The sequence below is a fragment of the uncultured Veillonella sp. genome (assembly GCF_963534045.1).
Classification (GTDB): Bacteria; Bacillota; Negativicutes; order Veillonellales; family Veillonellaceae; genus Veillonella.
The window spans coordinates 1-54,139 of the sequence record NZ_CAUSQT010000007.1 but is presented as its reverse complement, the minus strand read 5'-3'; the positions used below and the strand labels follow the sequence as shown (position 1 = coordinate 54,139).

Annotated in this window: 60 protein-coding genes and 1 pseudogene; 53 read left to right on the top strand and 8 right to left on the bottom strand. The window is 41.7% G+C overall.

Annotation, left to right across the window (positions count from 1 at the left end; genetic code table 11):
* The first annotated feature begins 228 nt into the window (after positions 1 to 228).
* The 8 genes from RYP29_RS02825 to RYP29_RS02790 all read left to right on the top strand — a co-directional run bounded on the left by RYP29_RS02825 (position 229) and on the right by RYP29_RS02790 (position 7,602).
* Complete coding sequence (locus tag RYP29_RS02825; protein WP_311532128.1) at positions 229 to 1,614, top strand: Sau3AI family type II restriction endonuclease; 1,386 nt, start codon at positions 229 to 231, stop codon at positions 1,612 to 1,614.
* Positions 1,615 to 1,617: 3 nt separating this feature from the next.
* Positions 1,618 to 2,361 (top strand): hypothetical protein, encoded by a 744-nt coding sequence (locus tag RYP29_RS02820; RefSeq protein WP_311532127.1) that lies wholly within the window; start codon positions 1,618 to 1,620, stop codon positions 2,359 to 2,361.
* Positions 2,362 to 2,433: 72 nt separating this feature from the next.
* Positions 2,434 to 3,726: a DNA (cytosine-5-)-methyltransferase gene (gene dcm, locus RYP29_RS02815; RefSeq protein ID WP_311532126.1), complete on the top strand. Its 1,293-nt coding sequence runs from the start codon at positions 2,434 to 2,436 to the stop codon at positions 3,724 to 3,726.
* Between the two features lie 128 nt (positions 3,727 to 3,854).
* A complete protein-coding gene (locus tag RYP29_RS02810) occupies positions 3,855 to 4,670 on the top strand; it encodes a sulfurtransferase (protein WP_311532125.1) in 816 nt (271 codons plus the stop codon).
* Positions 4,667 to 4,903 carry a hypothetical protein gene (locus RYP29_RS02805; RefSeq protein WP_285416599.1) on the top strand — a complete coding sequence of 79 codons (237 nt, stop codon included), beginning with the start codon at positions 4,667 to 4,669 and terminating at the stop codon, positions 4,901 to 4,903. The genes RYP29_RS02810 and RYP29_RS02805 overlap by 4 nt, the downstream gene beginning before the upstream one ends.
* 45 nt (positions 4,904 to 4,948) lie before the next feature.
* Entirely contained in the window at positions 4,949 to 5,704 is a 756-nt protein-coding gene (locus RYP29_RS02800) for an exodeoxyribonuclease III (protein WP_005377116.1), read from the top strand.
* Between the two features lie 87 nt (positions 5,705 to 5,791).
* Positions 5,792 to 6,481 (top strand): 7-cyano-7-deazaguanine synthase QueC, encoded by a 690-nt coding sequence (queC, locus tag RYP29_RS02795; protein WP_311532124.1) that lies wholly within the window; start codon positions 5,792 to 5,794, stop codon positions 6,479 to 6,481.
* Positions 6,482 to 7,110: 629 nt separating this feature from the next.
* Positions 7,111 to 7,602 carry a QueT transporter family protein gene (locus tag RYP29_RS02790; RefSeq protein WP_009661691.1) on the top strand — a complete coding sequence of 164 codons (492 nt, stop codon included), beginning with the start codon at positions 7,111 to 7,113 and terminating at the stop codon, positions 7,600 to 7,602.
* An 83-nt stretch (positions 7,603 to 7,685) separates the two neighbouring features.
* Here the strand turns inward: RYP29_RS02790 and RYP29_RS02785 are convergent, their stop codons facing one another.
* The 4 genes from RYP29_RS02785 to ispE form a co-directional block, all read right to left on the bottom strand.
* Complete coding sequence (locus tag RYP29_RS02785; RefSeq protein ID WP_311532123.1) at positions 7,686 to 8,942, bottom strand: Glu/Leu/Phe/Val dehydrogenase; 1,257 nt, start codon at positions 8,940 to 8,942, stop codon at positions 7,686 to 7,688.
* Between the two features lie 199 nt (positions 8,943 to 9,141).
* Positions 9,142 to 10,602, bottom strand: a complete 1,461-nt coding sequence (locus tag RYP29_RS02780) for an alanine/glycine:cation symporter family protein (protein ID WP_311532122.1) — start codon at positions 10,600 to 10,602, stop codon at positions 9,142 to 9,144.
* 153 nt (positions 10,603 to 10,755) lie between these two features.
* Positions 10,756 to 11,454, bottom strand: a complete 699-nt coding sequence (locus RYP29_RS02775) for a GntR family transcriptional regulator (protein ID WP_311532121.1) — start codon at positions 11,452 to 11,454, stop codon at positions 10,756 to 10,758.
* Positions 11,451 to 12,347 carry a 4-(cytidine 5'-diphospho)-2-C-methyl-D-erythritol kinase gene (gene ispE / locus RYP29_RS02770; protein WP_016476475.1) on the bottom strand — a complete coding sequence of 299 codons (897 nt, stop codon included), beginning with the start codon at positions 12,345 to 12,347 and terminating at the stop codon, positions 11,451 to 11,453. The genes RYP29_RS02775 and ispE overlap by 4 nt, the downstream gene beginning before the upstream one ends.
* 195 nt (positions 12,348 to 12,542) lie before the next feature.
* Here ispE and RYP29_RS02765 point away from each other — a divergent pair, with 195 nt between their 5' ends.
* From RYP29_RS02765 to RYP29_RS02735, 7 genes are all read left to right on the top strand, one after another.
* Positions 12,543 to 13,463 carry a YitT family protein gene (locus RYP29_RS02765; protein WP_156717708.1) on the top strand — a complete coding sequence of 307 codons (921 nt, stop codon included), beginning with the start codon at positions 12,543 to 12,545 and terminating at the stop codon, positions 13,461 to 13,463.
* 15 nt (positions 13,464 to 13,478) lie between these two features.
* A complete protein-coding gene (locus RYP29_RS02760) occupies positions 13,479 to 15,125 on the top strand; it encodes a phosphoglucomutase (protein WP_311532120.1) in 1,647 nt (548 codons plus the stop codon).
* Positions 15,126 to 15,246: 121 nt separating this feature from the next.
* Entirely contained in the window at positions 15,247 to 15,522 is a 276-nt protein-coding gene (locus RYP29_RS02755) for an ACT domain-containing protein (RefSeq protein WP_005377141.1), read from the top strand.
* A 10-nt stretch (positions 15,523 to 15,532) separates the two neighbouring features.
* Positions 15,533 to 16,891 (top strand): PFL family protein, encoded by a 1,359-nt coding sequence (locus tag RYP29_RS02750; protein WP_311532119.1) that lies wholly within the window; start codon positions 15,533 to 15,535, stop codon positions 16,889 to 16,891.
* Positions 16,892 to 16,937: 46 nt separating this feature from the next.
* Positions 16,938 to 18,092, top strand: a complete 1,155-nt coding sequence (locus RYP29_RS02745; RefSeq protein WP_287503116.1) for an MraY family glycosyltransferase — start codon at positions 16,938 to 16,940, stop codon at positions 18,090 to 18,092.
* 56 nt (positions 18,093 to 18,148) lie between these two features.
* Positions 18,149 to 19,291, top strand: a complete 1,143-nt coding sequence (gene wecB / locus RYP29_RS02740; RefSeq protein WP_005377046.1) for a non-hydrolyzing UDP-N-acetylglucosamine 2-epimerase — start codon at positions 18,149 to 18,151, stop codon at positions 19,289 to 19,291.
* A gap of 1 nt (position 19,292) precedes the next feature.
* Positions 19,293 to 19,487, top strand: coding sequence for an AtpZ/AtpI family protein (locus tag RYP29_RS02735; protein WP_311532116.1), 195 nt, complete (start codon positions 19,293 to 19,295; stop codon positions 19,485 to 19,487).
* 95 nt (positions 19,488 to 19,582) lie between these two features.
* Here the strand turns inward: RYP29_RS02735 and RYP29_RS02730 are convergent, their stop codons facing one another.
* From RYP29_RS02730 to RYP29_RS02715, 4 genes are all read right to left on the bottom strand, one after another.
* Entirely contained in the window at positions 19,583 to 20,668 is a 1,086-nt protein-coding gene (locus tag RYP29_RS02730) for a site-specific integrase (RefSeq protein ID WP_311532114.1), read from the bottom strand.
* 264 nt (positions 20,669 to 20,932) lie between these two features.
* Positions 20,933 to 21,490 carry a hypothetical protein gene (locus tag RYP29_RS02725; RefSeq protein ID WP_311532112.1) on the bottom strand — a complete coding sequence of 186 codons (558 nt, stop codon included), beginning with the start codon at positions 21,488 to 21,490 and terminating at the stop codon, positions 20,933 to 20,935.
* A 22-nt stretch (positions 21,491 to 21,512) separates the two neighbouring features.
* On the bottom strand, positions 21,513 to 22,136 hold the full coding sequence (locus RYP29_RS02720) for an ImmA/IrrE family metallo-endopeptidase (RefSeq protein WP_311532110.1): 624 nt from the start codon (positions 22,134 to 22,136) through the stop codon (positions 21,513 to 21,515).
* A 115-nt stretch (positions 22,137 to 22,251) separates the two neighbouring features.
* Positions 22,252 to 22,605 (bottom strand): transcriptional regulator, encoded by a 354-nt coding sequence (locus RYP29_RS02715; protein ID WP_052076847.1) that lies wholly within the window; start codon positions 22,603 to 22,605, stop codon positions 22,252 to 22,254.
* 458 nt (positions 22,606 to 23,063) lie between these two features.
* Between RYP29_RS02715 and RYP29_RS02710 the strand changes: the two genes are divergently transcribed.
* The 38 genes and pseudogenes from RYP29_RS02710 to RYP29_RS02525 form a co-directional block, all read left to right on the top strand.
* Positions 23,064 to 23,264, top strand: coding sequence for a hypothetical protein (locus RYP29_RS02710; RefSeq protein WP_311532108.1), 201 nt, complete (start codon positions 23,064 to 23,066; stop codon positions 23,262 to 23,264).
* Between the two features lie 65 nt (positions 23,265 to 23,329).
* Positions 23,330 to 23,515 carry a hypothetical protein gene (locus tag RYP29_RS02705; protein WP_311532106.1) on the top strand — a complete coding sequence of 62 codons (186 nt, stop codon included), beginning with the start codon at positions 23,330 to 23,332 and terminating at the stop codon, positions 23,513 to 23,515.
* The gene (locus RYP29_RS02700; protein WP_311532105.1) at positions 23,512 to 23,718 is read left to right on the top strand and encodes a hypothetical protein; all 207 of its coding nucleotides are present in this window, start codon (positions 23,512 to 23,514) and stop codon (positions 23,716 to 23,718) included. Before RYP29_RS02705 ends, RYP29_RS02700 begins: the two co-directional genes overlap by 4 nt.
* A gap of 151 nt (positions 23,719 to 23,869) precedes the next feature.
* Positions 23,870 to 24,379 (top strand): hypothetical protein, encoded by a 510-nt coding sequence (locus tag RYP29_RS02695; protein ID WP_311532104.1) that lies wholly within the window; start codon positions 23,870 to 23,872, stop codon positions 24,377 to 24,379.
* Positions 24,380 to 24,518: 139 nt separating this feature from the next.
* On the top strand, positions 24,519 to 24,926 hold the full coding sequence (locus RYP29_RS02690; protein WP_311532102.1) for a hypothetical protein: 408 nt from the start codon (positions 24,519 to 24,521) through the stop codon (positions 24,924 to 24,926).
* The gene (locus RYP29_RS02685) at positions 24,919 to 26,061 is read left to right on the top strand and encodes a DUF2800 domain-containing protein (protein WP_311532100.1); all 1,143 of its coding nucleotides are present in this window, start codon (positions 24,919 to 24,921) and stop codon (positions 26,059 to 26,061) included. The genes RYP29_RS02690 and RYP29_RS02685 overlap by 8 nt, the downstream gene beginning before the upstream one ends.
* 5 nt (positions 26,062 to 26,066) lie before the next feature.
* Entirely contained in the window at positions 26,067 to 27,431 is a 1,365-nt protein-coding gene (locus RYP29_RS02680) for a YadA-like family protein (RefSeq protein ID WP_311532099.1), read from the top strand.
* Positions 27,428 to 27,739, top strand: a complete 312-nt coding sequence (locus RYP29_RS02675; RefSeq protein WP_156717719.1) for a hypothetical protein — start codon at positions 27,428 to 27,430, stop codon at positions 27,737 to 27,739. Before RYP29_RS02680 ends, RYP29_RS02675 begins: the two co-directional genes overlap by 4 nt.
* A gap of 12 nt (positions 27,740 to 27,751) precedes the next feature.
* A complete protein-coding gene (locus RYP29_RS02670) occupies positions 27,752 to 28,315 on the top strand; it encodes a DUF2815 family protein (RefSeq protein WP_302744284.1) in 564 nt (187 codons plus the stop codon).
* Positions 28,316 to 28,493: 178 nt separating this feature from the next.
* A complete protein-coding gene (locus RYP29_RS02665) occupies positions 28,494 to 30,260 on the top strand; it encodes a DNA polymerase (protein WP_311532096.1) in 1,767 nt (588 codons plus the stop codon).
* Positions 30,261 to 30,272: 12 nt separating this feature from the next.
* Positions 30,273 to 30,620 (top strand): hypothetical protein, encoded by a 348-nt coding sequence (locus RYP29_RS02660; protein WP_311532094.1) that lies wholly within the window; start codon positions 30,273 to 30,275, stop codon positions 30,618 to 30,620.
* An 18-nt stretch (positions 30,621 to 30,638) separates the two neighbouring features.
* Positions 30,639 to 32,315, top strand: coding sequence for a PcfJ domain-containing protein (locus RYP29_RS02655; RefSeq protein WP_311532093.1), 1,677 nt, complete (start codon positions 30,639 to 30,641; stop codon positions 32,313 to 32,315).
* A gap of 493 nt (positions 32,316 to 32,808) precedes the next feature.
* Complete coding sequence (locus RYP29_RS02650) at positions 32,809 to 34,743, top strand: virulence-associated E family protein (RefSeq protein ID WP_314985596.1); 1,935 nt, start codon at positions 32,809 to 32,811, stop codon at positions 34,741 to 34,743.
* A gap of 456 nt (positions 34,744 to 35,199) precedes the next feature.
* Complete coding sequence (locus tag RYP29_RS02645) at positions 35,200 to 35,472, top strand: VRR-NUC domain-containing protein (RefSeq protein WP_311532089.1); 273 nt, start codon at positions 35,200 to 35,202, stop codon at positions 35,470 to 35,472.
* Positions 35,420 to 36,793: a DEAD/DEAH box helicase gene (locus tag RYP29_RS02640; protein WP_311532087.1), complete on the top strand. Its 1,374-nt coding sequence runs from the start codon at positions 35,420 to 35,422 to the stop codon at positions 36,791 to 36,793. The genes RYP29_RS02645 and RYP29_RS02640 overlap by 53 nt, the downstream gene beginning before the upstream one ends.
* Before the next feature lie 3 nt (positions 36,794 to 36,796).
* The gene (locus RYP29_RS02635) at positions 36,797 to 37,405 is read left to right on the top strand and encodes a DUF3310 domain-containing protein (RefSeq protein WP_311532085.1); all 609 of its coding nucleotides are present in this window, start codon (positions 36,797 to 36,799) and stop codon (positions 37,403 to 37,405) included.
* Positions 37,392 to 37,607: a hypothetical protein gene (locus RYP29_RS02630; RefSeq protein ID WP_311532083.1), complete on the top strand. Its 216-nt coding sequence runs from the start codon at positions 37,392 to 37,394 to the stop codon at positions 37,605 to 37,607. The genes RYP29_RS02635 and RYP29_RS02630 overlap by 14 nt, the downstream gene beginning before the upstream one ends.
* The gene (locus tag RYP29_RS02625; RefSeq protein WP_311532081.1) at positions 37,604 to 38,026 is read left to right on the top strand and encodes a hypothetical protein; all 423 of its coding nucleotides are present in this window, start codon (positions 37,604 to 37,606) and stop codon (positions 38,024 to 38,026) included. The genes RYP29_RS02630 and RYP29_RS02625 overlap by 4 nt, the downstream gene beginning before the upstream one ends.
* Positions 38,027 to 38,425: 399 nt before the next feature.
* Entirely contained in the window at positions 38,426 to 38,599 is a 174-nt protein-coding gene (locus tag RYP29_RS02620) for a DUF1540 domain-containing protein (protein ID WP_119982594.1), read from the top strand.
* A gap of 150 nt (positions 38,600 to 38,749) precedes the next feature.
* A complete protein-coding gene (locus tag RYP29_RS02615) occupies positions 38,750 to 39,292 on the top strand; it encodes a hypothetical protein (protein WP_119982595.1) in 543 nt (180 codons plus the stop codon).
* On the top strand, positions 39,289 to 41,157 hold the full coding sequence (locus RYP29_RS02610; RefSeq protein WP_311532076.1) for a phage terminase large subunit family protein: 1,869 nt from the start codon (positions 39,289 to 39,291) through the stop codon (positions 41,155 to 41,157). The genes RYP29_RS02615 and RYP29_RS02610 overlap by 4 nt, the downstream gene beginning before the upstream one ends.
* Positions 41,154 to 42,461: an N-6 DNA methylase gene (locus RYP29_RS02605; RefSeq protein ID WP_311532074.1), complete on the top strand. Its 1,308-nt coding sequence runs from the start codon at positions 41,154 to 41,156 to the stop codon at positions 42,459 to 42,461. Before RYP29_RS02610 ends, RYP29_RS02605 begins: the two co-directional genes overlap by 4 nt.
* On the top strand, positions 42,461 to 42,862 hold the full coding sequence (locus RYP29_RS02600) for a hypothetical protein (protein WP_311532072.1): 402 nt from the start codon (positions 42,461 to 42,463) through the stop codon (positions 42,860 to 42,862). Before RYP29_RS02605 ends, RYP29_RS02600 begins: the two co-directional genes overlap by 1 nt.
* Positions 42,863 to 42,876: 14 nt before the next feature.
* A complete protein-coding gene (locus RYP29_RS02595) occupies positions 42,877 to 43,101 on the top strand; it encodes a DUF6148 family protein (protein WP_311532071.1) in 225 nt (74 codons plus the stop codon).
* On the top strand, positions 43,098 to 44,684 hold the full coding sequence (locus RYP29_RS02590) for a phage portal protein (RefSeq protein WP_311532069.1): 1,587 nt from the start codon (positions 43,098 to 43,100) through the stop codon (positions 44,682 to 44,684). The genes RYP29_RS02595 and RYP29_RS02590 overlap by 4 nt, the downstream gene beginning before the upstream one ends.
* Positions 44,611 to 45,672: a head maturation protease, ClpP-related gene (locus tag RYP29_RS02585; RefSeq protein ID WP_311532068.1), complete on the top strand. Its 1,062-nt coding sequence runs from the start codon at positions 44,611 to 44,613 to the stop codon at positions 45,670 to 45,672. Before RYP29_RS02590 ends, RYP29_RS02585 begins: the two co-directional genes overlap by 74 nt.
* Positions 45,673 to 45,686: 14 nt before the next feature.
* The gene (locus RYP29_RS02580; RefSeq protein ID WP_311532066.1) at positions 45,687 to 46,022 is read left to right on the top strand and encodes a hypothetical protein; all 336 of its coding nucleotides are present in this window, start codon (positions 45,687 to 45,689) and stop codon (positions 46,020 to 46,022) included.
* A gap of 12 nt (positions 46,023 to 46,034) precedes the next feature.
* Positions 46,035 to 47,072: a major capsid protein gene (locus tag RYP29_RS02575; protein WP_311532064.1), complete on the top strand. Its 1,038-nt coding sequence runs from the start codon at positions 46,035 to 46,037 to the stop codon at positions 47,070 to 47,072.
* A 19-nt stretch (positions 47,073 to 47,091) separates the two neighbouring features.
* Complete coding sequence (locus tag RYP29_RS02570; RefSeq protein WP_311532063.1) at positions 47,092 to 47,493, top strand: hypothetical protein; 402 nt, start codon at positions 47,092 to 47,094, stop codon at positions 47,491 to 47,493.
* 2 nt (positions 47,494 to 47,495) lie between these two features.
* Positions 47,496 to 47,819: a hypothetical protein gene (locus RYP29_RS02565; RefSeq protein WP_311532062.1), complete on the top strand. Its 324-nt coding sequence runs from the start codon at positions 47,496 to 47,498 to the stop codon at positions 47,817 to 47,819.
* The gene (locus RYP29_RS02560) at positions 47,816 to 48,370 is read left to right on the top strand and encodes a phage tail protein (RefSeq protein ID WP_311532060.1); all 555 of its coding nucleotides are present in this window, start codon (positions 47,816 to 47,818) and stop codon (positions 48,368 to 48,370) included. Before RYP29_RS02565 ends, RYP29_RS02560 begins: the two co-directional genes overlap by 4 nt.
* Positions 48,371 to 48,373: 3 nt before the next feature.
* On the top strand, positions 48,374 to 48,835 hold the full coding sequence (locus RYP29_RS02555; protein ID WP_311532058.1) for a hypothetical protein: 462 nt from the start codon (positions 48,374 to 48,376) through the stop codon (positions 48,833 to 48,835).
* Positions 48,835 to 49,137, top strand: a complete 303-nt coding sequence (locus RYP29_RS02550; protein ID WP_311532056.1) for a hypothetical protein — start codon at positions 48,835 to 48,837, stop codon at positions 49,135 to 49,137. Before RYP29_RS02555 ends, RYP29_RS02550 begins: the two co-directional genes overlap by 1 nt.
* The gene (locus RYP29_RS02545) at positions 49,137 to 50,582 is read left to right on the top strand and encodes a phage tail sheath family protein (RefSeq protein ID WP_311532054.1); all 1,446 of its coding nucleotides are present in this window, start codon (positions 49,137 to 49,139) and stop codon (positions 50,580 to 50,582) included. The genes RYP29_RS02550 and RYP29_RS02545 overlap by 1 nt, the downstream gene beginning before the upstream one ends.
* 14 nt (positions 50,583 to 50,596) lie before the next feature.
* Complete coding sequence (locus RYP29_RS02540) at positions 50,597 to 51,115, top strand: phage major tail tube protein (RefSeq protein WP_118090973.1); 519 nt, start codon at positions 50,597 to 50,599, stop codon at positions 51,113 to 51,115.
* A complete protein-coding gene (locus RYP29_RS02535; RefSeq protein WP_311532041.1) occupies positions 51,115 to 51,438 on the top strand; it encodes a hypothetical protein in 324 nt (107 codons plus the stop codon). The genes RYP29_RS02540 and RYP29_RS02535 overlap by 1 nt, the downstream gene beginning before the upstream one ends.
* Before the next feature lie 149 nt (positions 51,439 to 51,587).
* Positions 51,588 to 53,936, top strand: coding sequence for a phage tail tape measure protein (locus RYP29_RS02530; protein ID WP_311532037.1), 2,349 nt, complete (start codon positions 51,588 to 51,590; stop codon positions 53,934 to 53,936).
* Positions 53,929 to 54,139: pseudogene (locus RYP29_RS02525) on the top strand (hypothetical protein); the annotation flags it as partial. The gene RYP29_RS02530 and the pseudogene RYP29_RS02525, both read left to right, overlap by 8 nt.

The following is a 54,139-nucleotide window of genomic DNA, read 5'->3' as shown; positions in this document are numbered from 1 at the left end:
AATATCTATACTTTATATTCTATACAGTTGATATCAGTATTATTATAGCATAGATCAAAGGGGCAAAAAAGATACATATAACTGATAATTATTAAATAAATATTAAATATTATAAAGCATTAATGGCTATTTGAGTAAGTAATATATTTATTGATATGCAATGCAGTGTATGTTTATTTCATATTTATAAGTTGGTATAATTAAATTAACAAATGGGAGGTGATTGGAATGGATTTTGAACGTCGCTATGATTCTATTGAAGAAGTTTTAGATGTAGCAAAGTCTGCAGAAGGTAAGCTTGTAAAGGAGTATGATGTAACTAATCGACTTGAGACGAAGAAAAATAAGGGAGGCATAGGTCAAATCATTGAAGAAGGCTTATTTCATATGGCTCCCAATAGTCGTGCAGAAGCTGATTTTGCTAACCTAGATCTTGAATTAAAGGTTACTGGCATCAAAACAAATGTAAAGCAGACATCCTTCTCAGCCAAGGAAAGATTGGTTCTCAATATTATTGATTATATGGAAGAGTATAAGCGTACTTTTGAAGAATCATCGTTGTGGCATAAGAATAAAAAAATCTTGCTTATGTTTTATAAATGGATTGATGGTGTGAATAAAGGTGAATTTCCTATTCTTAAATCCGTTATCCATCAATTTTCTGAATCGGATTTAGCTATTGTTAAGCAAGATTGGCAAATTATTATAGATAAAATCAAAGCGGGTAAGGCTCATGAAATTTCTGAGGGGGATACCATGTATCTTGCTGCTTGTACAAAAGGTGCTAATGCAAAGAGCATGCGAAAGCAACCTTTTTCTGATATTCCTGCAAAACAGAGAGCCTATTCGTTAAAGAACTCATATATGACTGCTTATGTAAGACGAATTCTTATGAATGAAGACGTAATCTCAGTTTTCAAACCAGAAGAATTAAAGTCTAAATCAGTTGATGAGTTATTACATGAAAGATTTGCACCTTATATTGGGCGTACATTATATGAATTAAAGCGTCACATTAACTTTGCAGAAAACAAGAATAAAGCGATGTATGCAAATCTGGTCAGTGATCTACTTGGTATAAAAGGCACTAGTCTTGAGGATACTGAGGAATTTGCTAAGGCGAATATCAAATTTAAGACTATCCGTTTAGAACCAAATGGTGTTCCGCGTGAACATATGTCATTTGAACAAATTGACTTTGATAGATGGATCAATGCATCTTGGGAAGAATCCCAAGTATATGAAACATTTGAAAATACAAAATTCTTATTTGTTGTATTTCAATTTACTGAGACTGAACGAGAGAACCCTAACAGAGTACCCTATTTGAAAGGCATTAAGTTGTGGAATATGCCGGAGCAAATTATTGAGACTGAATTAAAAGATTTATGGCAAACGGTGCATGACATATTAGCAGTTGGTGTTGAACTAACACAAACACCAAGAGGGGTAAAAAATAATTTACCAGGAGCTAAGTTTAATGGCGTTTGCCACATTAGACCAAAAGCTGCTAATGCAGCCGATAAAGTTCGATTACCAGATGGCCAAATGATTACAAAACAGACATATTGGTTAAATAGAGAGTATATTGCAGAAATAGTGAGAGAGTTATAATTTATGGATTATAGTGAGAGAACTAAATTTAATTTTGAAGATGACTTGTTGGGAGAGCAGGCCGTAAATAAGTTTTTGGTTGATTTTTTCTATGAAAAATTCAAAGAAAAAGGATATATTATCGATTTTGAGGTCTCTAGAGAGTTAAATAAGCAGCATGCAGGAAGTGATACTGTTCTTATTCTTAAAAGTGGAAAGAAAATTGTTGTAGATGAAAAGGCCGCTATCCATTATGCAAAAACTAATTTAAAGGAAAAAGCTATGCCCACATTCGCCTTTGAAGTGTCTTATATGTATAATGGGCAATTAAAAGAGGGTTGGCTGACTAATCAGAAATATAATGCAACACAGCGATATTTATTATGTTGGTTATGGGTACAGGCTGGGACCAATAAAAGCCGCTTAAAGTATGATGACATTGTGCAAATAGAAGCTATGTTTTTTGAAAAGACCGACATTCAAGAATACATTATAAATATAGTCACTGCTGATACAGATATCGTAAAGTTTCATACTGTAGCTTCTGATAAAAGAGTAAGTTTAGAAGAAAAAATCTTGCAAAAAGCACTTGATAAAATTGATGAACCTGTAGGGAAAGAGACATATCCTAAGTGGTATTTAACTGGTAGGAATATATTATCTGAGCAACCTTTAAATATAATACTTTATAGGAATCAATTAGAAGAATTAGCTACATCGCATTGGTTGGTAACGAGAAAAGAACTTATAAATTTAGATAAGAAATAGAAATTCGATCTTGATCTCTTCTCTAGAATCTGATATAATATGTTCGAAGTATTTTATTGATAAGGGGTTATAATGAAGATATTTTCTATGTTTGATGGCGTAGGTGGGTTTATAGTAGGCCTTGAGAATTCAAGTAAAGAGGTCTTTCAAACACTATATTCTAATCAGTATGAACCATCGAGAAAGATACAAGATGCTTACGAAGTAGGTTTATATAGATTCCCTAATATGGAACATATCGGGACCGATGTTGCACTCATTCCAAATGAGAAGTTTGAAGAGATGAAGCAAAATGGTGTTGATATGATTGTAGGTGGATTCCCATGCCAAGATTATTCTGTAGCAAGAAGTAAAAAGAACGAACTCGGTATTGAAGGTAAAAAAGGGGTCCTTTTTTGGGAGATAATTCGTGCTACCGAGGTTATTAAACCAAAATATTTAGTTCTCGAAAATGTAGATAGACTACTAAAGGCTCCATCTAGTCAACGAGGAAGAGATTTTGCAGTTATGTTAGCTGCGTTTAATGAACTAGGTTATTCTGTTGAATGGCGTGTTATTAATGCTGCTGATTATGGTCGTGCACAGCGACGTCGTCGTGTTTTCTTCTTTGTATTTAGAAATGATACAAAATGGGCTAAACGTTTACATACAACATATGAAGCAAAATTCTCTAAAGATACAACTATAGAAGAACGATTAGCACAGTATCAAAACTATATTTTTAAAGATGGTTTGTTTGGTCGTCAGTTTCCAGTAGAAGAAACAGCCGTAAAAAAACGCGTACATGCGAATCAGTTAGTGGGCGATATTGCCGAGGTTTCCGAAACTTTCAATGATGGTAAATTTTGGAATTCTGGATTGATGACCAATGGATATTACTATACTATTGAAACCAATCCAATTGTTGAGCCACCGATTACAATGGGGAAAATCGTAGTTCCAGAAGAAACTGTTGATGCTAAGTATTATATTACTGGAGACAAACTTGAAAAGTTCAAATATCTCCGGGGGCCTAAAAAGTTGACACGCACTTCAGCAGATGGTCATGAGTATACCTATGCAGAGGGGGGCATGAGTGAATATGATTCCTTGGATTTGCCAGGCCGAACAATGCTTACATCGGAAGGTAGTGTCAATCGCTCAACTCATTTATTAAAAATTAATGGAAATTATCGCTTGATTACACCTATTGAAGCAGAGCGTTTACAAGATTTTCCGGATGATTGGACAAAATTCAAACTCAATACAAAGGGTGAGGTTGAAGAAGTATCAGATCGGATGAGAATGTTCTTTATGGGTAATGCTTTGGTAACAGGTATCGTAAAGCGCATTGGCGATGAGTTACAAAAAATAGATAAGATATAATATTAAAGAGGCTTTTATAGCCTCTTTTTTGTATAATAACCCTTGCTGATTGTATTCTATACTCCCCTCGTATATAATGGTATTAACAGATTTGTATTTTTCGATATAATCACATGAAAGGAGTCATTATGTCTAATTTCATTACTCCTAACGAATTATTACCTATCATGGATGAGGTTATCATCCTCGATGCAAGAGGGTTTCAAGATTATAAACGAGGTCATATTAAAGGCGCTTTTCCCGTCGATATAGATAAGGATTTGACTGGTCCTATCGGTGAACATGGGGGACGTCACCCGTTGCCGGATATGGAGCAATTGGCGGAAACCTTCGAGACATTTGGTATTAATGAAAATTCTAAGGTCGTTGTCTATGATTCTTGGATTTTCTTGGCTGGTCGCCTTTGGTGGACCTTGCGCTACATGGGTCTTAAAGATGTACGCGTTCTATCTGGCGGTATTGAAAGATGGGTGAAAGAAGGTCATTTGTTGACTAAGGATCCTACGCTTTTGCCTACGGAGCCGACGACGTTCAATTATACTCTACAAAGCGAAATGACCATGAGTCGTAATGAGGTATTGGAGGCGAGTAAGTCCGGTTCTCATGTTATCGTCGATGCCCGCGCACCAGAACGTTATGATGGTTCGGTGGTCGATGTTATGGATGGCATGACAGGACATATTCCGGGGGCTGTTAACCATTTTTATGAAAGTGGCTATACTTCGGAAGGTCCTCGGTCTATTAAGGACTTAGAAAATGAGTTCTACAATGAAATCTATCAACAAAAACCTGTTGTTACCTATTGTGGATCTGGTGTTACCGCATGTAATGCTCTACTTGTTATGAGTGAAGCGGGACTTAACTCTGCTTTGTATGTAGGTAGTTCTAGCGATTGGGTAACCTATGATGAATTCCCAATTCAAACGGGGGTTGAAACATTATGAGAATGTTAAATCATATTTTATCGGTCGTTGCATTTGCTTATTTATGCTATCATTTGTATACTTACGGCCCTGGTCTATTCAATGTAACGGTTATGATTATCTTTTTGTTATCCGTTGTGGCGAATTACTTTAGATATCGTAAGGAAAACGAAATGAAAGCTAATGAAGCATCACGACAAGCACGCGCTCAAGCTAAGTATGATCGAAAACATAAACATGCTCGTGAAAGCTAACTTTCACAAATAATATTGTATATAAATGCCTTATAAGGAGTATCAATGAAATTAATATCTTGGAATGTAAATGGATTGCGTGCAGCCGTAACAAAAGGCTTTATCGATTCCTTTAACGAATTAGATGCAGATATTTTCTGCTTGCAAGAAACAAAATTACAACCCCATCAAATTGAATTAGAATTACCAGGTTATGAACAATTTTGGAATAGCGCAGTGAAAAAAGGCTATAGTGGAACCGCTGTATTTACACGTATTAAACCGATTGCGGTGACAAATGGTATCGGCATTGAAGAACATGACCAAGAAGGCCGTGTCATTACTGCTGAGTATGATAATTTTTATCTCGTTTGCTGCTATACGCCGAATAGTCAACGTGAATTGGCGCGTTTAGACTATCGTATGACTTGGGAAGATGCGTTCCGTGCATACCTATTAGAATTGGATAAAAAGAAACCTGTCATACTCTGTGGTGATCTCAATGTGGCTCATAATGAAATCGATTTGAAAAATCCTAAAACAAATCGTAAGAACGCTGGCTTCTCCGATGAAGAACGAGCTAAGATGACAGAATTGTTGGAATCTGGTTTTACTGATACATTCCGTTATTTGTATCCTGATGCGGTTGATGAATATAGCTGGTGGTCCTACATGGGCAAGGCTCGCGATAGAAACGTGGGATGGAGAATTGACTACTTTATTACATCTAAACGGTTGGACGACAAAATTAAAGAGGCCAAAATCCATCAACAAATCTTTGGTAGTGATCACTGTCCAGTGGAACTCGATATTGAATTATAATATGTGATATGGTGAAAGCTTGGCTTCATATATCGATATTCACGTATAAAGCCTCATCTACGGATGAGGCTTTCATAAGGAGGAACGATGGCACAAAAGCAAAAAGCCGTTGTATTATTTAGTGGCGGCGTAGATAGCACAACATGTTTGGCACTCGCCATTGAGCGATTTGGCAAAGAGAATGTGGTGCCCTTATCCATACAATACGGCCAAAAACATAGCAAGGAATTAGAGGCTGCAGCCAACGTATTAGCATACTACGGCATAGAAGGCAAAACGATGGATGTAACAAAACTGTTTGCATTCAGTAATTCATCCCTATTGAAGCAGTCCACAGAGGACGTCCCTACTGGTTCCTACAAGGAACAACAAGATGAACATGGGGAAGGACCCGTTAGCACCTATGTACCATTTAGAAACGGCCTGTTCCTATCCGCTGCGGCATCCTTAGCCTTATCCCTCGATTGTGGCTATATCTATTATGGCGCCCATGCCGATGATGCAGCTGGCAATGCATACCCAGACTGCACAGAAACATTCTACACATCTATGGGTAATGCCATCTTTGAAGGCTCCGGCCAAGAATGCTCCCTTGAAGCACCATTCATCAATTGCAACAAAGCCGACGTAGTCCGCGAAGGCCTTCGCCTAGGCGTGCCATACCAACTTACCTGGTCCTGCTACGAAGGCGGCGACCACCCATGCGGACATTGCGGTACCTGCATCGATCGCCAAGAAGCCTTCCGCGCAAACGGTATAGAAGACCCTGCAAATTAGTCGTTCGCCGTTTGACGGACCAATGTTAGCATAACGTAAAGAATGCAATTGAGCATATACCGTTATGCAATAGAATTGATTGCTTTCGCAGAGCGCTTTAGTAGGTCGAAGCCTTCTCCCGAAGACTCGTCAAAATAGATGTTCGCCGTTTGGTGGGCGGATGTTAGCATAATGTAAAGAATGCAATTGAGCATAAACCGTTATGCAATAGAATTGATTGCTTTCGCAGAGCGACTTTAGTAGGTCGAGGCCCTTTCCCGAAACCCCGTCAAATTAGTCGTTCGCCGTTTGGCGGGCGGATGTTAGCATAACGTAAAGAATGCAATTGAGCATAAACCGTTATGCAATAGAATTGATTGCTTTCGCAGAGCGACTTTAGTAGGTCGAGGCCCTCGGCCGAAGACCGTTAAGCTAGCTGGAGCGGGTGCAAAAGCAATCAATTCTATCACCACAATAACACCTAGCCGTAACAAATGATTTATGTTATGATAAATATCGAGCCAAACGGCGAACAACTACATAAGACAGTTTGAAACCATCCTGTCTCTAAACAAAACTACGGAAAACATAAGCACATTCGAGCATGGTAGTTTTGCCATGCTCTTTTTTATTGAAAAGGAGGTGAGTGCATGATTTCTACACGAAAATTAACGATTTCTGCTATGGTAGTAGCATTGTATATTGTTCTTATTTATCTAACCCAAGGAATTTCCTTCGGTGCGTACCAAATTCGTATAGCTACATCTTTATATGCACTTGCTTATGCCTTTCCGTTCTTAATCGTTCCTATGGGCATAGGTAACCTCATTTCTAATTTCTTGTTCGGAGGCCTTGGCATCCTTGATATGGTAGGGGGCTTTGGTGTTGGTATTTTGACGACTGGTATCATCGTATTGATGCGCCGTGCTGGACTTAGCGCGTGGTGGGCGATGCTGCCAATTATCTTAGTACCTGCATTATGCGTACCATTGTGGCTTAGCCCACTCGTAGGTGTTCCGTACTGGGCATTGGTGATCAATTTATTGATTGGTCAAACAATCCCAGGCATCGTAGGTGCTACATTGGTGAAAGCTCTCGCATCTCGCCGTACAGTAGCCGCTTTGATGAACGCCATTAAATAACTACATAACATATAACATAAAAGGACTGACTTTCACAATGGAAAGCCAGTCCTTTTACTATATGAAATTGTTGGAGAATAACCTTAGCAATTGTAGCCGCGAAGTGTTGTTTCTATGACAAGTCGTTCGAGGGCTACCATGTATGCAGCTAGGCGAGGGGCTACATTGTATTTTTGTTGCATTTGCCATACTGCTTCAAAGCTGTTTTGCATATTTCTAGTGAGGCGTTCATTTACCTCTTCGAGGGACCAGTAGAAGCCAGCTTTGTTTTGCACCCATTCATAGTAGGATACAACTACACCGCCACCATTAGCAAGTACGTCAGGAATAATATCGATGCCTTTTTCAAAGAAGTATGTATCCGCATCATTTGTAGTTGGACCATTAGCACCTTCTAAGATAATCTTAGCACGTACATTTTCCATGTTGTCCTTGTTAAGTTGATTTTCAAGGGCTGCCAGATAGAGGATATCCACATCTTGGGCTAACAATTCTTGGCCGGTAATGGTAGTCATGCCTGGCTCGGAGTAACCAACCAAGGAACGACCATGAGAATTAGCATATTCATAAGCTTTTTCAACATCAAGGCCATTTGGATTGTATAGATTAACAGCTACGTCGCCGATAGCTACAACCTTAGCACCAGCTTCTGCAATGAGGCGAGCACCAACGGACCCTACATTACCAAAGCCTTGAACGGCGACAGTCATGTTTTTAATATCTAAGCCTTTTTTGGCTAAATAGCATTGTAATGCGATAAGGCAACCACGGCCGGTAGCTTCGTTACGACCTAGGGAGCCGCCTACTTCGATAGGTTTACCTGTAACGATACCTGGGCTCCATTCGCCTTTTAATGTGCTGTATTCATCAACAATCCAGCTCATGATTTGTGCATTTGTATTTACGTCGGGAGCAGGAACGTCGGTATTAACGCCGATGATAGGTGCAATGCGACGTACAAAGTTACGCGTTAACCGTTCTAATTCGCGAGGGTTCAATGTTTTAGAATCAACCTTGATGCCCCCTTTACCACCACCATAAGGGATATTAGCAATAGCATTTTTTATAGTCATCCAAGCCGCTAATGCACGAACTTCGTTTTCATCAGAATCTGGGTGAAAACGAAGACCGCCTTTGGCACTGCCACGCAATGTGGAGTGTTGACAACGATAGCCTTCATATACGCGGACTTCGCCATTGTCTAGTTGGAGTGGAACGGATACCTTTAGTTCCCGTTCTGGATGGCGTAGTACTTCATAATCATTTCTTGTATAACCCAGTTTTTCGGCCGCTACATCAAGTGTGTTTAACATGTTTTCATAGGGATTATAGTTTTGCATATAAAAGTCCTCCTGATAATTCAGAATCAATGGATTGTTTAAATGTCTTGCTATTTATTGTATTCGACATGGACGAATGAATACCCTACATACAATGTTAACTATATTCTATAGTTGGATATGATTGTAAATAGTTAGAGCTTTCACAAAAAATAGGGTCCTTATTCCAAAGAATAAAGACCCTAAGAATCGGTATATATTATTTTTCGATTGTATCTTCTACAGGTGTAGCAGGTACAGAGGAATCTGTAGTTTGACCTTCGCCCCACCATACAATACCAAATGTATGATTAAGAATGGAACGGTTAAATACAGGCGTATCGATACCAGCTTTACGCTGTTTGATGTAATCATCAAGCGCAAGACCTGCGGTACGTCCCATGCGAACGATGGAGCTAATGTTTGTTAACACTAAGAACGCCATGAATAAGTCGGCTAGGTTCCATACAAGATCAAGGGATGCGATAGAGCCGATGAATGTCATTAGGACTACGCCGATACGGAATAAATGGAGACAATATTTTTTGTCTGTTAAGTGGCTGATGTTGATTTCACCATAATAGTAGTTACCGATAAGGGAACTAAAGGAGAACATTACGATGAATACAGCAACAGCAGTAGGTGCCCAGGAACCGAGCTCTTGAGCTAGATTGTATTGAACAAGTGCTACACCAGTAAGACCTGTTGTGCTATAGTCGCCAACCATGAGAACGATAAACGCGGATGCTGTACAGATAATGAATGTATCAAGGAATACACCGAATGCTTGAACAAGGCCTTGTTCTACAGGGTGATTAACAGCGGCTGTTGCAGCTGCATTTGGTACAGAACCTTCACCGGCTTCGTTGGAGAATAGACCACGTTTAATACCATTCATTACAGTAGCACCTAATAGACCACCACCGGCTGCAGATGGTTCAAATGCAGATGTAACGATTGTATAGATTACATGAGGGAATTGGCTGATATTGGAGATGACTACGAATAAGGCAGTCACAATGTAAAGAACAGCCATGATTGGAACGATGATTTCAGATGCTTTGGCAACGCGGTTGATACCACCAAAGATGATAAGACCAACAAGTACGGCTACAACAACACCGGTATAGGCTACATCAAAGTTGAAAATTTGAAGGGATGCAGCCAATGTGTTGGCTTGTACAGAGTTGTAAATCCAACCATAGGTAATGCTGATTAAAATAGCGAATAAAACCGCTAGGAATTTGTTGTTGAGACCATAGCGGATATAGTAGGCAGGACCACCGTAGAAACCGCCTTTGGCAACAGGTTCCTTGTAAATTTGAGCGAGTGTACTTTCAATAAAGCCAGTAGCAGCACCGATAAGGGCGATAACCCACATCCAGAACACGGCGCCAGGACCGCCAAGTACAACGGCGATAGCGATACCAGCGATGTTACCAACACCTACGCGAGATGCGGTACTAACGCAGAATGCTTGGAATGAGGATACATGGTTCTTTTCTGTTTTAGAACCAGCGCCAGAAGCGACAAGGCGAACCATTTCCTTAAACATGCGGATTTGGACGGCACCAGTGGTCATCGTAAAGAAGAGACCAGCACCGATGAGAATAAAGATGATTAAGTAGTTCCACAGGTAGGTATTGACTGTGGAGACTGCATCATTGAGTAGAGCTTCCATAAAACTCACCTTTCTTTAATAACACTATAAAATTTGTATCTATTGTACCAAAAAATGAAACATTCTTCTATAGAATATAACAAACACGCATACATAAATACAATTTATATCTATGTATGCGTGTAGTATGCAGTCATCTAGGAGTTTCTAGTATTATATATCATCTGTACTAAAGGACTTGGCATCCTCCATGCCTTGTAATAAGGTTTGTTCAGAATGTTCCATGTGGATACGCGCTAGTTTACGAGCTTGTACCGCGTTATGGGATGCGATGGCTTCGACCAAGAGGCGATGCTCTTCCCACGTTTTGCGTAACCGGCCTGGTTGGTTCATGGAAAAGCTGCGGAATCGGTATGTTTGTTCGCGCAAGTTGTGGACGATGTCTGCTAAGCGCTCATTACGGGAAGCCTTGTAGAGGACCTCGTGAAATGCTACGTCTGCGGCTACTACACTATCCATATCTTTGTTTTCCATGTGATCGCCGATTTCCACGAGCATGCGCTCTAGCGTTTCTATTTCATCGCTTGTAATGCGCTCTGCTGCAAGTCCAGCGGCTAATTCTTCAAGGGCGGAACGGATTTCGAATACTTGGGTAATATCTTTTAACGAAATATTTGCCACATAGGTACCGCGACGTGGAACCATTACGACGAATCCCTCAAGTTCGAGTTTGCGAATCGCTTCGCGGATAGGGGTTCTGCTCACACCGAGTTCTTCGGCGAGAGGAATTTCCATGAGGCGTTCACCCGGTTTAAGGGTGCCGTCCTGAATGGCCGAGCGTAATGTTTCACTCACTACTTCGCTTAATGGTTTATAGGCATCTAGACGTATAGGTTGCAATCGTTTTGTCATTGTACCTCCTCCTGTGTGCAGGTTTTTGTAATTAGTGAAAGCCAGTTATGACCAGCTTTTTTGATCTCTTCTTGTAAGGACAATGCTTGAGCCGGTTTTTCTAATAAGACAACCATGGTAGGGCCACTACCGGTCATGATGGTTGGATAGTCACGGCTCGTAAAGAACTCTTTACACGTAATCAGTTCGTCGTGATCAGGGAATAATAATTCTTCAAATGTATTAGCGCTATTTGTGAAAGCCCCATACATATCATTTTGTTCTAAATGGTGTAATACATTAGTAATTGTATCTGAAGTGGCGTTGGACTGACCGTTATAACGACCGTAGGCTACTGCAGTGGATACAGAAATTTCAGGTTTTACCAATAATAGCCAATGAGGTTCAGGTGATGGATGATAGACGAGTTTTTCACCGCGACCTGTACCACGAGCCGTGCCACCTTTTAATAAGAATGGTACATCGGAGCCGAGTTTAGCACCTAATGTCATCAACTCATCCATGGTGAGGCGCAAATCCCAAAACTTATTGAGGCCTAGTAGCATCGCTGCTGCATCTGCGCTGCCACCGCCAAGACCTGCCGCCGCGGGTACGCGTTTCATGAGGTGAATAGCAGCGCCTGCCTTACATCCTGTATACTTTTGTACTTCGCGCAATGCTTTTAATGCTAAATTGCGTTCATCATAGGGGATGAGATCTTGAATGTATTGTGGTAACTCTGGTGCTACACCGGAGAATACAACGGAGTGATGTTTGGCAAAGTAGATGGAGTCAGCCAAACGAATAGACTGGAATATACTGTCGATATTGTGATATCCGTCATCGCGTTTACCAGTAATAGCAAGGCCGATATTGATTTTACTATGACCTAATTGTTCGATACTTTTTGACATAAAATCCTCGATGCGACATATGATTTGTACAAATTTCTATACCATTCGTACATGAGATTAAAAATGATTGAAAATAAACATTAAGTAGTTTATGATGAAACTGTATATGTATGTAAATATATAGTGATAATGCTATATATTCAATTAATTAATTATAGAATATTTATAGTGAAATGGCAATTTAGGGAGGCCTATATGTGGTCTAAATATAAAGATGATGTATACCAATGTATAATCGTTGCCATAGGCTGTGCTATTTTTGGCGTTGGCATCGATGCGTTTGTGTTACCGCACAAATTGGTGAGCACAGGAATTAGTGGTGTTGGTCTTATACTCTATTACATCACAGGACTTTCCGTTGGTACATGGAATGTGATTTTAAACATTCCTATATTTTGGGCGGCTTGGCATTGGCTAGGCAAGCGCGTGGTGGTCAATACCTTGTATGGTACCGTCATGTTGTCCTGGATGGTAGATGCCTTTGATTTCTTGCAATACAATATGGTCATTTCTGATCCATTGTTGAGTTCTATGATGGCTGGTGTTACAACGGGGATAGGCCTCGGTATGGTATATCGTGTTGGCGGTAATACGGGTGGACTTGATCCGATAGCATTGATTGTCCGAAAATACTATGGGCTTCAAATGGGATCCATTAATAGTGTCATCAATGCTGCTATCTTAGCAGCTGCTGTATTTGTGGTTGGCTTAGAGGCTGTAGCGGTTACACTCGTATCGTTGTATGTATATACGATTATTACCAATAAGGTCGTCATTGGTTTTAATCAACGAAAGGTAGCTTTCATCATTACCTATCGAACCTATGAGGTCTGTGATGCGGTCATTAGTAAGGTCGGCCGTGGTGCGACGATTATCAATGGTATCGGTGCTTATACTAGAACGCCGAAACAGATTGTAATGGTAGCGGTTAATTTGCTGCAAGTCAATAAATTAAAAGAAGTTATAGAAGAAGTGGATAATGAGGCTTTCATTCTCATCACAGATGCACAAGAGGTTATCGGCAAAGGATTCACTACACCTGTTGTGCCGACGTCGATAGAAAATCTCGTCAAAGAATGTAAGGATAATGCTCATTATGTAGAACACAAAGATTAGAATAAGGAGGCTAGCATGGCTCATGCATTAGCAGGAAAACCTGTTCAAGAACAAGATATTATAGATGTACAGACCATTGTAGATGCGTACTTTGATAATGTTCCAGATATGACAAATCCTACACAATTGGTTTCATTCGGTACATCTGGCCATCGTGGTACCTCCGTAGATGGTACATTTACAGACCTTCATGTGGCGGCTATTACACAAGCCATTTGTGATGGTCGTAAACAATTTGGTGCTACTGGTCCAATATTCGTAGGCCAAGATACGCATGCATTATCTCAGCCCGCACTAGTGACCGTGCTTGAGGTATTAGCTGGTAATGGCGTTACAGCTATGGTAGATTGTGATATGGCTTTCGTCCCAACACCTTCTGTATCACGCGCTATTATTCGATACAATGAAGAACATGACGATAAGGCGGACGGTATCATTATTACACCGTCTCACAACCCGCCTGATAATGGGGGCATTAAATATAATACGATTATCGGTGGTCCTGCTGATACGGTGGTGACAAAATGGATTGAGATGCGTGCCAACGAGTATTTGACTGCCTATTGTGAAAGCGAGGACTTTAAGCGCATTAGCATAGATAATATTGAACCTACTGCACAAGTGCCATATGACTATAAAGGCTTATATGTGGAAGAATTAGGCGATGTTATTAATATGGAGGCCATTAAAGCGGCCGGTCCAAAGGTATTGGTGGACACATTAGGTGGTAGCGGTGCCAGCTATTGGAATGCTATCAAGGAACGATATGATCTTGATTTAACTATCATTCATGATGATTATGATCCGACCTTTAGTTTTATGACCTATGACCATGATGGCAAAGTTCGTATGGACTGTTCTTCCACTTATGTGATGGCTTCGGTTATTAATCGAATCGGGGATTTTGATTTAGCAGTCGGTAATGATCCTGATTATGATCGCTATGGCATTGTCGTGTCCAGTGGGCTTATATCGGCTAATACATTTTTAACATTAGCAGCTCGCTATTTATTTACCACGCGGGGATGGAAAAATAAGGGTGTTGGTAAGACTGTTGTATGCACTACGATGATTGATAAATGGGCTGCTGATGCTGAAATTCCTGTGTTTGAAGTACCTGTGGGCTTTAAATATTTTTCACAGTTTTTATTTGATGGAGCCATTGGCATAGGTGGTGAAGAAAGTGCGGGCGCTTCCTTCTTGAAAAAGGATGGCACTGTTTGGACTACCGATAAAGATGGTATGATTATGGCTTTGTTAAGTATGGAAATCATGGCCGTTATGGGCAAATCTGCACTAAAAATGGCTGACGAATTTGTTGAGGAGTTTGGAAATCCAAGTTTTGGCCGTATTGATGCACCATGCAAAAAAGAGCAAAAACAAATCCTAAAACAAATGAGTGCTGAATTAATTACTGCCACTACTGTTGATGGTGATCCCATCACGAATATTCGTACCACATCATTGTATAATGATATGCCAATCGATGGTGTACGCGTAGAAACTGATAAAGGGTGGTTCGTAGCTAGACCATCTGGTACAGAAGATTTATACAAAATTTATGGTGAAAGTTACAAAGGCGATTTAGGTCTGGTGGCACTACTCACTGCAGGTGAGGAAATTGTCAATGCTGCATTAAATGGCACCATAGAGACCGAATGAGCATTCTCATAAAGTTTTCACGCTCTTAATATGATATATGTGATATAATATATTAATATAGTTTATAGAATGAATGAATTTTCATTTACATAGTTTGTAGTGAGTCAGAAAAGGTGATTGTATGAAATTAGTAGTTACCGTAGTTGGTGTCGACCGAGTAGGTATCATTGCTGGTGTCAGCAGTATTTTGGCAGACCATAAAGTAAATATCTTATCTATTAATCAGACGATTCTAGATGGTTTGTTTAATATGATTATGATGTGTGAAACCGAAACTAACGACGTAAAAGATTTAACATCTATTCAAGATGCTTTATCCGAACTAGGTAATACATTAGGCGTAGAAATTCGTGCGCAACATGCTGATATTTTCCTTAGTATGCACCGCGTTGGATAGGGAGGCGCACATGTTATCTATTGACAATATTCTTGAAACGAATCAGATGATTCATGATAACAAGCTTGATGTGCGTACCATTACAATGGGCATTAGCTTGTTAGAATGTGCATCTAGCTCTGGTAAAGAACTCTGCAATCGCATTTATGACCGTATTACCAAAGAAGCTGAACATTTGGTTAAAACCGGTGAGGACATTGAGCGTGAATTTGGTGTGCCTATCATCAATAAACGTATTTCTGTAACACCGATTTCCTTAGTGGCTGGTGGCAGTGATTTAACATCTTATGTACCAATTGCAGAAGCGCTTGACCGCGCAGCCAAAACTGTGGGTATTAATTTTATCGGTGGTTTTTCTGCACTCGTTACGAAAGGTGAGACTAAAGCTGACCGTATTCTTATCGATTCTATTCCTGAAGCGTTAGCCACAACAGACATCGTTTGTAGTTCTGTTGGTGTTGGTTCCACTAAAACAGGTATCAACATGGATGCAGTTCGTGATATGGGCATTATCGTTAAAAAGACGGCTGACCTTACTAAAGATAATGATGCACTTGGTTGTGCTAAGCTCGTTATTTTCTGTAATCCTGTAGAAGATAATCCATTTATGGCAGGTGCTTTCTTCGGTGTAACCGAAGGTGATAGCGCTATTTCCGTAGGTGTATCTGGCCCAGGTGTTGTAAAACATGCTCTTGAAGCAGTGCGTGGTGAACCATTTGACGTTGTGGCCGAAACTATTAAACGTACGGCGTTCAAAATTACACGTGTTGGTCAATTGGTAGCACAAGAGGCATCTCGTCGCCTTGGTAAACCATTTGGTATCATCGACTTGTCCTTGGCACCAACGCCTGCAGTAGGTGACTCCGTAGCTCATGTCCTTGAAGAAATGGGCTTATCTTCCTGTGGTTGCCATGGTACTACAGCAGCATTAGCCTTGTTAAACGATGCGGTGAAAAAAGGTGGCCTTATGGCATCCTCTCACGTAGGCGGTTTAAGTGGTGCTTTCATTCCGGTTTCTGAAGATGCAGGCATGATTGATGCTGTATCTTGCGGTAGTCTATCCCTTGATAAATTAGAAGCTATGACTTGTGTATGTTCCGTAGGTCTCGATATGATTGCTATTCCTGGCGACACAACAGCAGATACAATTTCTGCTATCATCGCCGACGAATCTGCTATCGGCATGATTAATAATAAAACAACAGCAGTCCGCGTTATCCCAGTTCCTGGTAAAACAGTTGGAGAAGTTGTTGAATTTGGCGGCCTTCTTGGCTATGCTCCAATTATTGAAGTAAGTCCATACAGCGCAGCTGAGTTTATTGCTCGTGGCGGTCGTATTCCAGCACCTATTCGCAGCTTAACAAACTAAGTTGAAACCTCGAATCTGTTGAATTCGAGTTGTTGGAGGTGTACTTATGAGTGAGTATGTGCCTGATTATGTGTGGGCCTTTGTGTTGGCTCTCGTCATAACCTTTGCACTAACCCCCTTGGTTAAGCGCTTTGCTGTTGCCGTAGGGGCCATTGATAAACCTGATGCTCGTAAAGTGCATCATGGTGCTATTCCCCGTCTTGGTGGATTGGCTATTTTTCTTGGTTATATAGGATCTGTGCTATTTAATAATAGTATTCCTCATGACCATAAATTATTCGGGTTCGTATTGGGTACTGTTATTCTAGTACTTGTTGGTATTTGGGACGATATCCGACAAATTGAACCGAAGACGAAATTGATGGGGCAAATTATTGCTGCAGCCATTCTTGTGGCCTATGATATTCGCGTAGACTTTATCAACCTCCCTTGGGGTGGTGTAGTTTACTTGAAGTATTGGGCCATTCCGTTGACCATATTCTGGATTGTAGGATTTACCAATATTGTCAATCTAATCGATGGGCTTGATGGCTTGGCAGCAGGGATTTCCTTTATCGCTTGTATTGCCGTATGTGCGATGACATTACAATTAGGTCAAATTGATTTAGCTTGTATCGCATTGGCTCTTGCAGGTGCTACGGTAGGTTTCTTGCGGTACAATTTTAATCCCGCCAAGATATTTATGGGGGATACCGGTTCGATGCTCCTCGGCTATACCTTAGCAGCCATATCTGTTATGGGGGCCGTGAAAACGGCAGCTACCATTGCTTTAGTTGTTCCAGCTATCGTTCTTGGTTTACCTATATTAGATACATTGTTTGCTATCGTACGTCGTAAGATTAGTGGACGACCTATCTTTAAACCAGATAAAGGTCATGTACACCATCGTTTATTGGCACAAGGCTTATCTCAAAAACAAGCAGTATTGATGATGTATGCCGTTACCGCTCTCTTCGGTGGTGTTTCGGTTATCGTTGCAGAGGTTAATGCTTGGATTGGTTGCGTACTAGTCTTAGCCATTTTCCTATGTAGTATCTATGTGGCTCGTCGCTTGGGTGTTATTACACATAGTGATGCGGCGGGACATCCCTTACCACGCCCTACAATTGAACGTAGCGATTTAGATGAGACTATTTCGTTTGATCGCAAAGAATTGGCAAAAGCATTAGAGCATTCAGATGATGACTCTAAAAAAGAGTAACCAATGTAGGGGCGCAATGCGCCCCTTTTTTATTAGACTCTGTGGAGGATGAGTAAATGTTGAAAGTAATGACTATCTTTGGTACAAGACCAGAGGCAATCAAAATGGCTCCGCTAGTAAAAGCCTTAGAAGCGGCACCAGATATGGAGCCAATTGTAACTGTAACAGCACAACATAGAGATATGCTCGACCAAGTGTTGCGCCTGTTTGACATTACGCCTGATTATGATTTGAATATCATGAGCCAAGGTCAAACGTTGTACGATGTGACAAATCGTGCATTGATGGGATTAAAATCCGTTTTAGAAGAAGCAAAACCTGATGTAGTACTCGTTCATGGTGATACGACAACAACCTTTGCAGGTGCGTTGGCATCCTTTTACCAAGAAATCCCAGTAGGTCATGTGGAGGCAGGCCTTCGTACAGGCGATATTTACTCTCCATTTCCAGAAGAGATGAACCGCAAATTAACAGGTTCCTTGGCAACCTATCATTTTGCACCTACTGCTAGTTCTGAAGCGAATTTAAAACGAGAAAATATTAATACTGATCACCTTTATGTTACTGGTAATACTGTAATTGATGCACTAGATACAACGGTAAAAGATAATTATGTCTTTGATGATGCGGCTATTAATGCACTGGATCCAAATAAGCGTACAGTTCTTGTTACCACACATCGTCGTGAAAACCTTGGTGAACCTATGCGCCATGTGTATCAAGCCATTCGTGATTTATTGAATGATTTTGATGATATTCAAGTGGTATTCCCAGTGCATAAAAATCCTAAAGTTCGTCAAGTAGTTCGAGAGGAACTAGGGGATGTTGACCGTGTTACACTTATCGATCCTCTTGATTATGAGCCATTTGCAAACTTGATGGCTAAGTCCTATTTAATTCTTACAGATTCTGGCGGAATTCAAGAAGAGGCCCCCGCTCTCGGTAAACCAGTTCTCGTATTGCGTGATACTACAGAACGCCCCGAGGCTGTTGATGCTGGTACAGTACGCCTTGTAGGTACTGATAAAGACGCGGTATATAAAGCTGCTCATGAGCTATTACATGATGCAGCAGCGTATAAGACGATGTCGAATTCGGTTAACCCCTATGGTGATGGCAAAGCATCTGAGCGTATCTTGCAAGCTTTACGTCACGAGTTCTTAGGCGATGCTAATCGTCCTAATCGATTTGGTAAATAATATGGACAAGGATATGGTGAAAGCTCTGGCGATGGCTACATCGGCAGGGCTGACCCTTTTATTTTGTATCGGTGGATTTATCTGGATAGGATATAAATTGGATACATGGATGGATACCATGCCATTATGCATGGTTATTCTTGGATTAATCGGTGCCCTAACAGGCTTTTATATGTTATATAAACAGATACAATAATGCCATAAAGCCGGTAAATATACGTATTTACCGGCTTTATTTATTTGCAGATTGTTTTAGATTTTTTAAAATCAACTCGGTTGCTCAACCGTTGCTCAACTTTTGGAGAAAGTTAAAGACGCATAATCCTCACATAAAAGGCTATTCTTATCAGGTAATTTATTTACTGCTGCTACTAATTCAGACACGTCTTTGTGGATATATACTTGATTGGTTACGTCCGAATGTCGATGACCTAATATAGTTTTTGTCGTAGCTTCCGATATACCGATATGAATTAATAGCGTAGCGCATGTATGCCTTCCATCGTGCGGGAGGTGCCCAGGGAAATGCTTGTTTAAGTAGTTTCGAATAGCTACTAATAAGTGCTTAGGCGTATCTTTCGGAAGTAGATATTCGTGCCGTTGGAAGCTACTTAACTTATACCACTCCTTAATGAATGGTAGGATAGATTCCGCAATCGGTATGATGCGATTCTTACCTGCTGCAGTTTTACTGCCACCAATCATGTATCTATCTTTAATATAAACATCTTTTAGTTTAATGCCTTGGATTTCACCAGGTCGTATTCCTGAATATATGTACACCAATAATATGCGAGCATCCCGGTCTGTTTTTGCCAGCTCCCATAAATGAGATATCTCAACAGGTGTAAAAGGTTTATGGATTTCAGATTTTACCTTTTGTGGAAGCGTTACAAGCGCAGCATAGTTCTTATCAACGATATCATTTTTGATAGCAGCGTCAAAAGTTGCTTTCATAGCAGTTTTAATTTGTACTAAAGTTGTATGGCTTTTATCTGCATACCTGTCAATGACGTCTTGCATATGTGCAAGTCTTATGTCCTTGATAGGTATTTTTAGTAGATGCTCAACCTTCTTTTTATTGTAAAGATAGCCGCCTTTTTCTAAAATAACCCCTTTACGTATCTTATCTTCAATCATCCATTCCCAACATTGGCCAAAGGTCGTATCCTTGACTTCATATTGCGGAGCATTAGCATCATAAGCCGATAATGCATTATGCGCTTCTTTTTGCGTTGCAAAGGTGCCTATTGATTTACGTAAGGGCTTACCCTCAGAATTGTATCCGAGAGTCACCACGGCTCGATATGGCTTACGTAGGGGCTTATGCTTCATCTTGTAAACGGATCCTGTTCCGTTGGCGCGTTTCATGGCCATAGATATATCCTCCTTGTTTATAGTGAATAAGCCTCAATAGTTCCGAATTTGTTGACGTCAACAAATTCGGAAGAACCCACATCAGAACTAACTTTTTTTCAGCATAAAAAGCCCTATTCAGTACGTGCAATTTTTGCACGTACTGAATTTTTGTATCTGCAAAACGATATAATAAAAAGACCCATCCTGGCGCGCTGTAGTCGTTAAACCCTGAAGCGTGGATGGGTACTGGTACCCTTATTATATCACGCTGTGCACGGACTGTTATAAATTATTAATGCTGACGGAGTCTACTTCTCCCGTATCCGCTTTGATTTTCACAAAGAACATACCTCGAACCATTGCGCCAAATCCATTTTGTGCGTCAACCGTGCCACGAACGGTAACGCTATTATCATAACGAATGACTTGTTTTATATCAAATTTAGCAGTAGATGGTGCCTTTAGTCGAGCGGATACAGCGTCTTTAGCTGCCACTTGATATGCTGCTTTTTGTTGATCACTAATATAGACATTGCTAATGTCGTTCATCTTTTGTCCATTTTTGTAAACTGTAGAGAAGCTGTTTTCGATTTCACTAACTTTATCATTTTTGATGCGGAAGAATGTTTGTCCATACTTTTCATCAACAATGTAATACACGCCTTGCTGATCTGCTACTTTATTTACATTACCGAACTCAGTGACCCCAACGCTTTGTAATTCGGTAAGTACTTGCTGGGACTGTTCTTTTGATAAACCTGTTGCATCTTTAATATTATCAACAGGCCCTCCGCAGCCGGCAATACATAAAGCAGTAATTAAAACCCCTGTTACTAACACTTTTTTCATTTTTTTTATCTCCCTAAATTTTAGACAGCATATAAGTTCGCCCTATAGGCGACCAAGCTCCTAGTAAATCTCTAGCACTCTTAAATACGTCGTATTCCGATTTTGTTATACACGATATTACTTGCTCGTAGTCAGATCTTGTTTTTATATAAGGGAAAATATCGCTGAGTTGATTGCTGTAAAAGTTCAAAAGATCTTGGTTAATTGTTGGCGTTTCCCTATACACTTTGCTACTTGCTAAAGAAGCTGCCTGTTTGCTTAAGCCAAATAAATGTCTGTACATAAAATATAGATCCTGAAATGTTGCCGAGTCTTTACGATATTTAGAAATTGCGCCTAAAACTAATGTAGTTGGCGCCAAAATTTCTCTTGTAAACGTATTAGCCTCCCATTCCATTAGCTTTCTTTCGTCTTTACTGCTGTTCTGGCACGCTAATTGGTGCTCACGAATAATGTGCCCTGCCTCATGATAAATACTCCATATTTTGCGGGCTTTGGTAGAAACCTCTGAATTATATAATAGATGGAATTGTTGTGTTGATGGTAGATAATATGATACGGCATCATTTGATTGCGTTAATCGATTTAGTTGAAAGGAGCTTATATTATAATCCCTCTCAACTTCTTTGTAAGTCATTATGTTGACTCCGTAGTTATCAACTAAATATCTTAATATGGGTCTGGCTGTTAGTTTTAAATTATTAGTTAGTATTGGTCTGATTTTATTAGCTGTTTGTATTACATTTTCTTTACTAGTCGATATCATCATCCTCAGGCATTTTACCTCCTTGCTTAGTATAAAGATATTGAGCATAAGAACTTAGCTCCTTTTTAGATGCATTGTCTAACGATTTATAATTTCGTTGTAATGCAATTAAATCAGGATCAAATGAATCATCTAATCGAGAGCCGTCTTCTAATGTGGCTAAGTAGTCCGCGGAAATCCCTAATCCGCTACAAATTTTGAGAATATTATCTATAGATGCTCCGCCTACATTTTTAAGAATAGATAAAAGCGTCGTATAAGGCATGTCTATTGATGCCGCAAATCCTCTAATACTATCTATTTGTAGTATTCGTTCTTTTAAAAATTCTTCTCTTGTCATTGTTTTATACTCCTAACTAATTATCTTGTACCTAATTATATCATTATAAACACGATATTTCAATATATAAACACGATATTTCATATATAAATTAGCTTGCAAAGAATATTAAACAACCTTAAATTTGACATACACGATATTTCGTACTACAATTAAGCCATAAAGACACACGATATTTCGTGTGTATGTATAGGTATTTAAGTAGATAGAAACGAGGTGAGACGATGTATGTACCCAAATGTAAATGCAGAACTTGGCCGCCTAGGTTGGAGTAGGAAGGACTTATCTATTAAGATAGGAATGAGATATATGACACTGGTAGATAAATTAAACGGAAAATATCCTTTGCTACTTAGCGAGGCTATTAAAATTAAATCTGCACTCGGCGTAAGTGAGTCCTTAGATTATCTTTTTTTTAAAAAATAGTACGATATTTCGTATATTCGGTGGATAAAAATATGAATAAAGTAGTACTAGATGAAACTAAATTACGTAAAGCTATGAAAGATGCATTGTCATTTGATTTATTAGTAAAGCATACAAAACTGCGGGCAAGTACTATTGATAAAGCTCTCAGGGGGTACCCAATTAGATACGAATATGCACAACAAATTTGTATAGTACTTGGGATTCCTCCGGAGTATTTAATTCTAAATTAAAGGAGGTAAATATGATCACTAAAACAATTGCCGTTTGCCAGATGGCCACGGTATTGGGATGGACCATGACTGCGGTTCGGGAATGCATCGCAAGAGATAAATTCCCGTTTGCGCAGTGCTGGCAAACGGGAGGCAAAAAGGGCAGAACGTTTTCCATAGATAAGGACGGGTTCAGACACTACCTATCTAATACACTTGGATGGACAGACAGCAAAATCGATAAAGAGTTTAAGGAGGCACACATCGTATGAATGGGTTCTTAAAAGCGGCCGCACTGTTCATGATTATCGGATCTGTGGGAAGTATAGAGCTTGACCGTATTGGATTTATGCAAGCACTGTTCCAGATATTATGTGGCTTCATGGCCTGGATGGTATCTGAGTACAGAATTGAGGTTAGACGATTACGCCGTAAATTAATGCGCGACCGTCAGGTACAGAGCTATAGATTTTAAAGGTAGTACGTATGAGAACTCAGCGCTGTACGAGATGTAATAAGAGGCTAAAAGGCCCCTACCAGTATTGGAACTTTACGACAGGCGCACCGCGCGCCGTATGTAAAAAATGTAAAGAAATACATCAACCCGTAAAACAGAGGAGAATATTATGCCAAAAATAAACATTACAAAATCAGCAGTTCGTGACTTTGTCCGTAGTGAATATTTGAAAAGGTATGATCCTTTGAAAAAAGCACGAACAGAAGCTTTACGAAACGCCGTAGAAGCAAGCTCTCTATTTGTAAAATTTAAAGATTTATTATCTTCTGCGGAATCGGTTGCAAACGCGCTAGAAAAGGCAGGTTACGGTTCAACATTCAAACAAAGCCTTGTCTCTTGTGATGTGATGTTAAACCGTATGATAAGCAATTTGTGGACGGCGCGAATTGATAACCCAAAAGATGAGATTAAATTACTCTATACAATTGCAAAACCGTATGATGAAAAACTTGAAAAGTTAGAGAACGCTTATCAATCTGCGCGTCGTGTTATCGATGCCGCCCCTGGAGGTAAAGCGGCTGCCGATATTTTAAAATCGTCAGGGCTTGACTTTTATGAGTGGCAAAATACTGACAAGGGAACAACATTAGATTTAAGTGCACTGAAGGGCGGTGATTAAATTGCAAGACTGTACAACGTGTCCTGATGAATGCTTAGGCACAAAAAAAATGCCCTCACGCATGGCAATGTGTAAAGGGCCCATAGAAAAATATCCATTTAAAGTATATCACATAGTTAAACCGAAAGGAAACAAAACAATGATCGAGTTAAAAATCACAGTAGAAACCGCTAATGAATTAAATCAAGAAATCAAAGACCTATACCGAGCTATCGTAGGTTCTTCTATAGATAAAGCCGATGCTATCGACCGTGCAAAGGAAGAAGTTAAGGCTAAAAAGGCAAAAGCTATTACTAAAGTAGAAACCCCAGTCAAAGTTGAACCGGTTAAAGAAGAACCCGCGCCCGCAGTGGAACCTGAAAAAGAAGTTCCTAGCCTCGAGGCAACTCGTGAAGCAGTGAAAGATGTAATGGCAAAAGCCGCTGATAAAACGAAAGCAAAAGGCGAATTCAAAGCCTTCTTAGATAGCATCGGCGCCGAAAAGGTAACATCTGCTACCGATGAACAACGTATTCAAATTATGGAATGGGTGAATAGCCGTGACTAAGAAACACGCTTTACTAGGTGCATCAAGTAGCGCCAGATGGCTAGTATGTACTCCTTCAGCAAGATTAGAAGCGATGTTCCCTGATGAACAATCGCCCTATGCTGCGGAAGGTACGGTAGCACACGACCTAGCAGAATCCATCCTGCGCCATAAACTGGAGGGCAAAAAAACGCCTAAGCTAGATGACTACTCTACTGAAATGATAGAAGCCGTTAACCGATATGTTGACATCTGCGAAGAAAAGGTGAACGAGGCTCGTGCCCGTTCATCTGATGCGGAATCCATGATTGAAGCACGGCTCGACTTCTCTAGGTGGGTACCTGATGGCTTTGGTACGGGCGATATGGTAATCGTAGCGGACGGCATCCTGGAAGTGATTGACCTGAAGTACGGCAAGGGCGTTCCAGTGAGTGCCATTGAAAACACACAAATGAGGCTCTACGCGTTGGGTGCTTACGACATAAACGAGTTCCTGTATGACGTTAAATCGGTCCGCATGACCATCGTTCAGCCAAGACTGGACAGCGTATCTACCGATGAAATGGCGCTTGAGGAACTGCTTGATTGGGGTGAAGAAATCAAACCAATCGCACAGCGTGCCTTTCGTGGTGAGGGCGATTGTACGCCTTGTGATTACTGTAACTTTTGTAAAGCACGGCATACCTGCCGGGCATTAGCTGATACTTGCCTTACGGCTTTCTATAAAGACGGTGGCAAGTTAAATCAATTGCTAACTGATCAGGAAGTATCCGACATCCTAGCGATGAAGGATTTAATCACAAAATGGATTAAAGGTGTTTACGACTTTGCCTATGAGAAAGCCTTATCAGGTGAAAAGCAATGGCCTGGATACAAATTAGTAGAAGGTACATCAAGACGTACTATCACGGATCCGGATGCTGCAGCTAAAACGTTACTCGATAATGGCTACAAGGAAGAAGACATCTTTAAACCACGTGAACTTGAAGGTATCACGAATCTGCAAAAGGTTCTTGGTAAAAAGGGCGTCGCAGAATACTTAGAGGCGTATATCGACAAGCCCGAAGGCAAGCCTACACTTGTACCGGACAGCGATAAACGCCCCGCAATTAATACAGTTGAAACAATGATGAATGAATTTGATGGTGAGGTATAAACACAATGAGTAAAACAGTAACAGCGGTACTCGCGATTTCCGCGCTGGCTGTCAATGTAGCCGGCGCAACTAGCAATAATACAGTAGGTGGTACAAACAATACCATATCTACGAATTCTACTAGCTCCGCAGTATGGGGATTCCAAAATAATATCGACGCAAATAATGCGTTGGCATTTGGTACGAACAATACTGTATCCGGTGAAAACGGCTTTGCTGGTGGCAACGATGCCAAAGCAGCCGGCCGTAACTCTTTCGCCTTTGGTAGTCATGCCGAAAGCTTGGTGGAATACACCGTAGCTATTGGCAACCAGGCTAGAACTGCGTCCTATGATAGCGTTGCTATCGGTAATGGTGCGTTCGTATCAGGTGAAAGCTCTGTGGCCTTCGGTCGTTCCAACAATGTGACTGGTGAAAACTCTGTCGCAGTTGGTGCTAACAATGGCACGGTATCCGGTGGACAGTCCGCTGTAATAGGGTACAACAATACGATTGGTGCAGATAAGGAACAATTGGTATTTGGTTCTAATTCTGAAAGCAACGGCCAAGGTGCCTTAGTATTCGGCACGCATGCTAAATCCTTAGCAACTGACGCCGTTGCCTTTGGGAATAATACAATTGCAGATCGTGCCAACTCTGTGGCCATCGGCACCAACGCGGTGACCGATGATGCGGTAGGGGTTGACGGTGTAGACCTAAATGGTACTCGCCATATCTTTGCCGGCGAGCAACCTGGCGCCGTAGTTTCCTTTGGCTCCAAAGCTCGCACAGGTGCAGGTGGCGTGGCTCAATATAACCGTCAACTCCAAAACGTGAGTGCGGGTAGAGTGGAAGCTGACAGTTTGGACGCGGTTAACGGAAGTCAACTCTTTGCAGCTTATGATGAGATTAATACATTAGGTGCAAAGGTGCGTACTAATACATCTGATATCAGCACACTTCAAGGCACATCGGCTAACCACGAAGGCCGAATTACGGCGCTTGAACTACGCACCTATAACATGGCCGGTGAAATTAACAATCGTATTAATGCAACTGAACAACGCATTAATAAATTGGGTGCATCTAGTGCAGCATTAGCTGGGCTCCATCCTTTGGAGTTCAACAGAAATGATAAGGTCAGCTACTCGATTTCTTACGGTTATTATCGCAATAGCAACGCCGTAGCGCTTGGGGTGTTCGCTAGACCTAATGAGCGTATCATGTTAGGCTTCGGAGCTACGTTAGGCGCTGAGAATCAATACAATGTAAGCGTTTCTTTTAAAACAGGAAGGGGCGCGGACTACGTAGCAGAAGCAAGGGATGCACAAAGCCGTATCTCTAAGCTAGAAGCATTAGTAGCGAAGCTAATGGCGGAGGTTGAAAAATGACTTCCGTACGAGCTATCGCTATAGAGCTTCATGAACGGGGGCATTACCTCGACGAGCTTTACCAAATTACTATTGCCTACGCCACTAGCTTATACACGCGATATTGTACGGTAGATGCTAGATGCGACGCGATAGAACTTAGATATCAAACGGAAGAAGAGGAGTTAGACCCATATGAGTATCCTTGGTTAGAGGATGAGGAGTGGGACCGACTCGATGATGAACGTTCTGATATCGAAAATGAATTAGATGAATTGTTTAATACAGTAATAGGGTTTGATTATGAACATGACCCATTTAAGAAATAAGGAGACAGTAACATGGCTAAATTAACAACTGGTGTAGTAAGACTTTCTTATGCAAATATCGCTTCCCCTCGTAAAAATGATGATGGCAAAGCAAAATACAGCTCTCAAATCATTATCGATAAAACAGATAAGAAGACTATCAAAGCTTTCGAACGTGCGATTGAAGAACTTAAAGCGGATCCGAAAGCAGTTGCTAAGGTAGAAGGCAAAGCTGCATACCTAAAATTGAACTTACGTGATGGCGATACCGATGAAGCGGTAGTCGACCAACCGGAAACATATGCTGGCAAATACTTCATTAACGCTAACAGCGATAAGCAACCTATCGTATTTACTCGCGACAAAATCAAAATGGATGACTTCGACATCGAAGAAGAAATCTACTCTGGTGTATACGCGCAAGTTGCACTCTCTGTTTTTGCCTACAACTTCAACGGTAAGAAGGGTGTAGGCTTTGGTCTAAACGGCATCCGTAAAGTCAAAGATGGCGAACGCCTTGGCGGTGTACATGTATCCGCTAATGACTTCGGCGACGATGATTTAGGCGACCTAGACGATGACGACGATTTAATCTAAGGAGGCAATTATGGAGCTCAGTATTGATGTGGAAACCTATTGCGCCTGCCCTATTAAATATGGGGCGCAGCGATACGTTGACGATACAACATTTGAAATACTGCTCTTTGCCTATAGCTTTGATAACGAACCAGTCGAAGTAATTGATATGACAAAGCGCCCACTACCCGAAAGGGTAGTGGACGCTTTGTATAATAAGGAAATTACAAAGACGGCGTTCAATGCAGCGTTTGAAATGCTATGCCTAAAAAAGTACTTCCCTGATGCGGACTACACGAACTGGGAATGTACCTCTGTGCTAGCGTTATACTGCAGTTTACCGGCGAGCCTCGATAATGTGTCCAAGGCTTTACGATTAGGAGAAGCCAAGGATTCAAGGGGTAAACGATTGATTCAATTCTTTTCTGTTCCACGTAAGCCTACTAAGACGAATCCCAAAACACGGAATATGCCGGAGGATGCGCCCGACAAATGGGCTGAATTTATTGAATACAACCGGCAGGACGTAGTGGTTGAAAAGGCCATTCGTAAACGACTGCTTTCATTGAAACCGCCTGCCATTGAACATGAGTATTGGCTACTAGATCAAGATATCAATTGGAGAGGCGTAAAGGTAGATATGGACCTCGTCGACGCTGCCCTTCAATGTAATGATGAAATAGTAGAAAAGGCCACCGCATCATCGGAACGGCTAACAGGGCTAGATAATCCCAATAGTACATTGCAGCTTAAGGATTGGATATCTGATCGGCTTGGCTATGAAGTCGAGACGATGCGAAAAGATGACGTGTCAAATCTACTGTCACAAGATATTCCTTCCAATGTGCGTACTGTCCTAAAGAACAGGCAAGTTCTAGGCAACTCTTCAATTAAAAAGTACTTGGCCATGAAAAATGCAGTATGTTCCGATGGACGTATCCATGGCATGCTTCAGTTTTACGGAGCCATGAGAAGCGGACGATGGGCGGGGCGTGTAGTACAACTACAGAACCTCCCGCGTAACTACCTAGAAGATTTAGATACAGCTCGGGACGTTCTTAAAAGTAGAGATGTAGAATTGCTAGACCTACTTTATGGAAACCCTGGTGATGTGATCAAGCAGCTCATTCGTACGGCTCTCGTAGCAGAGGAAGGCCACCGCTTTATAGTAGCTGATTTCAGTGCTATTGAAGCACGTGTTATCGCCTGGCTCGCTCATGAGCAGTGGCGACAGGATGTATTCGCGCAAGGTGGCGACATCTACTGCGCATCCGCGTCTAGTATGTTCCACGTTCCTGTTGTAAAGCACGGCGTAAATGGGCATCTTCGACAAAAGGGTAAGGTTGCCGAATTGGCGCTTGGCTATGGTGGTGGCGTAGGTGCCATGAAATCTATGGACTCAAAAGGGGAAATTCCTGAATCAGAACTTCCCGGTATCATCGAAGCATGGAGAAGGGCCAGTCCACGAATTACGAGATTTTGGAAAGATGCGGATACCGCAGCCAAGAAAGTCGTCAAGACTGGCGAACCTGTACGAATTAGGCAAGGTAATATTCGATTCTTTAAATCGAAAGGGTTTATGTTTATCGAATTACCCTCCGGACGTAGACTTGCTTATGCAAGACCTAGAATAGGGCTCAACCGATTCGGCAGTGAATCGATTGAGTATGACGGTATGGATCAGGTTAAGAATACATGGGGCAGGGTCGAAACCTACGGCGGAAAGCTCGTCGAAAACATTGTACAAGCCGTTGCAAGAGATTGCTTGGCCGCATCAATGCTAAGACTGGCAAAAGCAGGGTACAAGATCGTAGCCCATATCCACGATGAAGTGGTTATCGAAGCACCTATAGGTGAAGGTAGTTTAGATGAAGTCATAGACATTATGTGTAAACCTGAGCCCTGGAATGAGGGCCTCATATTAAATGCAGCGGGATTTGAAAACCCGTATTATATGAAAGACTAGGAGGAAGTCATTATGATTAACAAAGAACAAATTAAACAACAACGCGAAGCCATTGATAGCTTATACGAACTAGTAAAAAACGCACCTGCTAGCGAACGTAAAGACGCAGCTATGGCGTACTGCGAAGGCTGTATCGCTGCTTGTGATTTGGGTCTTAAAGTACTCAATGGTAAAAAAGCAGAGCCCGCAAAGACTGAAGAAACGCCAACCGTAGATGACGCTCCTAAAGTAGAAGAGCAACCCGTTGAAAAATCTAAGCGTAAACGCACTACTAAAAAGAAAGCCCCGGTAGAGGAAGTTCTTCCAGTTGAAGATGTCCCAGTAGTTGATGAAGAAGACGATTTAGACGATTTGTTATAAGAAAGAGGTTAGCGCCTTATGAAGGTATTATTTAGTTTGTCAGTCAAAAAGCTGTATGACCTAGTACGGCGCAAGCAAGTGAACTCTTGGTCACCTGCTGTACATTACCACGTAGATTGCGGGCAATCCTTTGCCTGCTTGTGGCCTTCCGTGTCATCTGGTATGGGCAAAATTGTAGACCCTTATATGTCAAATGAGTTTTATTGCCCACAATGCGGAGAACTCATTCACACAAACGATGATTGTGTTGCTGAGGTTTCGAGTAATGATAATATTCCGCTTGATATTGAACTTTCAATCATCGATAGGGGATCAATATTAGACGTTAAATTCGACTACCACACAGTGTATGTCGATAATGATATGCAGTCGATTTACCCCGGATACAAACCGCATCTTATCGACATATTGCGTTTTGATTTTAAACAAGGAAAAGTATTCCTGGTTCAAAAGAAACGCACTCGTGCCGATATAGTATCTGAAATCGAGCCTAATATATCGTGCTTCTACTCAAAGTCATTACCCTTACGATGGCTTGTAACAACTCCAAATTGTCGATTAGCGGAGCATAAAAACGAGTTAAAGACTTTTGCCAAAGTGCTAAAGGAAGCCTATTTTACTAAGTTATCTAAAAAAGTAGGTTACAAAGTTAAGGTAATTAGACAGGGTGTTTTATTATCGGCCAAATATGGGGCGATTGATAACTTACTACACAACCTAATTTGGAAAATGCATGCACCAGATGCGCCTGCTCTAAACGATGTATTAGTTAAAGACTATGACACCTATTTTAGACCATTCGGATCTGACAAGGTGGGCACTTTAAGTATTACTGAGTTAACAAGCACCGGTACACCATTTATTAAAGCTCTAATACAGCTTTATGAATTACCAGATAAGCGCTGGGTTCGAAGATTACTGTCAATACGTCCTTTCTTTTATGTGAAAGTAATTAAGACGGCCAGCAAGATATTCAAAAGCATGGATTATCAAAAGGCCTTTACAGACCTCGTAGCAGAGGAAGGTGGGGGGACAGGATATATTCAATCGTGGCCAATATGGAATAGCGAACAGGCCTTGCTTATGTTTACAAAGTTCCTATCCATCATGAGGCACCAATACGGTGAGCGGCGTACTCTATTGTTCATTAAAAACGCCGATTCTTATTCCGAAATTAAAGATACATCTGATATGTATCTTAGATTATCAAGAAGCAAAAAGAAAGAAGTTTGGGCTAGACGAATTCAAATTAAAGACCTGCATGACGAGATTGTGTGCTTATCTAAATTTGAAGAAGCCGAAAACTTGCCAGTGCAACAGAGCTTACGTCATAAAAAATTAGCTGATTCAGTTGAAGGGCTTACTTTCAACGTGATCAAATCAACGCACGGCATCATCCGATTAGGTGTGCAATTGAATAATTGTGTTGGTACTTATGTCGATAAGGTAAAAGCTGGAACGTGTGCCATCGTAGGTGTCTATAAAAGCGACAAGCCGGTAGCATGTATTGAAGTTAATCCTAACAAGGATACAGATAACTTCGTTGAAATACATCAGGCCAAGTTAAAAAATAACAGATGCGTTAGCGATAACCACGATGTCAATTATGCTGTGTGCCAATGGGTTAAAAAGCATAAATTACAAGTACCGCAATTTATAAGAGACATCCAATTTGCGAAGGGAGGAGCGATGTAATATGGATACAAATATCATCATAGCTACGGGCAGAAATCGCTCCGCCCGTAGCTGGAAGTCTCAAAAAATGACTTGGAGTGCGTTGGCCAACAAATTATCCACGCCAACAGTCACTAACGAAACGGCTGCTGAATACGTCAAAATGCCTAAGGACGAAAAGGGCCGGAGGAAAGATGTGGGCGGTTTCGTAGGTGGCTATATTCCCAATAATGGTAGACGAGTTAGAGGGGAAGTCAAAGAAAGATATTTGATTACTCTTGATGCGGATTCACCTAGTGAGGATTTCATTTCAAACCTTGATTTGGAACTAGGTGATATGGAATACGTGCTATACAGTACGCACAGCCATACCCCTGATAATCCACGATACCGCGTCATCATTCCGACCGATAGAGTGATGTCTCCTGATGAGTACCAAGCAGTCTCGAGACGTATCGCCGATGATATTGGTATTGAATCTTTCGATTCATCAACGCACCAGGCGGAGCGCCTGATGTATTGGCCAAGTTGCCCTAAAGATGTTAAATATGTATACCAACATAATGAAGGCAAGCTAATTTCAGTCGATACGTATTTAAGTACATACAGGGACTGGCGTGATACGAGCCTTTGGCCAACATCAAGTAAAGAATCTCAAATCAGACTTGATGCGGCGAAAAAGCAAGGTAACCCATTAGAGAAAAAGGGCCTACTGGGTGCCTTTTGTAGATGCTACAGTATCACGGATGCGATACATAAGTTTCTCCCTGAAGTCTATGCACCAACGCAGCACGAAGACCGTTACACGTATACAGAAGGCAGCTCAGTAGCTGGTCTTGTCATTTACGATAATGATACGTTTGCATACTCGAATCATGCAACTGACCCTATCAGTGGTAAGCTCGTCAATGCGTTTGACCTAGTACGAATCCACTTATTTGGTGCCGAAGATACCGACGCGGATCCACGCACCAAAGTAACAGACCTTCCGAGCTATAAGGCAATGCTTGATTTTGTTAATGAAGACGGCGCCGCCCCCGTACTGCTCGATAAGGAACGCATGGCGGATATGGAGTTTGAGGATATCACGGACGAGGAGGAAGACTTCCTTGAAAAGCTCAAACGTGACCGCCGTGGTACACCTGAATCAGATGTATTCAACTGCTTAATCGTTCTTAAATACGACCCCGCGTTAAAAGGTAAAATCCGCCTTGACGAATTCGCGCACCGCTTAGTCGTCATTGATGATTTACCATGGCGTGGTAAGGACGAAACCCCGTACTGGACTGATACAGATGATGCGTGCCTACGTAATTACTTCGCTACGAAATACCTAATAAAAGGTAAAGGTATTATCGACGATGCCTTACAGGAAGTAACACAAGCCAACAAATTCCATCCTGTGCGTGAGTACCTAATGGGACTAACCTGGGACGGTACTTGTAGAGTTGATACTCTCTTTATCGATTATATCGGTGCTGAAGATACCGATTATATTAGAGCCGTTACTCGTAAATGGATGTGCGGTGCTGTAGCACGTGTCACGGTGCCCGGTATCAAGTTCGATACGGCTATCGTATTATACGGCTCTCAAGGTCTCGGTAAATCGTTAATCTTAGAACGCTTAGGCCGTAAATGGTTCAATAATTCATTGGTTGATATTAAGACCAAAGATGCCCTTGAACAAATCCAGGGTTCTTGGATTAACGAGCTCGCGGAACTGGCACCTACCTACAAGAACGATAACGAAATTGTAAAAGCTTTTATCAGCCGTACCTCTGACCGGTTCAGGTCACCCTATGGCAGGCGCACCGAAGAGTACCCTCGCCAGTGTGTGTTCGCAGGTTCCACCAATAATCTTATGTTCTTAAAGGATAGAACCGGTAACCGCCGATTCTGGCCAATCACAGGCGACAAAGATCGTAAGACGAAAAACGCCTGGGACATAACGCAAGATGACATCGACCAATTATGGGCAGAAGCTTACTATTACTGGGCTAATGGTGAATCCTTAGTCCTTGAAGGTGAACTCGAAGAAGAAGCCCTTAGAATTCAATTATCACACACCGAAGGTGGTGAACTCGTAGGTCTCATTGAAGAATACCTTGATATGTTATTACCTGAGAACTGGGAGTCGCTAGATATCTTTGATAGACGCGATTATATCAGGAATTATGGCGATGACGATCATTGTGGCTCAGTGCAGCGGGAACGGGTGTGCGCCCTTGAGATATGGTGCGAAGTGATGGAGGGGGACAGGAAGAACCTGCAGAAAGCGAAGGCCGGAGAAATCATTGATATCTTGCAATCCATAAAAGGGTGGAGCCCTTATTCAAAGAGCGTTGGTAAAATGCGATTTGGAAAGATGTATGGCGTGCAAAGAGCGTTTATAAGGGAGGACAGTACACTCCAAAATAAGGCAAAAATGATAGTTAAAAATCGTAAATAATCGTGTTGCCGATTTTTGTTGCCGATTAGCTAATTTTTAAGTATCGAAATACATCGAAATAGTTTTTATACAAGCCTATACATCGATATGTTTTGATATAGCGAAAATAATCGGCAACGGCAACACGTGTGGCAACAAAATCGGCAACACGTGTTGTGTAGTTGTTGTCTATCTTAATTGCAATTTGTTGCCGATGTTTTCTATTATTTACTATTAATTAAAAATAATAAATATATGAATAAGTGCTTGTATACGTATACACGCAAAAAACGCAAATACGCGTATATATATATGTGAGAAAAAAAAACAAAACATCGGCAACACAACCCCGATGAAGCCAGATTTTATATAGGCTGCGGCCTGTTGCCGATTATTTATTGAGAATGGAGTGAGAGAATGGAAAAAGACATCGAGCGTTGGTTGGGAAATCAACTCAAAAATCTGGGGTGCATATATATGAAATTCGTATCACCAGGAAATGATGGGGTGCCGGATCGGATTGTAATCTTACCGGGTGGCCTAGTCGTGTTCGCTGAACTAAAAGACGAGAAAGGGCGATTAAGGCCTAATCAACGCGTGCAGATAGAACGGATGCGAAAGCTGGGTGCCAGCGTTTCCGTAGTTACTGGTAAATTAGGGGCTACATTGTTTGTTGATGATATAAGAAGGGCGATTCATGAACTTTCATCCACACGATTATCAAAAGATAGCAATTCAAAGAATCATTGACCATACACATTATGGGCTGTTACTTGATATGGGCTTAGGCAAGACAATTTCTACACTAATCGCTATCGAGCAGCTAATGTATGACCAATTCGATATTAAAAAAGTGCTTCTTATCGCACCTAAAAAAGTAGCAGAATCGACTTGGGTGCAAGAGGCTAACAAATGGAATGAAACAAGCTATTTGAAAATAGCATCTGTGCTAGGTCCTGAAAAGGACCGCATCAAAGCACTTGAAAGTGATTCTGATATCTATGTGATGAATCGTGAGAACGTGCAATGGTTGTATGACTATTATTTTGAACAACCAAAGCGGAAATTTCCCTTTGATATGCTTGTTATTGATGAAAGTTCATCGTTTAAGAATCCACAGGCTAAACGATTTAAGGCGCTACGTAAAATGAGGCCTTTCTTCAAACGAGTAGTCATTTTAACTGGTACACCGGCACCGAATACGTTAATGGATGTATGGGCGCAAATGTATTTGTTAGATGGTGGTGAACGACTAGGTAAAACCCTTACTGAGTATCGATTACGATATTTTACCCCTGATAAAACAAACGGGCATATCGTCTACAGCTACCGTCTACTACCAGGAGGAGATAAAGCTATATACGGTAAGATGCAAGATATCTGTATGAGCTTAAAAGCAAAGGATTACCTAAATCTTCCGGAACGTATTGAAAACGTAATCACGGTAGAAATGAGTCCCGAGGAATATGGGCTATATAGAATAATGGAGTACACTCACGTATTGAGCCTAATAGATTCAGACGACGTGAGCGCTTTGAATTCGGCAGCACTGACAAGTAAGCTATTACAACTCGCAAATGGATCCATTTATACCGACGACGGCGAAACTATTATTGTCCATAATGAGAAGGTCGAGCGGTTAAAAGAATTGGTAGAAACAAATGAGGGTAAACCGATGTTAGTATTCTACAATTTCAAACATGACCTGCAAGCGATTAAAGAGGCCTTTCCAAAAGCTGTCGAATTAAAGACCGATGACGATGTGGCCGAGTGGAACAAAGGTAACATTCAAATGTTATTGGCACACCCCGCATCGGCTGGATACGGACTAAACATTCAAGCTGGTGGCAACATCATTGTCTGGTATGGATTAACGTGGAGCTTGGAGCAATATCAGCAAGCTAATGCAAGGCTACACAGGCAAGGCCAAACGCAACCGGTTATTATCCATCATCTAGTAACAAAAGGAACGATGGACGAGCAAGTGATGAAAGCATTAGAGCGGAAGGAAGTAGGGCAAGATGCCCTACTCGAAGCTATCAAATATCGTAAAGAGTTGTATAAGGAGTAAGTTATGCAAAAAAAATGTAGAAAGTGCGGTACAAAGTTTACGGTGAAGACTTCGGAAGATTATTGTCCGGAGTGCATGGAAGTTATGACGCCTCCGCCAGCAGGCACTAAATTAGAAGTTAGGGAATGCGAAGGCTGCGGAGAGCCGTTTGAATATTTTAGAAAGCCACAGGGCCGACCGCGTAAATATTGCCCTGATTGTGCAATTAAATTCTGTCATAAATCCAAGAAGGAAGTTGAGGAGGAAGCAAAAATGACTACAGTAGACAGTAACAAGACAGAAGATAGACAGAAGATAGACAGTAAAGAGACAGAAGATATACAGAAGGAAGACAGTAAAAAGTTAACTGTTTATGTACCAACTGTTGAAGATAAGGATAAACTGTATGGCAATATTAAGCACGATGCCGTAAACCATCCATCGCATTATACAAGAGGTAAGATTGAGGTGATTGATTTTATCGAAGATCAACAACTGCCGTATCATCTTGGTAATGTCATCAAGTACATCGCACGCGCAGGGTACAAGGGTGATAAACTCGAAGACCTAAAAAAAGCAAGGTGGTATTTGGATAGATATATCAATGAGGTGATGGGGAATGGAACACTTTAAACAAGGTGATTGCGTATTAGTATCAAATGACAATAAGCATTGGTATCACAGGCATTTCTATCGTATTGATGTTATGTGGGGCGGTACAGGTAACGCGCTTGTGTATGCTGAAGGTAAAAGTCCATGGACGGTGAGCCGTAAGCACGAGGACCAGTATAAGCTATACGAGATATGGAGATATTGCAAGGGGGCGGAAGAGTGACCGATAAAGAGTACATGCAACAAATATTACGAATTGATGACCGCATAGATTCAATTAAGCGTGATATTGAGGCACAGATAGAACGTAAGGCGGACACGTTGTCCGCCACGGACTACAGCAAGGATAGGGTATCGGGCGGGCATTGCGGCGATTTATCCGGTATAGTAGCTGGTATCGAGCAATGTGTTGAATTGCAACGAAAGGAAATAGAACGGTTAAAAGCCATTAAAGCAGAAGTACGAAGCGTGATTAGTCAAGTGCGTCCAAACGAATTGGCTATGCTACTAACAGAACGATACGCGCAAGGTAAAAACTGGAAGGAAGTAGCGGATATTTTAGGCTACAGCGAAGCTAGGGTGCGAGGAGAATTACACGACCGGGCACTAACTGAAGTAGGGTTCATTCGTTCTATGATGTAAAAGTCGATACATCTCAGTACAAAACAGTACAAAACAGTACATCGACATGTGGTATACTGTAGGTGTGAAAGTTGGGAAACTTCACAGGAAGTGAATAAGGAAAGGACGCCAGATGTACTTGGCGTCCTTTTGTATTATGCAGGTTTAATCAATATCATCATAGGGGGTACCTGTTCGTAATGCAAATGTAATCCTTTCAAATAACAAACTATACCAAAATAAATTCGCGACACCTATGAGATGTTTTCGTACAAAATAGAATAGCCTTGTTTAACTACAACCAATACACAATGTAAGAGATTTCCTTGACTACATAACTATATCAAATCACTACTCCTATGATGATAGTGATTAAGCCTACAAATAGAATCTAACTGCCAATAGAAAGGAGAGAATAGTATGACAGATATTACTTGCCATATTAAAGATTGTTTACATAACAAACGTAATAAGTGTACTGCTAATGCTATTGTCCTTGGCAGTAAAGGTAATTGCAAAGCTAAAGCCTTTGCTAAAGATATGATGAAACATTCACGCAAACAGCACTGGCGAGGGGGCATGTATGGGGGCTAGGGCCTCAGCCCCAATAGGGGGCCATAAAGGTACTCCAAACAAAAAATATTTTCCGTGGGTCATCCGAACCCCGCGAAATAGCTAGTTAGTTATTTTTCCGAACTGCTGTTCGGCTTCAAAAACGGTCAACTTTTGAAAGGAGGAGAGACTGTGACGAACGTAACAATCGTTGACGAATTAGTATCATCTAAAATTGTGGCAAAAGTACTCGGAATCAGCTCTCGACGTGTTCAGCAGTTGACCGAGGACGGTATATTCGAAAAGGAAAAACGCGGACAGTACAATATTGCGAAAACAGTACAAGCATTTGTTGCGTATAAAACTGGGGAAAGTAAACTCGAAAAGAAAGCACGAGAAGGCGGATATGATGCAGAACGAACTTTGTTAACTCGAACTAAACGGATGATTGAAGAAAACAAACTGAAGATCATGAATGGAGAATTGCACCGCTCGAACACAGTTAAAGCCGTAATGAATCGAATGTTGAATAACTTTAAAAGTAAGCTCCAGGCGTTGCCGTTAAAAGCAGCACCTAAAGTGCTAGGTGAGACGAATTTGTTAGTCATTCAAGATACACTTCTCGATGAGGTGAATGAGTGCTTAACTGAATTGTCTGAATATGACCCTAACATGTTCCACGATGAGTCCGATGATATCATCGTGGATGACGACGAGGCAGGTGAAGGTGATTGAAGCACACATGCAACCTATTTAAAGGGCTGGCCAGTGTCCTAAAACCACCACCAAAGTTTACTGCGTCGGAATGGGCCAACGCTAACGTGGTGCTATCTACAGAGGATAGTGCCGAACCAGGGAAGTATTCCACCGATAGGGCACCTTATCAAAGGGAAATGCTTGACGCGGTGAGTGACCCTGACGTTGAAAAAGTAGTCTATATGACCGGCTCACAAATAGGTAAAACCCAGCTCATTAAAAATGTGTTGGGTTATTTTATTGATTACTTTCCATCACCAATTATGTTTATGCAGCCTACAAAAGATATAGCGAAGGAATTTTCGAAAACTCGTATTGCTCCCTTTATTCGTGACACAAAAGTACTGAACGATAAAATGGCCGATGTAAAATCTAGGGACAGTGGCAATACGGTGCTAAATAAGACCTTTCCTGGCGGTTACCTAACATTAGTAGGGGCGAACGCCCCAGCAGATTTGGCATCTAGGCCAATTCGAGTACTACTAGCGGACGAAATTGACCGATATCCTGCATCAGCAGGGACGGAAGGTGACCCTTTGAGCCTAGCAGAAAAGCGTACTAATACGTTCTACAATCGAAAGCACGTGTACGCATCTACGCCATTGGCCAAAGGTACCAGCCGGATAGAGAAATTGTATCTAGGTGGTACGCAAGAGGTATGGCACATTAAGTGCCCGGCTTGTGGCGAATACGTGTATCCGTCCTGGGATAAGTTCCACGCAGACGAGGATACAGGCAAGTACTACTTGGCCTGTGATCACTGCGGAACGCTATCAGAGGAGTTCGAATGGAAGAAACTGTATCGAGAGGGCAAATGGATTGCAGAAGCGCCGGAAAATTTAAAGAAGTACAATTGCCGAAGCTTTCACATGAACGCGTTTGGCTCGCCTTGGGCATCTTGGGGAAAACTGCAAGATAAATACGAGGAAGCAACCAAACTCGGGACGGCCGGCGTTAAGACGTTCTTCAATACTGAAATGGGTATTCCTTATGAAGAGGATACAGAAACATTACAGTCTGAAGTGCTCTATGAACGCAGAGAAGACTACGGCGCAGAGTTGCCGGATGGAGTTCTACTCTTAACATGCGGTGTCGATACTCAGGATGACCGCTTAGAGTGTGAAATCGTCGGCTGGGGGAAAGATTATGAGAGCTGGGGTATACAATACTTCAGATTATATGGAGACCCTGCTTACGACGCCGTATGGAAAGAATTAGACGATATTATTTTAAATCGTACATGGTCTTATGCCGATGGTAGAAAACGAGGCGTATCAGTTACGTGTATTGACTCTGGCGGTAGTAAGACCCAATCGGTATATAAGTACTGTTCAACTAGATGGCATAAGCGCGTGTACCCTATCAAAGGCGTAGGCGGTGCAGGTAAAGACCTGATTGACGGCTTGCCTACAAAGTTGAAAAAGTACAAAACTAAATTATTTAAGCTCGGTGTAGATACGGGCAAGGAACAAATTTACAGCGACTTGAATCAAGAAAAAGGCCAACCTAGGTATTGCCACTTCCCAAAAGATCATGAAAAAGGGTATGGGAAGAAATACTTTGAGGGCCTATTAGCAGAAATGAAAGTATCTAAATTAGTTAATGGCCATTTCAAAGAGCAATGGGTGCTACGCCCAGGACGAAAAAGAAATGAACCATTTGATATTAGAAACTATAATCAAGCTGCTATTGCTATTATGAATCCGAACTTCGATGCATTAGAGGCTAGGAATAGTAAGGAAGAGTATACGCCGTATCAGAATACGACTCGTGTAGTGAAAGCGGGCGATGCACCGAAGAAACGAACGAGACGACGAGTTAGAGGAGGAGGGATACGATTATGACAATCCTACAAAGGATTATGGAAGAATTAAATATTCGTGAAGTGCACGAAATACCTACCGCTCTAACAAAGGCGTTGCTAGATTCGAATACATGTTCGGTACTTTTGAAGGCGATAAAACCGTACTATTCGTATGAAGCGTTACTTACTGAATTTGAAGAACATAGCGCGGATAGAAAAAACTATATGCAAGATTACACGCCACAATGCGTACTAGATATAATCGGAGGTATTACCCCTGGCGGTGATGTTCGCGATGTGTGCGCAGGGATTGGCGGGTTGTCCTTAGCCAAATTTAAGGCAGATAATACCGTGACACTAAGGCTTGAAGAGTATTCAAAAAATGCGATAGCTTTTATGCTGCTCAATCTGTTAATGGCTAATATCGATGCAGAAGTAGTAGAGAAGAACGTTCTTACCAATGAAGAGCTTGCATATTATAGAGTTGAATCCGCAATATCGGGCTTTGGCCGAGTAGCTAAAGTAGAAATGCTTGGAAGTAAAAAATATAATACTGTGATTAGTAATCCTCCATATAGTCAATCTTGGGTTCCGCAAATGGATGAGCGTTTTGAAGGCTACAAGCTAGCCCCAAAGAGTAAAGCGGATTTTGCCTTTATATTGGATGGGTTATATTCGCTGAACGCATCGGGTACCGCAGCCTTTATATTGCCACATGGCGTACTTTTTAGAGGGCAAGCAGAAGGCGATATACGGCGTAAGCTTATTGAGGATAACTTACTTGATGCGGTCATTGGATTGCCTTCTAATCTATTTACGAACACGAGTATACCTGTATGCATATTGGTATTTAAGAAAAATCGAGCCAACACCGATATTTTATTTATTGATGCACAAAAAGATTTTGTTAAGTACAAAAATAAAAATATAATGACCGCCGAACAGGTGGAAAAAGTAATTAAAGCGTACAAGGACCGGGCAGATATAGAGCGATATTCTAGTAACATTAGCGTGTCTACTATTTTAGACAATGACTATAATCTGAATATTCCTCGCTACATTGACAGCTTTGAACCTGAAGAAATACCAGATGCGGTACAGCTTGCTAAGGACTTAAACGAAATTAATCGAGAAAGTCGGACGTTGGGCTTAGAAATTGCGGAGATGTTAAAGCAATTAGTTTGTACGGATCCTGGCGCGCAGAAAGAGCACGATGAATTTGTAAAAGAATTTACAGAGTTTTTGGTATCATCTGATAGCGCGTGTACAGTTGAGGAGCAAGAAGCAGTGATAAAAAAAATAGAAGATGTTAAGAAGTATCTACTTCAAAAGATGTTTGTGTAATGTTAAGAAATTACAAGAAAATTAAAATTACGGAAGTTGCGGATATACTAGGAAGACCTAAGAAGGATCAAATATATCCGTCTGGCTGTATTTGTTTGCAAGTATCGGCTAGTAAAGGGGAGTTGGTGTATTTAGTTGAGGCGCAACAAGTTGACGCTAAATATGTAGTGATTCAACCACGAAACGTAATCCCTTATTACTTATTTTTAATGATAGAAAAGGCAATGCCTGAATTTCTATATAAATATAGGCAAGGTCTAAATATATCAGCTCATGACATCAAACATATGGAGATATTGTGCCACACGGATGTGGAAACGCAGGCTTTAATAAGCATGATGTTCCAATCTATGCATGGCACAAGTCTAAGCGCTCAATATGGGCGCTTTTTTAATGCGTGAAAGGAGGTGAAAGGATGGCAGAATGGACAATATATGAGGCAAAAGAGCATTTGCAGGCGTGGCTAGAAGCAGATTTAGCGCTGGCAACAGGCAAAGAATACACCATTGGTAATCGCCGGTTAACTCGTGCGAATGTGCAAGAGGTGAAAGACCGCATCAACTTTTGGCGCAATGAAGTAGCAAGGATAGAGAATAGACCTCGACGTCGTGCATACCGTGTCATTCCGCGGGATATATGAGTAAACGTAAGAAGCAGTTTATGAAAACCGCCGCGGGCAGGCACAAAGCAACGCAATATTCTGGGAGTAAAACAAACTCAGGCTATTCTAATCACGGCGCTAATAGCTTTAAATCTAGCGCCAAAGGGTACCAGGTTAACTCCCAAGATGCAAGGCATGATATCGATGCTAACTTTAGGATGCTACGGGCACGGTCTGTAGACCTACAACAAGGTACACCAATTGCAGCAGGTGCGCTAAAGACGAATAAAACCAATGTTATTGGTCCGGGCCTACGATTTAAGGCTAATATCCGCTACGAAGAGCTAGGACTAACGTTCGAAGAAAAGAACGCTTGGGAGCGCAAGACAGAACGTGAATTTGCAATGTGGGTCAAGCACTGCGATGCGCGTGAACAGACTGACTTCTACGGAATTCAGGCTTTAGTGTACTATGAAAAGCTATTGTACGGCGATTCATTTGTAAATTTACCATTATTGTTTAATCAATCGGATAAGAACCCGTACCCATTGCGATTGCAGATTGTTGAATCGATTCTTGTGGCCTCTCCGCCTAAATATATGGGGCGTGAAGAAGATGAGAATAACGATGTCATTCATGGGGTTAAGTTCAATAAATATGGCGCAGCCGTTGGATTCTACGTATTAAATAAGTTGTATAACTCTTTTAACGATGATCATGACTACACATATATTCCGAAGTACGGAACACAAACTGGGCGACGGAATATTATCCAGGTTATGACGATTGAGCGAAGCGGTCAGTTGCGTGGTATTCCGATATTGTCCCCGGTAATTGAGGACTTGAAAGTGCTCAGTCGGTACAATGATGCGGAAGTTATGAAAGTATTAGTTAATGCTTTAATGGCCATCTTTATTGAATCGGAAGCACCGGACGACATGTCGCTAGGGACTGCGATTGACGAAGACGATCAAGTGGATGCTGAAAACGACGAAACAATCGAATTAGGCAATGGCACAGTAAATGTCTTGGCACCAGGTGAAAAGGTAAATGTGGCAGAAAAAACGCCGATACCAACGAGCTTTGCAGACTTTACGTCTTCTCTTATTAGCCACGTAGGTGCAGCGCTAGAAATTCCATATGAGATTTTAGTTAAGCACTTTGGTCAAAGTTACTCTGCATCAAGAGCGGCGCTACTCGAATATTGGAAGTCTGTTGAAACGCAACGTGCCGAATTTATTACTCAATTTTGCAATCCTATTTACGAGGAGTGGCTTACAATGGCCATTCTATTAGGTCGCATTGATGCACCAGGTTTCTTTGATGACCCAATCATTCGAGAATCATGGCTAGGTGCTGAGTGGTACGGGCCATCACAAGGCCAATTAGACCCACAGAAGGAAGCTACTGCAGCAGAAATTCGTGTTAAGAATGCATTTAGTACTCGTGCTAAGGAGGCGGCAGAGCTTACAGGCATGGATTATGAAAATGAAATCTTACCACAACGTATTCGAGAACACCAATCTATGGATGAAGGAGGCTTGTTGAATGAACAAGGACAACAAATTTCAGTTCAAAATTCGAACTCCGCTAAATCTGATTCAGGAAGCGGAGACGATTGACGTCGACATTTATGGCGTAGTCATGAATGGGGCCAGTTATTGGGACGAGGATACAGGCGTTTCTAACGTACTATCACAACTCCAAGGCTTGGATCCGTCTCAAAACATCGTTCTACATGTTAACTCTGTAGGCGGTGAAGTATCGGCGGGCGTTACAATCTACAACCGATTGCGAGCTTTACAAAATAAGAAATCTGTTATTATCGAGGGCCTAGCGGCATCTATTGCTTCTATTATTTCAATGGCAGGCGATGAAATTCATATGGCTCTGGGTAGCGAAATGATGATTCATAATCCTAGTTCATATGCATTTGGTGAAGCAGATGATTTTGAAAAAGCCGCAGAATCGTTACGTAAAACAAAAGAAAACCTTATCGATATTTACGAAGCCCGCACCGGGTTAACTCGTGAAGAAATCGCAACCATGATGGACGACGAAACTTGGCTAACAGCAAGGGAAGCGTTGGAGAAAGGGTTCTGCACAAGTGTAGATGAATCCTTGCAAATGGTTGCATGCCGTAAAGGCACTGACTTAATTGTCAATGGCTTACCAATGAGTATGGATGTACTCAAAGGGCTGCCTGTTGATAAATATGAAGAGAAAGGAGAGGAACCAATGGAAGTAACTGCTGAATTGTTACGTACAGATTATGCGGACGTATATGATGAAGTATTTAATGCGGGCGTTGCTGCTGAACGTGCACGTTTACAAGCCCTTGATGGGATTAATAACGAAGCACGCGCAGAGGTAATCAATCGCGCTAAATATGAAACATACGCTACTGTTCAAGATGTAGCTGTTGAATTACTCAATATGCCACAACCTGAACAACCAACTAATCAATTACAGCAATTAGTGCAAGATGCTAACAATGCATCTAATCAAGTTGACACGGTCCCCGGTCAAGTGCTTGACGAGGATATCGATGATTCCGAAAAAACAATGCAAATTGTTGATCGTGTAATGAAAGCACGCAATAAGAAATAAGGAGGGCAGACAATATGCCATACGTGGAAGAACAAAAGTTAGAGTATAAACCTCTAATTGCTGGCACACAAATGCCAGTCGTTACTAAGAAAGTAACAATCGGTCAAGATGCTGCAGTAATTAAAGCGGGCACAGTATTAGAATTTGAAGCTACAACTAAAAAAGCTAAACGTGCGGATACAGATGTATACGGTGTAGCATTAGCAGATATTGACGCTACAAAAGGTGATGTAGTTGCAGAAATTGCCGTAACCGGTGAATTTGCTACAGCTAATTTAGTATTCAAATCTGGTAAAAAAGCGGAAGACTTCACAGCGAAAGCTGAAGCCCGCAATATTTATTTCCGTTAATAAGGAGGATACATGGATAATATTTACGCACCAAAAACACTTGCTGCGGTGGTTCGTCGTACTCCCGATGTGCCATCCTTTTTGAAAGACTTATTTTTCAAAGATACAAAAACATTCTTAACAGAAACAGTTTCATTTGACATTGTAAAAGGTCGCCGTACTATTACACCTTGGGTGGCACCTAACTCTACAGCACCTTTATCTCAACGCACAGGCATGACTACAACAACGTATAAACCTGCGCAAAAGAAAGAAAAACGCCCTATCACAGAAAATGATATCAAGGTTCGTTTAGCTGGTGAACAGCCATTTGCAGGTACTGTGACTCCTGAAGAACGTGCTATCCAACTCTTGGCGCAAGATACACAAGAATTAAAGGATAACTTGGTACGTTCTCAAGAAGTTATGGCAGCAGACGTATTACTCAATGGTCAGGCACACATCAAAGGCGAAGGCATTGATGATGTTGTAGACTTTAATTTCACCAATAAAGAAACATTATCTGGTACTGCACGTTGGGGCCAATCTGCAGCGGAAATTGTGGCTAACATCATCAAATGGAAAAAGAAATGCTTGAAAGCATCCGGCTTTAATCCAAATACGTTGGTCATGAACTCTGAAACATTAGAAGTAATGCTATCTGATAAAAAAATCTTGGCCTTATTTGATAACCGTCGTACAGAAATGGGGCTTTTACAGTTCGAACAAATGGCCGAAGGTGCTGTTTATGCTGGCTTCATGGGCGGTCAAATCCAATGTAACGTATTTACTTATGATAACTACTACGTAGACCCAACAGACGGCCAAGAAAAGGAAATGGTACCTACCGGTAAATTGTTGGTAGCTTCTGATATGGCTAAATTCACTAAATTGTATGGCGCTAATACAATCATCCCTGGTGAAGGTATGGACTTTGTAACATATGAAGGTGAATATGTATTACGTCGATTGGTTAATCGTGACCCTGATGCGGTATTTTTGGAATTACAATCTCGCCCTATTTACGTTCCATTTGATGTAGATTCCTACTTCGTAGCGGACGTATTGTAATTGAAAGGAGGTAAGACTAATGCCTGTACAAGCTAAGCACGCGATTAATACCGGTGATTATGTGTATAATCCAGGTGATATCATCTCCGATTTAACTACAGAAGAGGAAGAGCGCCTAATTCGTTTAGGCGCAGCTGTCGTAGTTGGTGATGATGATAAAAACAATGCAGAAGACTCGTTAGCCGTAGCTCTTGGCGTTATGACGAATGCGGATATTGCCGGTTATGGTAAATCTATTGGACTTGATTTAGCAAGCAAAGCCACAAAGGCGGACATGATTTCCGATATTCTTGCTTCTGACGCGGACGTCAACTTGGAACTCTTATCCGATGAAGCACTTCGCGTAATGGCATCTGCTGAACAATTGGATGTTCCGGAAAACGCTACTCGTGAAGAACTCCTCAATATCTTAGGTGAATAATCATGGGATTTAAGGACTTTGCGCAAAATGACATTGAAAAGGTATTTATCAATTCCAATGAATTTGCCGAAGTACATAATCTAAATGGCACGCAGTGCTATGCTGTGGCGGAAGGTCTTACCGATAAGCAGCATGTCGAAATCATGGGCCAGGATATTGATGGGCTGATTTACGATACGATTATAGTACACGTGGCCAAGCGGGATTTACCGGAGGTGCCGGAGTACAATCAAATTTTTCGCTTTAACGGCCGCATTATGATGGTCCAATCATGTGAAGATGACATGGGTATGCTAAATATTGTCCTTAGGGGGAATAACTCGTGAGTGTAACTGTTGACATAAAAGGGCTGAAGGAAGGGCTAGCTAAGATAGACGCGCTAGTCGTTGGTACTCCGAAAACCACAGCAAAAGCTATCAACAAAGCTTTGCCTAAAATCAAAAAAGCTGCAGTTGATCGTGTTAACGAAGAGTACCTAGTTACTAAATCGAATATCAATAAAACCATAAAGGTGGATAAGACAGGCATGACTTTATCTGCCTTTATTCGTTCAAAGGGTAGACCGATAGCTCTTACCAAATTCAGAGTTACGCCAAAAAGTCCGCCTAAACGGAGAGGGCGCATAGTCAAAGCACAAGTAATGCGGAACGGCGGCGGTGGGCCAATCCCTAATGCTTTTATTGCTCGTATGAGAAGTGGACATATCGGGGCAATGTATCGAAAGAGTGCAGACAGGTATCCGATAGGGCAATTTCACGGCCCTTCGGTACCAAGCATATTGGGTGATGCCAAGATATCCGCTTTTGTTGGGAATAAAGCAGAGCAGGAATTGCAAAAGCAAATGGAACTCGCGCTCGACGCATTAATAGGAGGGTAATCGATGACACCTACGCAATTAGCAACTGATTTAGGAAATTTTCTAAAGAAGGTGCATGCCAACTATTTTAGCGATGATGCACAAGTAAAGGGGAATCCTTTATTGGTTGTGCCGGGATTTTTAAAAATGAAAGAATCATCCAAGGAGGACCAATATCCGCATCTTGTTATTCGCATTAATAAGATTGAGGATACCTTGCAGGGGTCAACTGTCCAACTGTTTCTAATCCATGGCGTGTACTCCGAGGATGTGGAAAAGGGCTGGATGGAGATTACTAATTTCTTAGAAACCACACGGCAAGCATTACTGGCCCATCCTGTTATTGCTAAGCGATACCGTTTAGTAATGGATGATAAACACGGAATTGATACCGACATCCCTCCGGATCAAGCCTATCCGTATTGGGAGGGGTTTATGACAGTTAAATATGATATCGAACAAATACGAGAGGAGATGATTATTTAATGGCAAAAGCTGATGCACCAGTTGAAATTGTAAATGAAGCAATTGAGACTGCGGAAAAAACAGTTACATTTAAAGATGCTAAACAAGTAATCTACTTAGGTCCTAATAGTGCTGAATTAGGTCTTTCCACAGGTACCGTTTATATTGATGGCATTCCTGCTACGGTAGGTGAAGATAAAGCAATGCTACGTTTGTTGTTTGTGCCAATTAATAAGATTGCAGAAGCACAGCAAGAATTAGCAACAGAAGGTACAGCGATGAACACCGCTTACCTTGAATTTAAAAAAGGAGGTCGTAGATAGTGGGAAACTATAGACACGGAATTTATACAAGAGAGGTACCTACTTCTCTTATTTCTATGACAGAAGCTACGGCAGCCTTACCGGTTTATGTTGGTACCGCGCCTGTGCATTTGGCCACAGACCCAGCGGAAGCTAATAAAGCCGTATTGTGCTACAACTACGCATCTGCCACTACTCAATTTGGGTATTCTAAAGAATGGGATAAATACACCTTGTGTGAAGCTATGTATTCCCAATTCTCTTTATTTGGAATGGCGCCGGTTGTTTTTATTAATGTTCTTGATCCGAAGAAACATAAGAAGACTTTGGCATCCACGCAAAAACAAATTCAGGATAAAGTCGTAACAATTGAAGACCCTGTATTACTCAATACGTTAAAAGTATCTGCCACAAACGGCGGTACAGCATCAACTATCAATGTTGATTACACTGCGGCATTTAACGATGAAGGCAAATTGCTTATTGGGATTGTATCTACAGGGGCACTTAATAGCGCAACATCTGTTTGGGTAACTTATGATTACGTAGACCCATCTATGGTAACGGCAGATGACATCGTCGGCGGTGTGGATACTGAAGGTAAGCGTAAAGGTTTGGAACTTATCAATGAAGTATTCCCACGATTTGGCTTAATTCCAGGTAATTTATTGGCTCCTGGCTGGTCCCATAATACACTTGTAGCGGCTGTAATGAAAGCAAAGGAAACTACTATTAATGGTATGTTCCAAGCTATGTCCTTATGTGATGCCCCTACCGATGAAATTAAAAAAGCAACTGCAGTTAGCGAATGGAAAAATAAAAAGAACTACGTCGATGAACGTCAAATTTTATGTTGGCCAAAAGTAGCGTTAGCTAACCGCCAATTCCATTTATCCACACAGCTAGCCGGTCTTATGGCTAAGACAGACGCCAAATATGACGATATCCCTTATAAGTCTCCATCTAATGAGTCCTTGCAAGCGGATAGCGCTGTATTAAAAGACGGTACTGAAATCTATTTAGGCCCAGATGAAGCCGCATATTTGAACGGCCAAGGTGTCGTTACTGCGCTTAATTTCATCGGTGGCTGGAGAGCCTGGGGCAATCGTACCACAGCGTACCCATCTAATACAGATGTTAAGGATTCTTTTATTCCTGTACGCCGTATGTTTAACTGGGTATCCAATACGTTGATTACTTCCTTTTGGTCTAAAATTGACGACCCAGGGAACAAGCGTTTGATTAATAACGTAGTGAATAGTGCCAATGCGTGGCTAAATGGGCATACAGCATCCGGTGCGCTTCTTGGGGCCCGTGTTGAATTTTTGGAATCTGAAAACCCTACAACAGATTTGTTGAACGGAATTTATCGATTCCATGTATATTTAGGTGTGCCAACACCGGCTCGTGAAATCGACTTTATTCAAGAATATGATTCGTCTTACATGAGCACATTATTTAATTAAGAGGGAGGTAACTCATGGCTAAACATAGAGATAAGTTGATTGACTTTGCCATTTTTAGCTCTGGCAGAGAATTATATGGTTACGCCGATGTAACCTTACCTGATATCGAATTTATCAGCGACACCATCAAGGGCGCGGGCATTGCCGGCGAAGTTGATTTGGGCGTACTTGGTCAAACTAAGGCAATGAACATGTCCATTAAATGGAATACTATTGATAAAGATGTGACCGACCTTGCTAGTCAAAAGGTGCATGATATCGAAATTCGTGGCGCACAACAATTATATGACTCTGCAAAAGGTGAATTAGTGCCAGAAGCAGTCAGCGTATATGCTAAAGTGATGCCTAAGAAAATCGGTCTTGGCAAATTTGAACAGGCAAGTAAAACAGATACCTCTACAGAGTTTGAAATTGTATATTTCAAAATGACTGTTGGTGGTAAAACACGTACTGAAATCGATAAATTCAACTATGTTTGTGTAATCAATGGCGTTGATTACTTGGCATCTGTAAGGGAGGCATTGGGTAAATAATGGCTACATATGATCGCGAAAAGCTAATTGACGGTTTAAACAATTTAACTGGGTTTGACTTCACAAAGGCGGAACTCCGTGTCCGCCGTGAAGGCGATATGACCCCAGATGTTACATTTTCTAAACGATTTCAGGCAGAAGTTGCCGCCATAGCGTTAAAGGAAAGCGCAAAGGTATTGATGACAATGCCAATCTCTGAATTCACCGAAATGTGCGCAGAGGTAAGCGTTTTTTTATTGCGTGGTTCGGCAGAGAAAATGGGACTTCTCCCGGACAACAATGCCGAAGAATTGCCCTCCGACTTAGAGAGTGCGGAGGCATAGACTTTTGGATGTCTACCCCAATCGCTGAAATAGCAGATTGGATAGACGATTTAGAATTTGTTCTTGAAGATGAAAAGCGCTTGAGGGATGAAGAGGACTAATCCATCAAGCGCTTTTTGCGTACACAAATTTAAAAGAAAGGAGGAACTATGGCGGGTAAAGTATTTGAGATTGCTTTTGCAATAAACGGCGCCTTAGCCCAAGGGTTTAAGACGTCGATGCAGCAAGCCAAGGGTACGTTGACGCAATACGGCTCTAAAATGACCGAGTTGAAAGCGCAACAAAGGGCTTTGGATTCTGCATTAAAGCAAGGCGTTATTTCCATGGACTCTTACCGCAACGCAACGGAGAAAGTTGGTAAGGCGCTAGACCAAACGGCAGCCAAAGACGCAAAACTCAGAAAAGCAATGCAAAATAAAATTGCCGCCGACGCTAATGCTAAAAGTGCTCGTAGTGATTTAGGTAGCACTATGGCTACTACTGCTGTAATGGCCGCTCCGCTCGTTGGGATGCTATCTAAAGCGGCAGACTTTGAAGCAGTGATGTCCAAGGTAAAGGCAATCACCGTATCTGATGATAAGGCAATGCAACAATTGACGGCCACCGCTCGTGAACTCGGCGAGAAAACAATGTTCTCCGCCACACAAGCAGGCGAAGCGATGACATATCTCGGCATGGCCGGTTGGAATTCTCAACAAATCATGGCAGGTATGCCAGGGCTTTTGAACTTAGCTGCAGCTAGTAATACGGATTTGGCACGTACTGCGGATATCGTATCTGATGACCTTACAGCCTTTGGCCTAAGCGCAGAACATGCAGGGCATATGGCGGACGTATTTGCTAAAACCACCACTAAGACAAATACAACTGTCGAAATGATGGGCGAAACAATGAAGTACGCTGCACCAGTAGCGCACGCCTTTGGTGCAAGCTTAGAAGAAACGGCCGCACTTACGGGTCTTATGGCCAACAGTGGTATTAAGGCATCTGCAGCCGGTACTGCATTACGTTCCGGTTTCTTACGTTTGGCAGGCACTTCCTCGAAATCTACTAAAGCGATTGAGGAAATGGGGCTTTCATTAAGTGAAGCTACAGCGCAACAAGAAGAAGCCAAAGCCGCACTAGACAGCCTAGGTATTGCGATGAACGATACCAACGGGCCACGTAAGATGGGCGAAATCGTTCGCGACTTAGCAGATAAGACTAAGGATATGAGCAAGGAGCAAAAACTTGCTACACTTGCGACTATCTTCGGCACGAACGCTGCATCAGCTTGGGTAGCTGTAATTGATCAAGGGCCAGATGCGTTAGATAATTTAACGAAAGAACTAGAAAACAGTGACGGTGCCGCTGAGGAAATGGCTAAAACGATGCAAAATAATGCACGCGGCGCTATGATACGGTTGCAATCAGCAACAGAATCTGTGGCAATTTCAATCGGTAGTACTATGCTTCCTACTCTTGCCCAGTTGGGGGATTCTTTAGCAAACGAAGCAGCATATGTGTCAAAAGTAGCTAGTGAACACCCCGAACTTACGGAAGCGATAATCAAAACAAGCGTTGCCGTAGCGGGGATGGTAATTGCCTATAAAGCAGTGAAAGCGGTTTACTTCAGCGTAACGGCGGCCCATGCGGCTTATCGGCTTATGATGGAATCGGAACGTATGGCAACTATGCGCAATGTGATTGCATCTGGCATCCATAAGGCAGCGATGATAGCCGGCACAGTTGCGACCTATGCGGCCGCGTCGGCGCAATGGTTGTTAAATGCGGCGATGAGTGCTAATCCGATAGGATTGGTGATATTAGCTATTGCCGCATTAATCGGTGTGTTGGCATGGCTCGTTACTCACTTTGAAATAGTATCCGATTTCTGTACATCGATGTGGGAATCTCCTACGGCGGCCATCATCGCGTTCATGGCAGGCCCTATAGGATGGCTAATTTACGCTGCAATGGGGCTAATTGCTAACTGGGATCAAGTGAAAGCCTGGTTCACTCTATTATGGGAAGACCCTAAGGCGGCACTCGGCCAATTCTACGATTGGGTTATGAGTAAACTCGGAGGTCTGTTTGATTGGATTAGTGAGAAATGGGAATGGGTTAGGTCTATTTTTAGTAAACCAATTCAAGCCAGAGTAGAAGGCACGGCAACGGCAAATGGACAATCTGTACAACATAACGCGAAAGGCGGTATTTACGGCAAGGGATCATTCCTTACTACCTTCGCCGAAGAATCTGCAGAGGCGGCCATTCCACTTAATGGTACGCCAAGAGCTGAAGCATTATGGAAGCAAACCGGCGCCATGATGGGGCTTTTACCTAGTGAAGGTAACTCCGCTGTATCTGTCTCCGCACCGATCAACATCACTATTAATGGTAATGCCGATGCAAGTGCGGTACAACAAATTAAAAGTGCAGTAGGTGGCGCAATGGATGACTTAGAAGCACGCCTTGCTGAAATCCAAAACCGGAAAGGTCGTGTAAGTTATGCCTAGTAATTTGCGCTATGTGACTGTCAAACTGCAGTATGACCAAAAGGACATCACACAAGACCTGGTTCCGTATTTAAAGGATTTCAGCTATAACGACGTCATGTCGGGAGAAGCCGATGATATATCAATCACATTACACGATATAGAAGAACTTTGGATGTCCGATTGGTTCCCTGAAAAAGGGGCTAAGCTAACCGCATCAATCG

Bases quoted from the DNA above. Each gene is read 5' to 3' on its own strand.
- RYP29_RS02825 (WP_311532128.1), top strand. From the start codon at position 229: ATGGATTTTGAACGTCGCTATGATTCTATTGAAGAAGTTTTAGATGTA.
- RYP29_RS02820 (WP_311532127.1), top strand. From the start codon at position 1,618: ATGGATTATAGTGAGAGAACTAAATTTAATTTTGAAGATGACTTGTTG.
- dcm (WP_311532126.1), top strand. From the start codon at position 2,434: ATGAAGATATTTTCTATGTTTGATGGCGTAGGTGGGTTTATAGTAGGC.
- RYP29_RS02810 (WP_311532125.1), top strand. From the start codon at position 3,855: ATGTCTAATTTCATTACTCCTAACGAATTATTACCTATCATGGATGAG.
- RYP29_RS02805 (WP_285416599.1), top strand. From the start codon at position 4,667: ATGAGAATGTTAAATCATATTTTATCGGTCGTTGCATTTGCTTATTTA.
- RYP29_RS02800 (WP_005377116.1), top strand. From the start codon at position 4,949: ATGAAATTAATATCTTGGAATGTAAATGGATTGCGTGCAGCCGTAACA.
- queC (WP_311532124.1), top strand. From the start codon at position 5,792: ATGGCACAAAAGCAAAAAGCCGTTGTATTATTTAGTGGCGGCGTAGAT.
- RYP29_RS02790 (WP_009661691.1), top strand. From the start codon at position 7,111: ATGATTTCTACACGAAAATTAACGATTTCTGCTATGGTAGTAGCATTG.
- RYP29_RS02785 (WP_311532123.1), bottom strand. From the start codon at position 8,942: ATGCAAAACTATAATCCCTATGAAAACATGTTAAACACACTTGATGTA.
- RYP29_RS02780 (WP_311532122.1), bottom strand. From the start codon at position 10,602: ATGGAAGCTCTACTCAATGATGCAGTCTCCACAGTCAATACCTACCTG.
- RYP29_RS02775 (WP_311532121.1), bottom strand. From the start codon at position 11,454: ATGACAAAACGATTGCAACCTATACGTCTAGATGCCTATAAACCATTA.
- ispE (WP_016476475.1), bottom strand. From the start codon at position 12,347: ATGTCAAAAAGTATCGAACAATTAGGTCATAGTAAAATCAATATCGGC.
- RYP29_RS02765 (WP_156717708.1), top strand. From the start codon at position 12,543: ATGTGGTCTAAATATAAAGATGATGTATACCAATGTATAATCGTTGCC.
- RYP29_RS02760 (WP_311532120.1), top strand. From the start codon at position 13,479: ATGGCTCATGCATTAGCAGGAAAACCTGTTCAAGAACAAGATATTATA.
- RYP29_RS02755 (WP_005377141.1), top strand. From the start codon at position 15,247: ATGAAATTAGTAGTTACCGTAGTTGGTGTCGACCGAGTAGGTATCATT.
- RYP29_RS02750 (WP_311532119.1), top strand. From the start codon at position 15,533: ATGTTATCTATTGACAATATTCTTGAAACGAATCAGATGATTCATGAT.
- RYP29_RS02745 (WP_287503116.1), top strand. From the start codon at position 16,938: ATGAGTGAGTATGTGCCTGATTATGTGTGGGCCTTTGTGTTGGCTCTC.
- wecB (WP_005377046.1), top strand. From the start codon at position 18,149: ATGTTGAAAGTAATGACTATCTTTGGTACAAGACCAGAGGCAATCAAA.
- RYP29_RS02735 (WP_311532116.1), top strand. From the start codon at position 19,293: ATGGACAAGGATATGGTGAAAGCTCTGGCGATGGCTACATCGGCAGGG.
- RYP29_RS02730 (WP_311532114.1), bottom strand. From the start codon at position 20,668: ATGGCCATGAAACGCGCCAACGGAACAGGATCCGTTTACAAGATGAAG.
- RYP29_RS02720 (WP_311532110.1), bottom strand. From the start codon at position 22,136: ATGACTTACAAAGAAGTTGAGAGGGATTATAATATAAGCTCCTTTCAA.
- RYP29_RS02715 (WP_052076847.1), bottom strand. From the start codon at position 22,605: ATGACAAGAGAAGAATTTTTAAAAGAACGAATACTACAAATAGATAGT.
- RYP29_RS02710 (WP_311532108.1), top strand. From the start codon at position 23,064: ATGAATAAAGTAGTACTAGATGAAACTAAATTACGTAAAGCTATGAAA.
- RYP29_RS02705 (WP_311532106.1), top strand. From the start codon at position 23,330: ATGACTGCGGTTCGGGAATGCATCGCAAGAGATAAATTCCCGTTTGCG.
- RYP29_RS02700 (WP_311532105.1), top strand. From the start codon at position 23,512: ATGAATGGGTTCTTAAAAGCGGCCGCACTGTTCATGATTATCGGATCT.
- RYP29_RS02695 (WP_311532104.1), top strand. From the start codon at position 23,870: ATGCCAAAAATAAACATTACAAAATCAGCAGTTCGTGACTTTGTCCGT.
- RYP29_RS02690 (WP_311532102.1), top strand. From the start codon at position 24,519: ATGATCGAGTTAAAAATCACAGTAGAAACCGCTAATGAATTAAATCAA.
- RYP29_RS02680 (WP_311532099.1), top strand. From the start codon at position 26,067: ATGAGTAAAACAGTAACAGCGGTACTCGCGATTTCCGCGCTGGCTGTC.
- RYP29_RS02675 (WP_156717719.1), top strand. From the start codon at position 27,428: ATGACTTCCGTACGAGCTATCGCTATAGAGCTTCATGAACGGGGGCAT.
- RYP29_RS02670 (WP_302744284.1), top strand. From the start codon at position 27,752: ATGGCTAAATTAACAACTGGTGTAGTAAGACTTTCTTATGCAAATATC.
- RYP29_RS02660 (WP_311532094.1), top strand. From the start codon at position 30,273: ATGATTAACAAAGAACAAATTAAACAACAACGCGAAGCCATTGATAGC.
- RYP29_RS02655 (WP_311532093.1), top strand. From the start codon at position 30,639: ATGAAGGTATTATTTAGTTTGTCAGTCAAAAAGCTGTATGACCTAGTA.
- RYP29_RS02650 (WP_314985596.1), top strand. From the start codon at position 32,809: ATGTATTGGCCAAGTTGCCCTAAAGATGTTAAATATGTATACCAACAT.
- RYP29_RS02645 (WP_311532089.1), top strand. From the start codon at position 35,200: ATGAAATTCGTATCACCAGGAAATGATGGGGTGCCGGATCGGATTGTA.
- RYP29_RS02640 (WP_311532087.1), top strand. From the start codon at position 35,420: ATGAACTTTCATCCACACGATTATCAAAAGATAGCAATTCAAAGAATC.
- RYP29_RS02635 (WP_311532085.1), top strand. From the start codon at position 36,797: ATGCAAAAAAAATGTAGAAAGTGCGGTACAAAGTTTACGGTGAAGACT.
- RYP29_RS02630 (WP_311532083.1), top strand. From the start codon at position 37,392: ATGGAACACTTTAAACAAGGTGATTGCGTATTAGTATCAAATGACAAT.
- RYP29_RS02620 (WP_119982594.1), top strand. From the start codon at position 38,426: ATGACAGATATTACTTGCCATATTAAAGATTGTTTACATAACAAACGT.
- RYP29_RS02605 (WP_311532074.1), top strand. From the start codon at position 41,154: ATGACAATCCTACAAAGGATTATGGAAGAATTAAATATTCGTGAAGTG.
- RYP29_RS02600 (WP_311532072.1), top strand. From the start codon at position 42,461: ATGTTAAGAAATTACAAGAAAATTAAAATTACGGAAGTTGCGGATATA.
- RYP29_RS02595 (WP_311532071.1), top strand. From the start codon at position 42,877: ATGGCAGAATGGACAATATATGAGGCAAAAGAGCATTTGCAGGCGTGG.
- RYP29_RS02590 (WP_311532069.1), top strand. From the start codon at position 43,098: ATGAGTAAACGTAAGAAGCAGTTTATGAAAACCGCCGCGGGCAGGCAC.
- RYP29_RS02585 (WP_311532068.1), top strand. From the start codon at position 44,611: ATGAACAAGGACAACAAATTTCAGTTCAAAATTCGAACTCCGCTAAAT.
- RYP29_RS02580 (WP_311532066.1), top strand. From the start codon at position 45,687: ATGCCATACGTGGAAGAACAAAAGTTAGAGTATAAACCTCTAATTGCT.
- RYP29_RS02575 (WP_311532064.1), top strand. From the start codon at position 46,035: ATGGATAATATTTACGCACCAAAAACACTTGCTGCGGTGGTTCGTCGT.
- RYP29_RS02570 (WP_311532063.1), top strand. From the start codon at position 47,092: ATGCCTGTACAAGCTAAGCACGCGATTAATACCGGTGATTATGTGTAT.
- RYP29_RS02565 (WP_311532062.1), top strand. From the start codon at position 47,496: ATGGGATTTAAGGACTTTGCGCAAAATGACATTGAAAAGGTATTTATC.
- RYP29_RS02555 (WP_311532058.1), top strand. From the start codon at position 48,374: ATGACACCTACGCAATTAGCAACTGATTTAGGAAATTTTCTAAAGAAG.
- RYP29_RS02550 (WP_311532056.1), top strand. From the start codon at position 48,835: ATGGCAAAAGCTGATGCACCAGTTGAAATTGTAAATGAAGCAATTGAG.
- RYP29_RS02540 (WP_118090973.1), top strand. From the start codon at position 50,597: ATGGCTAAACATAGAGATAAGTTGATTGACTTTGCCATTTTTAGCTCT.
- RYP29_RS02535 (WP_311532041.1), top strand. From the start codon at position 51,115: ATGGCTACATATGATCGCGAAAAGCTAATTGACGGTTTAAACAATTTA.
- RYP29_RS02530 (WP_311532037.1), top strand. From the start codon at position 51,588: ATGGCGGGTAAAGTATTTGAGATTGCTTTTGCAATAAACGGCGCCTTA.